At 71.5% G+C, this 57,017-nt stretch carries 49 protein-coding genes (1 of these 49 only partly in view); 24 read left to right on the top strand and 25 right to left on the bottom strand.

Annotated features, from left to right (window positions below; genetic code table 11):
• Positions 1-160 precede the first annotated feature (160 nt).
• A complete protein-coding gene (locus tag ACFYW5_RS03330) occupies positions 161-844 on the bottom strand; it encodes an ABC transporter ATP-binding protein (RefSeq protein ID WP_389415231.1) in 684 nt (227 codons plus the stop codon).
• Between the two features lie 851 nt (positions 845-1,695).
• A complete protein-coding gene (locus tag ACFYW5_RS03325) occupies positions 1,696-3,123 on the bottom strand; it encodes an ABC transporter permease (protein ID WP_389415230.1) in 1,428 nt (475 codons plus the stop codon).
• 116 nt (positions 3,124-3,239) lie between these two features.
• Between ACFYW5_RS03325 and ACFYW5_RS03320 the strand changes: the two genes are divergently transcribed.
• A complete protein-coding gene (locus tag ACFYW5_RS03320) occupies positions 3,240-4,010 on the top strand; it encodes a group II truncated hemoglobin (RefSeq protein ID WP_389415229.1) in 771 nt (256 codons plus the stop codon).
• A 6-nt stretch (positions 4,011-4,016) separates the two neighbouring features.
• Here ACFYW5_RS03320 and ACFYW5_RS03315 read toward each other — a convergent pair whose 3' ends face one another.
• Positions 4,017-4,928 carry a helix-turn-helix transcriptional regulator gene (locus tag ACFYW5_RS03315; protein ID WP_389415228.1) on the bottom strand — a complete coding sequence of 304 codons (912 nt, stop codon included), beginning with the start codon at positions 4,926-4,928 and terminating at the stop codon, positions 4,017-4,019.
• 168 nt (positions 4,929-5,096) lie between these two features.
• Here ACFYW5_RS03315 and ACFYW5_RS03310 point away from each other — a divergent pair, with 168 nt between their 5' ends.
• Positions 5,097-6,140 carry an NAD(P)-dependent alcohol dehydrogenase gene (locus ACFYW5_RS03310; RefSeq protein WP_389415227.1) on the top strand — a complete coding sequence of 348 codons (1,044 nt, stop codon included), beginning with the start codon at positions 5,097-5,099 and terminating at the stop codon, positions 6,138-6,140.
• A gap of 94 nt (positions 6,141-6,234) precedes the next feature.
• On the opposite strand, the gene ACFYW5_RS03305 is transcribed toward ACFYW5_RS03310, so the two are convergent.
• The 3 genes from ACFYW5_RS03305 to ACFYW5_RS03295 are packed head-to-tail and all read right to left on the bottom strand — an operon-like array spanning position 6,235 to position 9,306.
• Complete coding sequence (locus ACFYW5_RS03305) at positions 6,235-7,353, bottom strand: AI-2E family transporter (protein WP_389415226.1); 1,119 nt, start codon at positions 7,351-7,353, stop codon at positions 6,235-6,237.
• Positions 7,354-7,411: 58 nt separating this feature from the next.
• Complete coding sequence (gene msrA / locus ACFYW5_RS03300) at positions 7,412-8,128, bottom strand: peptide-methionine (S)-S-oxide reductase MsrA (protein ID WP_389415225.1); 717 nt, start codon at positions 8,126-8,128, stop codon at positions 7,412-7,414.
• Between the two features lie 59 nt (positions 8,129-8,187).
• Complete coding sequence (locus ACFYW5_RS03295) at positions 8,188-9,306, bottom strand: hypothetical protein (RefSeq protein ID WP_389415224.1); 1,119 nt, start codon at positions 9,304-9,306, stop codon at positions 8,188-8,190.
• A gap of 131 nt (positions 9,307-9,437) precedes the next feature.
• Between ACFYW5_RS03295 and ACFYW5_RS03290 the strand changes: the two genes are divergently transcribed.
• Positions 9,438-10,592, top strand: coding sequence for a cystathionine gamma-synthase (locus tag ACFYW5_RS03290; protein WP_389415223.1), 1,155 nt, complete (start codon positions 9,438-9,440; stop codon positions 10,590-10,592).
• A 4-nt stretch (positions 10,593-10,596) separates the two neighbouring features.
• Here ACFYW5_RS03290 and ACFYW5_RS03285 read toward each other — a convergent pair whose 3' ends face one another.
• From ACFYW5_RS03285 to ACFYW5_RS03275, 3 genes are all read right to left on the bottom strand, one after another.
• A complete protein-coding gene (locus ACFYW5_RS03285; RefSeq protein ID WP_389415222.1) occupies positions 10,597-10,845 on the bottom strand; it encodes a hypothetical protein in 249 nt (82 codons plus the stop codon).
• On the bottom strand, positions 10,842-11,345 hold the full coding sequence (locus ACFYW5_RS03280) for a sigma factor-like helix-turn-helix DNA-binding protein (protein ID WP_389415221.1): 504 nt from the start codon (positions 11,343-11,345) through the stop codon (positions 10,842-10,844). The genes ACFYW5_RS03285 and ACFYW5_RS03280 overlap by 4 nt, the downstream gene beginning before the upstream one ends.
• A 145-nt stretch (positions 11,346-11,490) precedes the next feature.
• Entirely contained in the window at positions 11,491-12,003 is a 513-nt protein-coding gene (locus ACFYW5_RS03275; protein ID WP_250078845.1) for a MarR family winged helix-turn-helix transcriptional regulator, read from the bottom strand.
• A 162-nt stretch (positions 12,004-12,165) separates the two neighbouring features.
• Here ACFYW5_RS03275 and ilvA point away from each other — a divergent pair, with 162 nt between their 5' ends.
• The 3 genes from ilvA to ACFYW5_RS03260 all read left to right on the top strand — a co-directional run bounded on the left by ilvA (position 12,166) and on the right by ACFYW5_RS03260 (position 15,375).
• A complete protein-coding gene (gene ilvA / locus ACFYW5_RS03270) occupies positions 12,166-13,395 on the top strand; it encodes a threonine ammonia-lyase (RefSeq protein WP_389415220.1) in 1,230 nt (409 codons plus the stop codon).
• A gap of 160 nt (positions 13,396-13,555) precedes the next feature.
• Positions 13,556-14,533: an ATP-binding cassette domain-containing protein gene (locus tag ACFYW5_RS03265; RefSeq protein ID WP_389415219.1), complete on the top strand. Its 978-nt coding sequence runs from the start codon at positions 13,556-13,558 to the stop codon at positions 14,531-14,533.
• Positions 14,530-15,375 carry an ABC transporter permease gene (locus ACFYW5_RS03260; protein ID WP_389415218.1) on the top strand — a complete coding sequence of 282 codons (846 nt, stop codon included), beginning with the start codon at positions 14,530-14,532 and terminating at the stop codon, positions 15,373-15,375. Before ACFYW5_RS03265 ends, ACFYW5_RS03260 begins: the two co-directional genes overlap by 4 nt.
• Before the next feature lie 63 nt (positions 15,376-15,438).
• On the opposite strand, the gene greA is transcribed toward ACFYW5_RS03260, so the two are convergent.
• Both greA and ACFYW5_RS03250 read right to left on the bottom strand, forming a co-directional pair.
• Positions 15,439-15,939, bottom strand: coding sequence for a transcription elongation factor GreA (greA, locus tag ACFYW5_RS03255; protein ID WP_389415217.1), 501 nt, complete (start codon positions 15,937-15,939; stop codon positions 15,439-15,441).
• Between the two features lie 193 nt (positions 15,940-16,132).
• A complete protein-coding gene (locus tag ACFYW5_RS03250) occupies positions 16,133-16,531 on the bottom strand; it encodes a DUF4307 domain-containing protein (protein ID WP_389415216.1) in 399 nt (132 codons plus the stop codon).
• 125 nt (positions 16,532-16,656) lie between these two features.
• On the opposite strand from ACFYW5_RS03250, the gene mca reads away from it, so the two are divergent.
• Together mca and ACFYW5_RS03240 are read left to right on the top strand one after the other, a co-directional pair.
• Positions 16,657-17,538, top strand: a complete 882-nt coding sequence (gene mca / locus ACFYW5_RS03245; protein WP_389415215.1) for a mycothiol conjugate amidase Mca — start codon at positions 16,657-16,659, stop codon at positions 17,536-17,538.
• Entirely contained in the window at positions 17,531-17,764 is a 234-nt protein-coding gene (locus ACFYW5_RS03240; RefSeq protein ID WP_389415214.1) for a hypothetical protein, read from the top strand. The genes mca and ACFYW5_RS03240 overlap by 8 nt, the downstream gene beginning before the upstream one ends.
• 2 nt (positions 17,765-17,766) lie before the next feature.
• Here the strand turns inward: ACFYW5_RS03240 and ACFYW5_RS03235 are convergent, their stop codons facing one another.
• Complete coding sequence (locus ACFYW5_RS03235) at positions 17,767-18,039, bottom strand: hypothetical protein (protein ID WP_389415213.1); 273 nt, start codon at positions 18,037-18,039, stop codon at positions 17,767-17,769.
• A gap of 477 nt (positions 18,040-18,516) precedes the next feature.
• The gene (locus ACFYW5_RS03230) at positions 18,517-21,729 is read right to left on the bottom strand and encodes a tetratricopeptide repeat protein (RefSeq protein ID WP_389415212.1); all 3,213 of its coding nucleotides are present in this window, start codon (positions 21,727-21,729) and stop codon (positions 18,517-18,519) included.
• A 138-nt stretch (positions 21,730-21,867) separates the two neighbouring features.
• On the opposite strand from ACFYW5_RS03230, the gene ACFYW5_RS03225 reads away from it, so the two are divergent.
• The 5 genes from ACFYW5_RS03225 to ACFYW5_RS03205 all read left to right on the top strand — a co-directional run bounded on the left by ACFYW5_RS03225 (position 21,868) and on the right by ACFYW5_RS03205 (position 30,582).
• Positions 21,868-23,898, top strand: coding sequence for a thioredoxin domain-containing protein (locus tag ACFYW5_RS03225; protein WP_389415211.1), 2,031 nt, complete (start codon positions 21,868-21,870; stop codon positions 23,896-23,898).
• Between the two features lie 201 nt (positions 23,899-24,099).
• Positions 24,100-25,368, top strand: a complete 1,269-nt coding sequence (locus tag ACFYW5_RS03220; protein ID WP_389415210.1) for a glycosyltransferase — start codon at positions 24,100-24,102, stop codon at positions 25,366-25,368.
• Complete coding sequence (locus ACFYW5_RS03215) at positions 25,365-26,993, top strand: ArnT family glycosyltransferase (protein ID WP_389415209.1); 1,629 nt, start codon at positions 25,365-25,367, stop codon at positions 26,991-26,993. The genes ACFYW5_RS03220 and ACFYW5_RS03215 overlap by 4 nt, the downstream gene beginning before the upstream one ends.
• Positions 26,990-28,183 (top strand): glycosyltransferase, encoded by a 1,194-nt coding sequence (locus ACFYW5_RS03210; protein WP_389415208.1) that lies wholly within the window; start codon positions 26,990-26,992, stop codon positions 28,181-28,183. The genes ACFYW5_RS03215 and ACFYW5_RS03210 overlap by 4 nt, the downstream gene beginning before the upstream one ends.
• On the top strand, positions 28,180-30,582 hold the full coding sequence (locus tag ACFYW5_RS03205; RefSeq protein ID WP_389415207.1) for a galactose oxidase-like domain-containing protein: 2,403 nt from the start codon (positions 28,180-28,182) through the stop codon (positions 30,580-30,582). The genes ACFYW5_RS03210 and ACFYW5_RS03205 overlap by 4 nt, the downstream gene beginning before the upstream one ends.
• 118 nt (positions 30,583-30,700) lie before the next feature.
• Here the strand turns inward: ACFYW5_RS03205 and ACFYW5_RS03200 are convergent, their stop codons facing one another.
• From ACFYW5_RS03200 to ACFYW5_RS03190, 3 genes are read right to left on the bottom strand one after another with little or no spacing between them, the layout of a single operon-like run.
• Positions 30,701-31,426 (bottom strand): Mut7-C RNAse domain-containing protein, encoded by a 726-nt coding sequence (locus tag ACFYW5_RS03200; RefSeq protein WP_389415206.1) that lies wholly within the window; start codon positions 31,424-31,426, stop codon positions 30,701-30,703.
• A 33-nt stretch (positions 31,427-31,459) separates the two neighbouring features.
• Positions 31,460-32,095: a TetR/AcrR family transcriptional regulator gene (locus ACFYW5_RS03195; RefSeq protein WP_389415205.1), complete on the bottom strand. Its 636-nt coding sequence runs from the start codon at positions 32,093-32,095 to the stop codon at positions 31,460-31,462.
• A gap of 38 nt (positions 32,096-32,133) precedes the next feature.
• Entirely contained in the window at positions 32,134-32,850 is a 717-nt protein-coding gene (locus ACFYW5_RS03190) for a hemolysin III family protein (RefSeq protein ID WP_389415204.1), read from the bottom strand.
• 212 nt (positions 32,851-33,062) lie between these two features.
• On the opposite strand from ACFYW5_RS03190, the gene ACFYW5_RS03185 reads away from it, so the two are divergent.
• Both ACFYW5_RS03185 and ACFYW5_RS03180 read left to right on the top strand, forming a co-directional pair.
• The gene (locus ACFYW5_RS03185) at positions 33,063-34,886 is read left to right on the top strand and encodes a phosphoenolpyruvate carboxykinase (GTP) (protein WP_389415203.1); all 1,824 of its coding nucleotides are present in this window, start codon (positions 33,063-33,065) and stop codon (positions 34,884-34,886) included.
• 191 nt (positions 34,887-35,077) lie between these two features.
• Entirely contained in the window at positions 35,078-36,808 is a 1,731-nt protein-coding gene (locus ACFYW5_RS03180) for an Ig-like domain repeat protein (protein ID WP_389415202.1), read from the top strand.
• On the opposite strand, the gene ACFYW5_RS03175 is transcribed toward ACFYW5_RS03180, so the two are convergent.
• The 6 genes from ACFYW5_RS03175 to ACFYW5_RS03150 all read right to left on the bottom strand — a co-directional run bounded on the left by ACFYW5_RS03175 (position 36,798) and on the right by ACFYW5_RS03150 (position 43,265).
• Complete coding sequence (locus ACFYW5_RS03175) at positions 36,798-37,406, bottom strand: hypothetical protein (protein WP_389415201.1); 609 nt, start codon at positions 37,404-37,406, stop codon at positions 36,798-36,800. The genes ACFYW5_RS03180 and ACFYW5_RS03175 overlap by 11 nt on opposite strands.
• A complete protein-coding gene (locus ACFYW5_RS03170; protein ID WP_389415200.1) occupies positions 37,393-38,919 on the bottom strand; it encodes a substrate-binding domain-containing protein in 1,527 nt (508 codons plus the stop codon). Before ACFYW5_RS03170 ends, ACFYW5_RS03175 begins: the two co-directional genes overlap by 14 nt.
• Positions 38,916-40,079, bottom strand: coding sequence for a toxic anion resistance protein (locus ACFYW5_RS03165; RefSeq protein ID WP_389415199.1), 1,164 nt, complete (start codon positions 40,077-40,079; stop codon positions 38,916-38,918). The genes ACFYW5_RS03170 and ACFYW5_RS03165 overlap by 4 nt, the downstream gene beginning before the upstream one ends.
• A 12-nt stretch (positions 40,080-40,091) precedes the next feature.
• Positions 40,092-41,171 carry a hypothetical protein gene (locus ACFYW5_RS03160; RefSeq protein WP_389415198.1) on the bottom strand — a complete coding sequence of 360 codons (1,080 nt, stop codon included), beginning with the start codon at positions 41,169-41,171 and terminating at the stop codon, positions 40,092-40,094.
• Positions 41,172-41,581: 410 nt separating this feature from the next.
• Complete coding sequence (locus tag ACFYW5_RS03155) at positions 41,582-41,971, bottom strand: hypothetical protein (protein ID WP_389415197.1); 390 nt, start codon at positions 41,969-41,971, stop codon at positions 41,582-41,584.
• An 82-nt stretch (positions 41,972-42,053) separates the two neighbouring features.
• Positions 42,054-43,265, bottom strand: a complete 1,212-nt coding sequence (locus ACFYW5_RS03150; protein ID WP_389415196.1) for a pyridoxal phosphate-dependent aminotransferase — start codon at positions 43,263-43,265, stop codon at positions 42,054-42,056.
• Between the two features lie 223 nt (positions 43,266-43,488).
• On the opposite strand from ACFYW5_RS03150, the gene ACFYW5_RS03145 reads away from it, so the two are divergent.
• Together ACFYW5_RS03145 and ACFYW5_RS03140 are read left to right on the top strand one after the other, a co-directional pair.
• Positions 43,489-44,139, top strand: a complete 651-nt coding sequence (locus ACFYW5_RS03145; protein ID WP_389415195.1) for a hypothetical protein — start codon at positions 43,489-43,491, stop codon at positions 44,137-44,139.
• A 140-nt stretch (positions 44,140-44,279) separates the two neighbouring features.
• On the top strand, positions 44,280-45,122 hold the full coding sequence (locus tag ACFYW5_RS03140) for a serine protease (RefSeq protein ID WP_389415194.1): 843 nt from the start codon (positions 44,280-44,282) through the stop codon (positions 45,120-45,122).
• 4 nt (positions 45,123-45,126) lie between these two features.
• Here the strand turns inward: ACFYW5_RS03140 and ACFYW5_RS03135 are convergent, their stop codons facing one another.
• The gene (locus ACFYW5_RS03135; protein WP_389415193.1) at positions 45,127-46,713 is read right to left on the bottom strand and encodes an amidohydrolase family protein; all 1,587 of its coding nucleotides are present in this window, start codon (positions 46,711-46,713) and stop codon (positions 45,127-45,129) included.
• A 10-nt stretch (positions 46,714-46,723) separates the two neighbouring features.
• Entirely contained in the window at positions 46,724-47,989 is a 1,266-nt protein-coding gene (locus tag ACFYW5_RS03130) for an alanine racemase (protein WP_389415192.1), read from the bottom strand.
• A gap of 114 nt (positions 47,990-48,103) precedes the next feature.
• Between ACFYW5_RS03130 and ACFYW5_RS03125 the strand changes: the two genes are divergently transcribed.
• The 5 genes from ACFYW5_RS03125 to ACFYW5_RS03105 all read left to right on the top strand — a co-directional run bounded on the left by ACFYW5_RS03125 (position 48,104) and on the right by ACFYW5_RS03105 (position 52,424).
• Positions 48,104-49,144 (top strand): sugar kinase, encoded by a 1,041-nt coding sequence (locus ACFYW5_RS03125; RefSeq protein WP_389415191.1) that lies wholly within the window; start codon positions 48,104-48,106, stop codon positions 49,142-49,144.
• Positions 49,141-49,902, top strand: a complete 762-nt coding sequence (locus tag ACFYW5_RS03120) for an IclR family transcriptional regulator (RefSeq protein ID WP_389415190.1) — start codon at positions 49,141-49,143, stop codon at positions 49,900-49,902. The genes ACFYW5_RS03125 and ACFYW5_RS03120 overlap by 4 nt, the downstream gene beginning before the upstream one ends.
• Positions 49,899-50,309, top strand: coding sequence for a RidA family protein (locus tag ACFYW5_RS03115; RefSeq protein ID WP_389415189.1), 411 nt, complete (start codon positions 49,899-49,901; stop codon positions 50,307-50,309). Before ACFYW5_RS03120 ends, ACFYW5_RS03115 begins: the two co-directional genes overlap by 4 nt.
• Positions 50,310-50,412: 103 nt before the next feature.
• Positions 50,413-51,849 (top strand): GntP family permease, encoded by a 1,437-nt coding sequence (locus ACFYW5_RS03110; RefSeq protein ID WP_389415188.1) that lies wholly within the window; start codon positions 50,413-50,415, stop codon positions 51,847-51,849.
• Positions 51,850-51,902: 53 nt separating this feature from the next.
• Positions 51,903-52,424 carry a hypothetical protein gene (locus ACFYW5_RS03105; protein WP_389415187.1) on the top strand — a complete coding sequence of 174 codons (522 nt, stop codon included), beginning with the start codon at positions 51,903-51,905 and terminating at the stop codon, positions 52,422-52,424.
• A gap of 10 nt (positions 52,425-52,434) precedes the next feature.
• Here ACFYW5_RS03105 and ACFYW5_RS03100 read toward each other — a convergent pair whose 3' ends face one another.
• On the bottom strand, positions 52,435-53,784 hold the full coding sequence (locus ACFYW5_RS03100; RefSeq protein ID WP_389415186.1) for a M14 family metallopeptidase: 1,350 nt from the start codon (positions 53,782-53,784) through the stop codon (positions 52,435-52,437).
• A gap of 354 nt (positions 53,785-54,138) precedes the next feature.
• Between ACFYW5_RS03100 and ACFYW5_RS03095 the strand changes: the two genes are divergently transcribed.
• Together ACFYW5_RS03095 and ACFYW5_RS03090 are read left to right on the top strand one after the other, a co-directional pair.
• On the top strand, positions 54,139-56,472 hold the full coding sequence (locus tag ACFYW5_RS03095; protein WP_389415185.1) for an ATP-binding protein: 2,334 nt from the start codon (positions 54,139-54,141) through the stop codon (positions 56,470-56,472).
• A gap of 34 nt (positions 56,473-56,506) precedes the next feature.
• Positions 56,507-57,017, top strand: partial view of an anti-sigma factor RsbA family regulatory protein gene (locus ACFYW5_RS03090; RefSeq protein WP_389415184.1) — the 5' portion only. Its footprint extends 386 nt past the window's final position; only the first 511 of its 897 coding nucleotides appear in the window; its start codon is at positions 56,507-56,509; its stop codon lies beyond the right edge, outside the window.

Raw genomic sequence — 57,017 nt, 5'->3', positions numbered from 1 at the left:
ACTTGTCTGCGCAAGTTTCCCCCTTGCTGAAGTACCGGGTGAATTCCCCCTTCACCCGGCCGGGGGTGGTCTGCACAGACGTACGTGCCCCCCGGAATAGGCAGTATGCCGGGGGGTGATCAGCTACCTCAATAGACAGGGGACGGACAGAATCGGACTGTTACGCGCCCGCGTTTTCCCTGACGGAGATCTTTCCCTTGCGGATGGTCGCGACGCGGGGGGCCTTCCTCGCGATGGCCGAATCGTGCGTGACCATGATGAAGGTGAGCCCGAGCTCCTTCCACATGCGTTCGAGTACGTCCATGATCTCGTCGCGCATCGACTCGTCGAGGTTGCCCGTGGGTTCGTCGGCGAGCAGCACCTTGGGCTGTTTGACCAGGGCGCGGGCGATCGCGACGCGCTGCTGCTGTCCTCCGGACATCTCGGAGGGGAGGTGGGTGAGCCGTTCGCCGAGGCCGACGGATTCCAGGGCCTGGGCCGCGCGTTCCCTGCGGTCCTTCGGCTTCGTGCCGAGGGGTACGAGGGCGGTTTCCACGTTCTCCTGGGCGGTGAGGGTGGGGATGAGATTGAAACTCTGGAAGACGAATCCGATGTTCTCGCTGCGGACGCCGGTCAGTTTGGCCTCGGAGAGTTTGGCGAGATCCGTGCCGTCCAGGACGACCTCGCCCGACGTCGGGCGGTCGAGGCCGCCGAGCATCTGGAGAAGGGTGGACTTGCCGCCGCCGGTGGGGCCCTGGATGACGAGACGGTCCCCGTCGGGGATGGCGAGGTCGACTCCGTCGAGGGCGTGCACGGTTTCCTTGCCTCGGGTGTAGAGCTTGGTGACGTTTCTGAGGTCGTACATGGGTGGCTCCTGGGTGGGGTCGTCGTCGGGGTGGCGGGGGTTCGGGGTCGGCTGCGGGTGGGTGGGGGTCGGTCGCGCAGTTCCCCGCGCCCCTGGGGTGGGTTCCGGTGTGGCCTGCTTTGGTGTTGGCTGCGGGTGGGTGGGGGCTGGTCGCGCAGTTCCCCGCGCCCCTGGGTGGGCTTGGTGCGGGGTGCTTGGTCAGTTCTGGGGTGGTCGCGGGGGATGCTCTGCTTCAGCCTTGGCCGACTGCGCGCCTCGGCTGCGGCCGACTGCGCCTAGGGTTGGCCGGTTGCGCCGCCCAGGCTTTGGCCATCCGCGCCGCTCCAGCTACGGCTGGCTGCGCCGCTCCGGTCTTGGCTGGCCGTACGGCTTCAAGTACGGCTGGCTGCGCCGCCCCAGTCACGCTTGTCTGCGCCGTTGCAGCCGCGGCCGGCTGCGCCGTCCCAGTCACGCTTGTCCGCGCCGTTGCAGCCTTTGCCGGCCGTGCCGTCCCAGCCAGGCTTGTCTGCGCCGTTGCAGCCTTTGCCGGCCGTGCCGTCCCAGCCAGGCTTGTCTGCGCCGCTCCAGCCGCAGCCGACTGCGTCGCTCCAGCCTTGGCCGGCCGCGCCGTCCCAGCCGCGGCTGGCTGCGCTGCCCCGGCCGGGGTCGGCCCTGCCGCTTCAGCCGCGGGCAGTCGTGCCGCAGGGCGGGACGGGTGGGCGCGGGCGGCAACCCGTCAGCGCCGGGCTGCGCGTCCCACCTTCGCCCGACCCGAAAGCACCGAGCCGCACGTCCCGCCTTCGTCCGCCGAGGGCGGTGACCAGGCAGCGCCGGGTGCGGGGCCCGGATTCGGTCGTCGTGGGCGGCGGTTGTTACTCGACTCTTCTCAGTGCGTCCGCCGGGCGGAGGCGGGAGGCTCGCCAGCCGCCGAAGGCGCCTGCTGTCAGGCCGCCTGTTACCGCCAGGCCCACCGCCAGGGCGATCGTCGTCGCGCTCACCGGGGCCGTCAGGGCTACTTCCAGGGCCGTGGAGGTCTGCCTTGCCGCGGGGCCGCCCATGCCACCGCCCGTCGTGCCCAACTGCGCTTCCAGCGTCGGGCTGATCGCCGTCACCGCGTAGGCGCCCGCCAGGCCCACCGCGATGCCCAGGACGCCGCCGACCAGACCGTTGACTACCGCCTCACCGACGACCTGCCGGGTCACCCGGCCGGACTTCCAGCCCAGCGCCTTCAGCGTGCCGAACTCCCGCACCCGGCGCGACACCGCCGACGAGGTGAGCAGTCCGGCCACCAGGAACGCCGCCACCAGGACCGCGACCGACAGCCACTTGCCGACGCTCGACGCCAGGTCGGACGCCGTGGACAGCGACCCCGACACCGTGTCCGCCAGGTCCGCGGAAGTCGTCACCGTCGTACCGGAGATGTTCTGCTGGATCTCCGACTTCACCGCGTCGATCCGCTGCGAGTCGGTCGCCTTGACGTAGATCGTGGTGACCTTGTTCTTCGAGTCGCTCAGCGTCTGCGCCTGCTTCAGCGGGATGTAGAGACTGGCCGCCGCGTCCCCGCTCTCGGGCGTGGCGATGCCGATCACCTTGAACTTGCTGCCCTTGACGGTCACCGTGGAGCCGACCTTCAGCTCCTTCTCCTTGGCGTACGACGCGTCGGCGACGACCACCTCGGCGTTCGTCTCGGACGCCTTGAACGTACGACCACTCGTGATCGTCGAGGAGGTCAGCGGACCCAGCGCAGGCTCGGTGACATCCGTGCCGTAGACCGAGTAGTTGTTGACGTCGAACTCGGCGCCACCGCCCGCCACCCGGCCCTCGGGCGCCTGCGTCCCGCCGCCGGGACCGCCCTGCGCCTGGCCGCCCCCGTCCTGCTGGAACTCGCCGCGCCGGAACTGCCCGCTGACCTTGATGACCTGAAGGCTCAGGCCGCCCACCGCGTCCGCGACCCCGTCCTGCGCGCCGACCTTCTCCACGGTCGAACTCGCCAGCGTCTGGAAGCCCTGGACCATGACCCGGTCGCTGCTCTGTTCCTCCTCGGAGTCGCTGTCCCGCGCGTCGAACTCGAAGCGCGGCCGCTGCGCCTGACCGCCTTCCGCGGCGGCCGCCTTGGTGACGGTCATGTCGGTGCCGAGCCCGTACAGCGACTCCAGGACCGTGTCCTGGGCCTTGCCCATGCCCGAGGACACGGAGTTGACCACGATGACCAGGGCGATGCCCAGCGCGAGGCCGGAGGCGACGACGAGGGCCGCCTTTCTGCGGCGGCGCAGTTCGCGCCTCAGGTAGGTGAAGAACATGCGCCGCAAGCTAGGCAGGGCGCGTGATGAAGGGATAAGGCCGCGATAAGAGAAGGATGAGAAGGCTGTCCGCGCAGCGGGAACCATGTCGTGTCCGACTGTGCTTGTGTGGGCGCATGACGGCTCACACGGTGGAATACGTCCGGTACCGCATCCCTGAGCAGCAGTCGGCGGAGTTCATGGCCGCCTACACCCGCGCCGCGGCCAGTCTCGCGGCGGCCCCGCAGTGCGTCGACTACGAACTGGCGCGCTGCGACGAGGACTTCGAGCACTACATCCTGCGGATCACCTGGACCTCGACCGAGGACCACATCGAGGGCTTCCGCACCTCGGAGCTGTTCCCTCCCTTCCTGGCCGAGATCCGGTCCTTCATCAGCAACATCGAGGAGATGCGGCACTACATGCCGACCAGCGTGCGCGGCACGGGCTCGGCGGTGCCCACGCTGTACGCGTGGGCCGGCGGCGCCGAGGCGCTCAGCCGGCTGACCACGGCCTTCTACGACAAGGTCGCCAAGGACGATCTGCTGGCCCCGCTGTTCGAGGGCCTGGACCCCGAGCACGCCGAGCGCGTGGCGCAGTGGCTCGGCGAGGTCTTCGGCGGCCCGACCGGTTACTCCGACACCCAGGGCGGCCACGGCCGCATGGTCGCCAAGCACATGGGCCTGGCCATCACCGAGCCCCAGCGCCGCCGCTGGGTCAACCTCATCCAGGACGCGGCGGACGAGGCGGGCCTGCCCACGGACGCGGAGTTCCGCTCGGCGTTCGTGGCCTATGTGGAGTGGGGCACCCGGCTGGCGGTCCACTTCTCCGGCTCGGACGCGCGCACCCCGGCGGAGCAGCCGGTGCCGAAGTGGAACTGGGGGGCGGCACCGCCGTACCAGGGCTGAGGGAGGTCAGGGGGCGGACCGTGCCGTGGAGCCGGACTTCGTGGCGTCCGCACCCCAGCTCGCCAGCAGCCGCAGCGCCTCCGCGGACGGGGAGCCCGGCTCGGGATGGTAAGTGATCAGTGACTGTTCCGAGCCGTCCGTCAGGGTGAACGTCTCGAAGTTCAGGGTCAGTTCGCCGACCAGCGGGTGCCGCAGGCGCTTGATGCCGTAGCTCTTCTCCCGCACGTCGTGGGTGGCCCACAGGAGCCTGAACTCCTCGCTCTTCACGGAGAGTTCGCCCACCAGCGAGGAGAGGCGGGGGTCGTCGGGGTGGCAGCCCGCGTCCATGCGCAGGTAGCTGACGATGTCGGACGCCTTCTGGTCCCACTCCACGAACAGCTCCCGGTACTCCGGCTTCAGGAACACCAGCCGCGCCCAGTTCCGTTCCTGCGCGGGCAGTTCGGCCCAGTCGCCGAAGACGGCCGCGGCCATCGGGTTCCACGCGAGGATGTCCGTGCGCCGCCCCGTGACATACGCCGGGACGTTCTCCAACGACACCAGCAGCTGCCCCAGCGACGCCCGGGCCTGTTCGGTCCGCCCGGCCGGCTTCTTCTTGTGCTGCTTGGGCTTGGCCAGATGCGTCAGATGGGCGTGCTCGGCGTCGGTCAGCCGCAGCGCCCGGGCGATGGAGTCCAGCACCTCCGCCGACACATTGCGTCCGTTGCCCTGCTCGAGCCGGGTGTAGTACGCCACCGACACCCCGGCCAACTGCGCCAGCTCCTCGCGCCTGAGCCCCGGCACCCTGCGGTGCCGCCCGAAGTCCGGCAGCCCCACGTCCTCCGGCTTCAGCCGGGCACGCCGGGTGCGCAGGAACTCGCTGAGCTCGGCGCGCCGGTCCAGGCCGCCGGGCTCCTGCGGGGATGCGGGCTGTTCGTCCATGAGCCCAGTATTCACGGTCGTACGCCTACCAGCCTGCCCCCGTCAGTAGTAGGAACAGCAGACGTACGCAAAGCGGTGACCTGGGTGGATGCCGACGGGTGGGGCACGCTGGATACCGTGCCCGGACAGAAGGCAGCCGGGCGTGCAACCCCTAGGAGATCCACTCCCATGACCACTGTCGCCGCGTACGCCGCCCCCTCTGCCAAGGCCCCGCTCGAGCGCACCACCATCGAGCGGCGCGCCGTCGGCGAGTTCGATGTGCTGATCGACATCAAGTTCGCCGGTATCTGCCACTCGGACATCCACCAGGCCCGCGAGGGCTGGGGTGAGGCCATCTTCCCGATGGTGCCCGGCCATGAGATCGCGGGCGTGGTCACCGAGGTCGGATCCGGCGTCACCAAGTTCGCCGTCGGCGACCGCGTGGGCGTCGGCTGCATGGTCGACTCCTGCCGTGAGTGCGACAACTGCAAGGCCGGTCATGAGCAGTACTGCACCGGCGGCGGCATGATCGGCACGTACAACGCCCTCGACAAGAACGGGGAGCCCACCTACGGCGGCTACTCCCGGCAGATCGTCGTGGACGAGAACTACACCGTCCGCATCCCGGACGGTCTGTCCCTCGACGTGGCCGCGCCGCTGCTGTGCGCGGGCATCACCACGTACTCCCCGCTCAAGCACTGGAACGCCGGCCCCGGCAAGAAGGTCGCGGTCCTCGGCATGGGCGGCCTCGGTCACATGGCCGTCAAGATCGCGCACGCGCTCGGTGCCGAGGTGACGGTCCTGTCACAGTCCCTGCGCAAGAAGGAGGACGGGCTGCGGCTGGGCGCGGACCACTACTACGCCACCAGCGACCCGAAGACCTTCGAGGAGCTCCGGGGCAGCTTCGACATCATCGTGTCCACGGTCTCGGCCCCGCTGAACCTGGACCAGTTCCTCTCGCTGCTCAGGACGGACGGCGCCTTCGTGAACGTCGGCGCGCCCGAGGAGCCCGTCGCGCTCAACCTGTTCTCGGTGATCATGGGCCGTAAGTCCCTCGCCGGGTCCAGCATCGGGGGCATCCGGGAGACCCAGGAGATGCTGGACTTCTGCGCCGAGCACGGCCTGGGCGCGGAGATCGAGCTGATCGCCGCGAGCGAGATCAACGAGGCGTACGAGCGGGTACTGGCGAGCGACGTCCGGTACCGCTTCGTGATCGACACCGCGACGATCTGACGGCCCCGGCCGCGGGCCTCACCGGCGGCCGCGCCACAGACTCCGGGGCCGCGAGCGGCGGTCCCGGAGTGTCCCGGTCGGACCAGCGGTCACGCTAGGACGGGACGGGGGCGCCGGTGTCCGCCGTGCCGGTGCCCGGGTCCTCGGACGACGGCTCGGAGAGCTGCTCGCGCAGGTAGTCCCAGGCCACCGCGATCAGCGCGGCGACCGGTACCGCGAGCAGACTGCCCACGATGCCGGCCAGGCTGCCGCCCAAGGTCACCGCCAGCAGGATCACGGCCGCGTGGAGGCCGAGCCCGCGGCTCTGGATCATGGGCTGGAACACGTTGCCCTCGAGCTGCTGCACCACCACGATGATGGCCAGCACGAGCAGCGCGTCCGTCAGCCCGTTGGAGACCAGCGCGATGAGCACCGCGACGAAACCGGCGAACAGGGCACCGATGATCGGCACGAACGCAGAGACGAAGGTCAGCACCGCCAGCGGAAGCACCAGGGGCACGTCCAGGATCCACAGGCCCAGGCCGATCAGGACGGCGTCGAGCAGGCCGACGGCCGCCTGGGAACGCACGAACGAGCCCAGGGTGTCCCAGCCGCGCGCGGCCACGGTCGGGACGTCGGTGGCGAGCCGGCCGGGCAGCTGACGGGCGAGCCACGGCAGGAACCGCGGGCCGTCCTTGAGGAAGAAGAACATCAGGAAGAGCGCCAGGACGCCGGTGACCAGGCCGTTCAGCACGGTGCTCACACCCGTGACGACCGCGCCGGTGATGCTGCCCAGACCGTCCTGGGCGCGGGAGACCGCGCTGTCGAAGGCCTTGTTGATCTGTGCGTCGTCGATGTTCAGCGGCGGCCCGGCCGCCCACTCGCGCAATTCCTGCACACCCTTGATCACACCGTCGCTCAGTTCCCCGGACTGGGAGGCGACCGGCACCGCGATCAGCGCCACGATGCCCGCGGCGACCAGCAGGAACAGCACCGTCACGACCGACGCGGCGAGCGCGGGCGACCACCCGCGACGGAGCAGGAAACGCATCGGCGGCCAGGTCAGGGTGGTCAGCAGCAGGCCGATCACGAGCGGCCAGACGATCGACCACATCCGGCCCAGGAGCCACAGGCTCACCGCGAGCATGAGGAGTATGAGGAGCAACTCTCCGGAGGTCCGCGCTGATGTGCGCAGCGCGGCCCGGACCTTCGTGGAACTCAATGTGGCAGTCACGCAGGGCACCCTATGGGGACTCATGCCCCATGGGCACCACTGGTAACTTGCTGGACGGCTACTCGGTCGTCGCTTCCGGAGCCGCGACCAGGCCCGTCGGGCAGGACGCCCCCCAGTTCGTCTCGAACGGGGCGCTCAGCTTCACCCCGGTCCCGCCGATGCCGCAGTAGCCGCCCGGGTTCTTGTCGAGGTACTGCTGGTGGTAGCCCTCCGCCGGGTAGAAGGCGCGGCCCTCGGCCGGAAGGATCTCCGTGGTGATCGTGCCGTAGCCGGAGCCGGTGAGGACCTGCTGGTAGGCCGCGCGGGAGGACTCCGCCGCTGCCGCCTGGCCGGGGGTGTGGGTGTAGATCGCCGAGCGGTACTGGGTGCCCACGTCATTGCCCTGCCGGAAGCCCTGGGTCGGGTCGTGGGACTCCCAGAACGTCTTCAGCAGCTCGCCGTACGAGACCGCCTTCGGGTCGAACACCACGCGGACGACCTCCGTGTGGCCGGTCAGGCCCGAGCAGACCTCTTCGTAGGTGGGGTGCTCGGTGTAGCCGCCCTGGTAGCCGACGAGAGTGGTCCACACGCCCGCGGGGAGCTGCCAGAACTTGCGCTCGGCGCCCCAGAAGCAGCCCAGGGCGAAGTCGGCGACCTCCAGGCCCTCGGGGTAGGGGCCGAGCAGCGGGTTGCCGAGGACGGTGTGGCGGTCGGGGACGGTGAACGCCGGCTCGGGACGGCCGCCCAGCGCCTGCTCGGGGGTCGGCAGCTGAGGCGAACGGCTGTTCAGGAACATGCGGTCTCCAATCCCACGGGGTTCGCTCGGTTCAACAGGGCCGCGACCCCGGGCATTCCTCAGTGCGGCAGCGTCGCCGGGCTGCCGCCGTTGGCCTCGTAGCCGGCGACCGCCAGTGCCCGGTACACCGCGAACTCGGCGGCCGGGTCCGGGGAGAGCGTCCAGGGCAGGGCGCCGACATGGCCGTCGACGTGGACCAGCTGGTTCATGGCCTCCGCCCAGCGCTCGGCGCGGACCAGGAAGAACACCAGCAGATGGCGTACATGCGCCAGCATCGGGTCGTCGGGGCGCGCCGAGTGCACCGCGTGCAGCGCGCCGTGCATCGCCTTGGTCACCACTTCGCTCTGGTAGAAGCCGCTGACCAGGTTGACCTCGGGCAGATGCTCGAAGACGGCGAACAGCGGCATCGCCGCGAGCAGCGAGCCCCGCGGCGCCCGGGCCGCCGCGGCCTCCGCGAAGCCGTACGCCTGCTCACGCGAGCCGTGCCACTTCTCGCACCAGTAGTGCAGCGCGGCCAGGTGCGCGCCCATGTGGGTCGGCGCGCGGTCCAGGATCTTCAGCCACAGCTGCTCGAACTCCGGCTGCGAGTAGGCCAGTCCCCGGGCCACCGACAGCTCGACGATGTACGGGATCGGGTCGCCGGGAGCCAGCAGTGCCGCATCGCCGCAGGCCGCCCGCGCCTCCTCCATGATGATCCGGAACTCGTCCGTGCCGGGCGCCGCGGTGCGCCACGCCTGCTGCACCAGGAACTCCGCGTGCACCGCCGCGCCGCCCGCGTCCTTGGCCTGCTCGGCCCGCCACACCCGCAGCCACTGCCCGCCGGGCGTGTCACTGACCCCGCCGGGCCGTTGCTGGAGCTCAAGCGAGGCGGCGCCCGCGAAGGCCTGCACCCGCTGCCAGCGCAGCTCGCCCTCCGTCTCGGTGCCCGCGAGCAGCTGCGCGGCCGCCCGGTGGTCCTGCGTGCGCTGCACCAGGTCCAGCACGTCCAGCAGGTCCTGATCGGGCCCGGGCATCCGGACGTCCAGCTCCTCCTGCCGTACGAACCCGTAGTTCGCCGGGTCCGCGGCGTCCGGGTGGCCGGGCGGGACCTGCTCGATCATGCCCCGCCGGCGCCGCATGAACGGCAGCACCACGAAGCCGATCATGACCAGCGCCACCAGAACCCAGAGAATCTCCATGGCCCAAGGGTTCCAGACCGCACTGACAATTGGCCAACCCGGGCCGCGGCCTGTGGAAAACTCCCCGGTCGCCTCCTCCGTCCACTCCTCGGCCCGTCATCAGCGCCGTCGGAGCACTACGCTCGTGACTCATGAGCGACAGGCACATCAGTCAGCACTTCGAGACGCTCGCCATCCACGCGGGCAACACGGCGGACCCCCTCACCGGCGCGGTCGTCCCGCCGATCTATCAGGTCTCGACCTACAAGCAGGACGGCGTCGGCGGCCTGCGCGGCGGCTATGAGTACAGCCGGAGCGCCAACCCCACCAGGACCGCCCTGGAGGAGAACCTCGCGGCCCTGGAGGGCGGCCGTCGCGGGCTCGCGTTCGCGTCCGGCCTGGCGGCCGAGGACTGTCTGCTGCGCACGCTGCTCAGCCCCGGCGACCACGTGGTCATCCCCAACGACGCCTACGGCGGCACCTTCCGCCTGTTCGCGAAGGTCGTCGCCCGCTGGGGCGTGGAGTGGTCGGTCGCCGACACCAGCGATCCCGCCGCCGTACGGGCCGCCATCACCCCGAGGACCCGGGCCGTGTGGGTGGAGACCCCCTCCAACCCGCTGCTCGGCATCACCGACATCGCCGCGGTCGCCCAGGTCGCCCGGGACGCCGGCGCGCGGCTCGTCGTCGACAACACCTTCGCCACGCCCTACCTCCAGCAGCCGCTGTCGCTCGGCGCCGACGTCGTGGTGCACTCCCTGACCAAGTACATGGGCGGCCACTCCGACGTCGTCGGCGGTGCGCTGGTCGTCAGCGACGAGACGCTGGGCGAGGAGCTGGCCTTCCACCAGAACGCGATGGGCGCCGTCGCCGGTCCCTTCGACTCCTGGCTGGTGCTGCGCGGCACCAAGACGCTGTCGGTGCGCATGGACCGGCACAGCGAGAACGCCACCAAGGTCGCCGACATGCTCTCCCGGCACGCGCGCGTGACGGACGTGCTCTACCCGGGCCTGCCCGAGCACCCCGGCCACGAGATCGCCGCCAAGCAGATGCGGGCGTTCGGCGGCATGATCTCCTTCCGCGTGGCCGGCGGCGAGGAGGCGGCCGTCGAGGTCTGCAACCGCGCCCGGGTGTTCACCCTCGGCGAGTCCCTCGGCGGTGTCGAGTCGCTGATCGAGCACCCGGGCCGGATGACCCACGCCTCCGCGGCCGGCTCCGCCCTGGAGGTCCCGGCCGACCTGGTCCGCCTGTCCGTGGGCATCGAGAACGTGGAGGACCTCCTGGAGGACCTCCAGCAGGCGCTCGGCTAGTCCTTCACCAGCCCGTGAGCGGTGGAGTCACCTCCGACGGCGGCTCCACCCAGGGACGGGCCAGCAGGGCCCACACCAGGAACGCCACCGACGCGGCGAACATCAGCAGCCACATCAGCCGCAGGGCCGCCCTGCGCCGCCGCAGCATCCGCCCGCCGCGCCGCACGGCGTCCGCGCACAGGCCGGGCGGTACCACGGGCGGAGTGCGCTCCATGATCCGCCGTGCCGCGGCCTGCCGTTCGTTGCGGTTCATGACGCCGCGGCTCCCGCCGGTACGGCCGCGGGCGCGGGCCCACGCGGCGGGTGCAGCAGGGTCGCCGTCGCCCGGTCGCAGATCGTCCGCACCCGTTCCAGGGGCAGACCGAGCAGCGCCGCCGTCTGTTCCTCGGCGACCCCCTCGTACAGCCGTATGACGAGGATCAGGCGTTCCTGCGGGCCGAGCACGGCCAGCGGGCTGTCCGGGTGCGGGCGGGCCCGGCCGGGACCGCCGTGCTGATGCCAGGCCCCGCGCGCGAAGCGGGTGGCCAGATACTGCCGGGCGTGGTCGTAGGGATCCTCCCCGCGCAGCCGGTCCCAGCCGGCGTACGTATGGGCGAGGGCGAGCGTCAGCAGGCGCCGCGCGCGCGGGTTGTCGGCCGGTGCCTCCGCCGTGAGCAGAGTGGCGGTGTGCAACAGCCGGCCCGCCGCGCCCGCGACGAACGCCTCGAACTCCCGGACCCGGCGGACGCCTTGGAACGCATGCCGTTCTCGCACCGCGCCTCCCGCCTGAGGGCGACCCCCTGAGTGAGCGGATCCCGGCCACGTACGGGCGTACGAAGAGGACCCGGTTTCATATGAGGCCAGGGGCGGCCCGGGGTCAAGAGCCGGGCGGCACGTGTGTGCGCGGACCCGGAAGCTCCTAGGACGCCGAGGCCGGGGCCGGCTCGGCGCCCGGCATGCCGTGTGCCGCCATCCGGGCGGACAGCGCGCTGTTGAAGCGCGTCAGGAGCGTGCAGAACGCCTCGCGCTCCTCCGGCGCCCAGTCGTGTGTCAGCTCGGCCATCAACTGACGCCGGGAGGAGCGCACTTCCTCGAGCCGGGACTGCCCGCGCGGGGAGAGCTGCAGCACCACGGCCCGCCCGTCCTCGGGGTGCGAGGTGCGCTTGACGAGCCCGGTGTCGACGAGCGGGGCCACCTGCCGGGTGACCGTCGACGAGTCGATCCCCATGCTCGCGGCGAGCGCCTTGACCCCCATGGGGCCTTCCTTGTCGAGGCGGTTGAGCAGCAGGTATGCGGCGCGGTCCATGGAGTTGCGCACCTGCCCGACCCCACCGAGCCGGGTCTGTTCGGCACGGCGGGCGAACACCGCCACCTCGTGCTGCAGCGTGTCGAGGAGACCGGTGTCACCGACGGTCGACATGTCCATCGACATTTCAGGTGTTGTGGGCATGGCCGGGGGCTCACTTCATGAAGGGGTGCTGGGTTGGGGGACAGGTTACGCGGATGGGGCGCGGGCCGTACCGGCGCTGCGCAAACCAGTCTCGGTGGATGGTCACGGCGGGAGTCCGCACGTGTGAACTGCGAGACTTGAGTCATGAGCTACCGCAAGGCCGACCCGCTGCCGCCGGTCACGCTCGACGACGTGCGCGGCGCCCAGAAGATGCTCACGGGCGTGGCTCGGGTGACCGCGATGGAGGGCAGCCGGCACCTGTCCCAGCTCGTGGGCGCGCCGGTGCACTTCAAGTGCGAGAACCTCCAGCGGACGGGTTCGTTCAAGCTGCGCGGCGCCTACGTCCGGATCGCCGGGCTGCTGCCCGAGGAGCGGGCCGCGGGGGTGGTCGCGGCGAGCGCCGGCAACCACGCGCAGGGCGTCGCGCTCGCCTCCGCCCTGCTCGGGGTGGGCTCCACGGTGTTCATGCCGCACGGTGCCCCGCTGCCGAAGATCAGCGCCACCCGGGACTACGGCGCCGAGGTGCGCCTGCACGGCCAGGTGGTCGACGAGACGCTGGCCGCCGCCCAGGAGTACGCGGCCGAGACCGGCGCGGTGTTCATCCACCCCTTCGACCACGCCGACATCATCGCGGGCCAGGGCACGGTCGGCCTGGAGATCCTGGAGCAGTGCCCGGAGGTGCGCACGATCGTCGTCGGCATCGGCGGCGGCGGGCTCGCGGCCGGGATCGCCGTCGCGGTGAAGGCGATCCGGCCGGACGTGCGGATCGTGGGCGTGCAGGCGGTGGGCGCGGCGGCCTACCCGCCCTCGCTGGCGGCCGGGCGTCCGGTGTCGGTGCACAACCCGGCGACGATGGCCGACGGCATCAAGGTGGGGCGACCCGGCGACGTGCCGTTCCGGATCATCGGCGATCTGGTGGACGAGGTCCGCACGGTCACCGAGGACGAGCTGTCCACCGCCCTGCTGCTCTGCCTGGAGCGGGCCAAGCTGGTGGTGGAACCGGCCGGGGCGAGCCCGGTCGCGGCGCTGCTGAGCGACCCCGGCGCCTTCGAGGGCCCGGTGGTGGCGGTGCTGTCGGGCGGCAACGTCGACCCGGTGCTGATGCAGCGGGTGCTGCGGCACGGCATGGCGGCGCAGGGCCGCTACCTGGCCGTACGGCTGCGTCTCACGGACCGGCCGGGCGCCCTCGCCACGCTCCTCGGGGTGTTGTCAGTGGTGGACGCTAACGTCCTCGACGTGAGCCATGTACGGACCGATCCCCGGCTCGGGCTCACGGAGGCGGAGGTCGAGCTGCACCTGGAGACGAAGGGGCCGACGCACTGCGCCGAGGTCGGCCAGGCCCTGCGCGAGGCCGGTTACACGGTCATCGCCTGAGGACGGCAGAGGGCATCGGCTGAGGGCATCGGCCCAGGTCAGAGGCCCCTTGGTCACTCGTTCGAGTAATTCCGTTGAGAGACGCGATACATCGCGTTATGGTGTGTGTCGTGCCACACCTCAGGCCTACCGAACCATCCCCGACGACGTGGAGACTGATATGCCAGGCGCCATCCATGCCGAAGGTCTGGTCAAGACCTTCGGCGACGTAAAGGCACTGGACGGTGTCGACCTCGATGTCCCGGAGGGCACCGTCCTCGGCCTGCTCGGGCCGAACGGCGCGGGCAAGACCACCACCGTCCGCTGTCTGACGACCCTGCTGCGCCCCGACAGCGGCAAGGCCGTCGTCGCCGGTATCGACGTGCTCAAGCACCCCGACGCCGTGCGCCGTTCCATCGGCCTCTCCGGCCAGTTCGCGGCGGTCGACGAATACCTCACCGGCCGCGAGAACCTCCAGATGGTCGGCCAGCTCTATCAGATGCGGGCGAAGGCGGCGAAGGCCCGCGCGGCCGAGCTGCTGGAGCAGTTCGACCTCGCCGACGCCGCGGACCGCCCGACCAAGACTTACTCGGGCGGGATGCGCCGCCGCCTCGACCTCGCGGCCGCCCTGGTGGTCTCCCCGCCCGTGATGTTCATGGACGAGCCGACCACCGGCCTCGACCCGCGCAACCGCCAACTGCTGTGGGACGTCATCAAGCGGCTCGTCTCCGGCGGCACCACCCTGCTGCTGACCACCCAGTACCTGGAGGAGGCCGACCACCTCGCCCATGACATCGCCGTGGTCGACCACGGCCGGGTCATCGCCCAGGGCACCTCGGACCAGCTCAAGGCCCGCACCGGCGGCGAGCGCGTCGAGGTCGTGGTGCACGAGCGCGAGCACATGCAGTCCGCCTCCGAGGTGCTCAGCGGCTTCGGCAAGGGCGAGACCACCGTCGAGGACCACATGCGCAAGCTCACCGTTCCGGTGACCGGCGGCGCGAAGCTCCTCGCCGAGGTCATCCGCGAGCTGGACAGCCGAGGGATCGAGATCGACGACATCGGGCTGCGCCGCCCGACCCTCGACGACGTCTTCATGTCCCTGACCGGCCACGCCGCCGAGGTCAGGGACAAGGAATCCGACAAGGAGGCAGCCAAGTGAGCGCCGTCACCGACGCCGTGCCGGTCACGGCCCCCGCCCACCCGCTCGTCCAGTCCGTCCGGGACTCCCTGGTCGTGGCCAAGCGGAACCTCATCCGCATGTCCCGGATCCCGGAGATGGTCATCTTCGGACTGATCCAGCCGATCATGTTCGTGGTGCTGTTCAGCTACGTCTTCGGCGGCTCCATGAACATCGGCGGCACCACGGAGTCCTCCGTCTACCGCGAGTTCCTGATGGCCGGCATCTTCGCGCAGACCGTCACCTTCGCCACCGCCGGCGCCGGGGCGGGCATCGCCGACGACATGCACAAGGGCCTCATCGACCGCTTCCGGTCCCTGCCGATGGCGCGGGGCGCGGTGCTCACCGGCCGCACCCTGGCCGACCTGGTGCAGACGGCGCTCACGCTGTTCGTACTGGCCATGGTCGCGCTGCTGGTCGGCTGGCGTACGCACACCAGCTTCGGCGAGGTGCTCGGCGCCTTCGGCCTGCTGCTTCTGCTCGGCTATGCGTTCACCTGGGTCGGAGCGCTGATCGGCCTGTCGGTGCGGACTCCGGAGGCCGCCACCTCGGGCGGACTGATCTGGCTGTTCCCGGTCACGTTCATCTCGAACGCGTTCGTGGACTCCAGCCGGATGACCCCCTGGCTCCAGCACGTCGCCGACTGGAACCCCTTCAGCGCCACGGTGCAGGCGTGCCGCGAGCTCTTCGGCAACCCCGGGGTCTCGCCCTCCGACGCCTGGCCCATGCAACATCCGGTGTGGGCGTCGCTGATCTACTCGGTCCTGATCATCGCGCTGTTCCGGACGCTGGCGGTCCGCAAGTACCGCTCCGCGGCGGCATGACGACGCCCCCGGCGTCACAGGGACGCCGGGGGCGGGTCAAGGGCGTACGGCCGGGGGCCGGGGTCAGCCGCTGTAGGGCTCGGCCTTCAGGATCCGCACCGAGGCCTTCTTGCCGTTCGGCAGCTCGTACTCCGCGTCCTCGCCGACCTTGTGGCCCATCACGCCGGAGCCCAGCGGGGACTGCGGGGAGTAGGTCTCGATGTCGGAGCTCGCGTACTCACGCGAGGCGAGCAGGAAGGACAGGGTGTCGTCCTCGTCACCGTCGAAGGCGATCGTCACGACCATGCCGGGCGCGACCTCGCCCTCCGCCGAGGTCGGCGCCTCGCCGACCTGGGCGTTCTCGAGAAGCTGGGTCAGCTGGCGCACACGGAGCTCCTGCTTGCCCTGCTCCTCCTTGGCCGCGTGGTACCCGCCGTTCTCGCGCAGGTCGCCCTCCTCGCGCGCGGCCGCGATCTTGGCGGCGATCTCCGTGCGCGCAGGACCAGTAAGGTACGCAAGCTCGTCCTTGAGCTTGTTGTACGCCTCCTGGGTCAGCCAGGTGACGGACTCGCTGGTCTGGGTCACAGGTGCTCCTCGTCGGTACTGGGAATACAAAGCATCGCCCTACCCAGAAGAATGTTCCTTCACGGAAGGGCGAAACCACGAGCCTAACAATTCCAGGGCGTCAGGGGGAGGACATAAGCCGCCAGAATTACGTCAACGCAGGTCAGCGCCTACGTATTGCGGGCGAACCCGCTCCGGGCCCGGGCGGGCCGGGTCAGTCCGCGTGACAGCCGAGCAGCTCGGCCGTGGTGCCCTTGGACGTCGTACGCAACGTGACGACCTCGTCGATCCGCGTGGCGTCACCGTCGAAGCGGAAGTCCGCCCGGCCGACCTCGGCGCCGTTCTCCGCCTGCGAGCGGATCGTGCAGTACCCGGAGGCGCCGGCGTCCTTGCGGACCTCCAGATGCACCTTGACCGAGGTCTTCGTGAAGTCGTACTCGATGACCTCGGCGCTGATCTTGTTCTGGCCGACGTAGTGGTAGCCGAAGTAGCCCACGACCACCACGAGCAGGGTTCCGAGGACGGCGGCGGCGAGCTTGAGCCGGTGGTCGGCGCGCTCGTCCGAGGAGCGTCCGTACCGGCCCTCGGGCGGTCGTGTGCTCGCCGTGGTCATGATCGTCCTCTCGCGGGGCGGGCGGTGGAGCAGGCCCCGGAATTATTCGGCCCCCGATTCGGTCACTATAGAAGCCGCCGTTTGCGCCCGTTCATCCGGGTGCGCCGACCGACGAGGATTGAGTCTTGACTGACCAGCTGCGACTGATGGCCGTCCACGCCCACCCCGACGACGAGTCGAGCAAGGGCGCGGCCACCATGGCGAAGTACGTGTCCGAGGGGGTGGACGTGCTGGTCGTGACCTGCACGGGCGGGGAGCGCGGCTCCATCCTGAACCCCAAGCTCCAGGGCGACCGGTACATCGAGGAGAACATCCACGAGGTACGCAGGAAGGAGATGGACGAGGCCCGCGAGATCCTCGGCGTCAAGCAGGAGTGGCTCGGTTTCGTCGACTCCGGCCTGCCCGAGGGCGACCCGCTGCCGCCGCTGCCCGAGGGCTGTTTCGCCCTGGAGGACGTCGACGAGGCGGCCGGTGAGCTGGTCCGCAAGATCCGCTCCTTCCGCCCGCAGGTGATCACCACCTACGACGAGAACGGCGGCTACCCGCACCCCGACCACATCATGACCCACAAGATCTCGATGGTGGCGTTCGAGGGCGCGGCGGACACCGAGAAGTACCCGGAGGACGAGTTCGGCCCGGCGTACCAGCCGGTCAAGCTCTACTACAACCAGGGCTTCAACCGCCCCCGCACCGAGGCGCTGCACCAGGCGCTGCTGGACCGGGGCATGGAGTCGCCGTACGGGGACTGGCTCAAGCGCTGGGACGAGTTCCAGCGCACCGAGCGCACGCTGACCACGCACATCCCCTGCGCCGAGTTCTACGAGATCCGCGACAAGGCCCTGATCGCGCACCGCACGCAGATCGACCCCGACGGAGGCTGGTTCCGGGTGCCCATGGAGCTCCAGAAGGAGGTCTGGCCGACGGAGGAGTACGAGCTGGCGAAGTCCCTCGTCGATACCTCCCTCCCCGAGGACGACCTCTTCGCGGGCGTCCGCGACAATGCCTGACATGAGCGCAAGCGCAAGCCTGGCAATGACCCAGCTGGCCACCCTCGCCAAGGAGGTCGACGAGGACAAGGTCACCCCCGGTGTCCTCGGCTTCATCGTCTTCGCGGTGATGGCACTGGCCGTGTGGGGCCTGATGAAGTCGATGAACAAGCACATGGGCAAGGTGGCCTTCACGGAGGCCCCGGACCCGAAGGCGGACACCCCCGGGGACGCCGAGAAGGGCTGAGCTCACCACGCGTGGTCGGCCAGTGACAGCAGGAGATGCGCCGACTCCGGCCGTACATGGTCGGAGTGGGCGCCCGACCAGCCGCGGCGGCGGACGAACACGTCCGAGGCGTCGACGCTGACGAACCGGTGGTCGAGGACGTCGTGCGGGTACGGCTCGGCGGGGCCGCGCATCCGGATGCCGAGCGCGCCGGCGAGGCGTACGAGCGGTGGCAGTCCGCGCGGCTGGTGGGACGTCGAAGGAGCCCTTGGAGAACCGCGAGAAGAGCTCGACACCGCACCTCGTGCAGTTGGTCGGCGTCCTTCCAGCCGCGTTTCTCGCGTGAGGTGGCGATCACCATCAACCCGGAACAGCGCCGTGACCTCTCGAGCAGAGGCCGCGCGGCAGACGTGCCCTCCGTGTCCAACGCACCGCCGAGGGAGAGCCAGTGCACCGGGAGGGGATCCGTTGCGGTCAGGGCCCTGAGCTCGTGGCCGTACCGCCGCACCGGTTGACCCGCGAGGGCGGACTTGCCCACACCGCCCGGCCCGTGCAGGACGACCAGGTACGGCCCCCGCGTCCAGTCGCTGAGGCTCGGGGGCAGCCCGCTGAGAAGCGCGGCGATCTCCCGCTCCCGTCCCACGAACCGATCTTCGTCCGGCGGCCCCGTCGGACCGCGCAGGTCACGCCCCACCGGTTCACCCCCGAACCCCCTACCCGGCAACCCGACCACGTTCCCAGCCCCGCCCCCGCCCGCCGGCGAAACCGCCGGATCACCGCCCCGCGGTCACCACCGCCACCCCCATGACCTCCCGGGCATGCCGGCTCGGCACCATGCCCAGCCGCCAGGCCTGCCAGCCCGCCTCCAGGTTCACGCCCCGCTCCAGCAGCAGCTGATACGCGCCGACGTACTCCTCCAGCTTCTCGTCCCGCACCGGATGACCGCTCCGGGCCAGCTGCGCCAGCTGCGCCAGCTCCTCCTGGGCCACCGCCGTACCGACCTCCACCCCGCCGGGCGCCGCATACGGCAGCAGGGTGCAGCGCAGGAAGCGGGCCCAGTCCTCGCCCCGGCGGTCGCCGTAGGAGGTGAACAGGCCCACCGCCTCGTCGCACAGCGACAGTGCCTGCTGGGTACGGGAGTTGCCGGCGTCCACCACCGCCAGCTCCAGACAGGTCCACGCCTCGCCGTGCGCGACGCCGATGCGCTGGAAGTCGGCCCGCGCGTCGACCAGCAGCTGGCGCGCGAAGCCGGAGTTGCGCAGGGAACCGGTCTGCGCCGCCCGCAGATCGCGCGTCGCCCGCGCCGAGTGGTGGCGGGCGCACGCCAGGCCGTACACGTCCCGCATCCGGGAGAACATCGTGCGGGAGCGCTCCAGTTCGCGGACCGCCTGGTCCAGGGTGCCGGTCTCCTCCAGCGCCTGGCCCAGGTAGTAGACCGTCCACGCCTCACCGCGCGCGTCCTCGTTGTCGCGGTGCCGGGACGCCGCCTGGCGCAGGCCGTCCACCGCCGCGGAATGATCACCGGCCACCAGCCGGGCCCGGGCCAGCTGGGTCAGCGCCCACGCCTCGCCCCGTACGTCGCGGGTACGGCCGTACAGGTCGAGCGCGGTGCGCAGTTCCCGCTCCGCCCGCGGGACGTCCCCCATCCGCAGGCCCAGCTGGCCCAGCTGGAAGTGCGCCCACGCCTCGCCGTGCACCGACTCTCCCGCCCGGTGCAGCTCCAGCGAGCGGTTCAGCAGGTCCAGCGCCTCCGACAGATGGGCCCGGTCCCGCTGCACCGCCGCCAGCGCGTGCATCGTCCAGGCCCGGTCCGTGGCCAGCTGGGGCGGATCCTGCAGATCCAGCGCCTCGCGCAGCTTCTTCGCCGCCTCCGTCAGCTGTCCCTGGTGGTGCAGCGTGATGCCCAGCGAGCACAGGGCCCGGGCCGCGCCCGCGTCGTGGTGGGCCTCCATGTACAGGTCCACCACCGACGCCAGCGTCGTCCTCGCCCGGTCCAGTTCACCGAGCTGGCGTGCGGCGATGCCGGTACGCCACTGCACCGAGCGCAGCAGCAGGCCCTGGTCCACCGCCTGCGCCAGGTCGCTGATCTCGCCCAGGCGGTACAGGTCGCCGCGCAGCAGGCAGTAGTCGCACAGGGCGCCGAGCAGTTCCAGGACCGCCGCCTGGTTGACGCCGTCCGCGTGCCGCAGCGCCGAGGTTATGAAGCTGGACTCGTCGTCCAGCCAGCGCAGGGCCTCGTCCAGGGAGGTGAAACCGTGCGGGCTGAACCGGTCGGAACGGGTGGACACGTTGCCGTCGACCAGGCGCAGCACCGAGTCGGCGAGGTCGGCGTAGTTGACGATCAGCCGCTCCTGCGCGGCGGCGCGCTCCGCCGGTTCCTCCTCGTCCAGGAGGCGGGCGTGGGCGAAGGCGCGGACCAGGTCGTGCAGGCGGTAGCGGTTGCCGCGGACGTGGTCGAGCAGGCCCGCCCCGGACAGGGCGGTCAGCTGGCGGGCCGCCTCCGGCTCGTCCGTCGCCAGCAGCGCGGCGGCCGCCGCCGTGCCCAGCGAGGCCCGTCCGGCCAGCGCCAGCCGGCGCAGCAGACGGCGGGCCGGTTCCGACTGGTCGCTGTAGCGCAGCCACAGCACTCTCTCGACCGGATCCACCGGCCCGTACGCGGCCAGGTCGGTGGCGAGCCGGCGGGGTGACCGCGGGCCCAGCGAGGAGCCCGCGATGCGCAGCGCCAGCGGCAGACCGCCGCACAACTCACGGATCCGGTCGGTGGATTCGGCGTCGTAGGGGCCCGTGGCGTCCTGTGCCACCGCCGTCAGCAGCTCCTCCGCGCCCGCCGCCGCCAACGGCTCCACCCGCAGGTGATGCACCCACGCCGGCAGGTCACCGGGCAGGTCGAGGGCTTCGCGGGCCGTCACCAGGACCAGGCTGTCGGAGCGCTCGGGCAGCAGGGTGCGCACCTGCTCCGGGTCCGAGGCGTCGTCCAGGACCACCGTGACCGGCAGCCCGGTCAGATGCTGGTGGTACAGCTCGCTCAGCCGCTTGACCTGCTGGTCGGGGGAGGAGCGCTCACGGAACAGCAGCTGCTCGCGCGGCGCGCCCAGCCGGTTCAGCAGATGCAGCAGGGCGTCCCGGGTGGACAGCGGCGGCTCCTCCGCCGTGCCGCCGCGCAGATCGACCACGCACGCCCCGCGGAACTGGTCCCGCAGATCGTGCGCCGCCCGCACCGCCAGGGTCGTACGGCCGCTGCCGGGCGTCCCGTGCAGCACGACCACCGTCGGACGGGTCTCCGTGCTCGCCCGGGCCGCCTGCACCCACTGCCGGATCCGCCCCAGCTCCGGGCGCCGCCCCGCGAACGGCTCCTCCGGCTCGGGGAGTTGTCCGAAGGACTGCTCCAGCACCTTCCGCCCCCGGGCCGCCGCGCTCTTGTCGGTGCCGCGCAACCGCGGGCCCTGCTGCTTGGGCCCCGTCGACGCGCTCAGCATCCGCTGCTGGTCGAGGAAGGGCCGGATCCCGCGTACCTCCAGCGCGGTCAGCCACTGCAGCCGCAGCTGCTCGACCCCGCCGGGCTGCCCGGCCGCCCCCGCCCGGTGGTGCGCGGCCGGCAGATGCACCCCGGCCACCTTCACCACCGTCGTCGCGGCGCCCACCACCCCCACGGTCACGCCCGCGCCCACCGCGGTCCCGGCACCGGTGCCGAGCGCCAGGTCGGCGAGGACGGCGGCGATCCCCGCCACGCCCGCCACCAGCAGCGGAGTGCCGCCGCCCTCGCGGGCGTAGCGCTGGCCGAAGGTGAGCCGGCCGGCCTCCGCCTCGTCCAGCGCGCGGCAGTACGCCTCGTACTCCTCGGCCGCCGACTGGGCCATGGCGTCCAGCGCGCCCCGCGCCCGGGACAGCAGCACCGCCCCGTCGGTGCGTCCGCCCGAGCGCCGCACCTCCTCCTCCACAGCCCGAGCCAACAGCCGCTCGGCCTCCGTCCGATGGCTGTCCCGCATGTCAGGTCCCCCTCCGGCGGCAACGCTTCCTTGGTCAAGTGTGCTGCGGACGGGACGCCCTGGGGAGGGGGCGGCAAGATCGGGCTTGTGGGGTGTGCTGTCCGGCGCTCGCCGGGGTACTGCGGCAGGATGGATCCCATGCCGAACCGACTGGCCCATGAGACGTCCCCCTACCTGCTCCAGCACGCCGACAACCCCGTCGACTGGTGGCCCTGGTCGGACCAGGCGTTCGAGGAGGCGCGCCGGAGCGGCAAACCGGTGCTGCTCAGCGTCGGATACTCCAGCTGTCACTGGTGCCATGTCATGGCGCACGAGTCCTTCGAGGACGAGGCGACGGCCGCGTACCTGAACGAGCACTTCGTCAACGTCAAGGTCGACCGCGAGGAACGCCCCGACGTGGACGCCGTCTACATGGAGGCCGTGCAGGCCGCCACCGGGCAGGGCGGCTGGCCCATGACCGTCTTCCTCACGCCCGACGCCGAGCCCTTCTACTTCGGCACCTACTTCCCGCCCGCCCCCCGCCACGGCATGCCCTCCTTCCGGCAGGTCCTGGAGGGCGTCCAGCAGGCCTGGACCGGACGGCGGGACGAGGTCACCGAGGTCGCCGGGAAGATCGTGCGCGATCTGGCCGGACGGGAGATCTCCTACGGCGACTCCCTGGCGCCCGGCGAGGAGGAGCTTGCGGGGGCGCTGCTCGGGCTCACCCGGGAGTACGACCAGGTGCGCGGCGGGTTCGGGGGAGCGCCGAAGTTCCCGCCGTCCATGGTCGTGGAGTTCCTGTTGCGCCACCACGCCCGCACCGGCTCCGAGGGCGCCCTGCAGATGGCCGCCGACACCTGCGAGCGGATGGCCCGGGGCGGCATCTACGACCAGCTCGGCGGCGGCTTCTCCCGGTACTCCGTGGACCGGGAGTGGACCGTGCCGCACTTCGAGAAGATGCTGTACGACAACGCCCTGCTGTGCCGGGTCTACGCCCACCTGTGGCGGTCCACCGGCTCCGGGCTCGCCCGGCGGGTGGCGCTGGAGACCGCCGACTTCATGGTCGGCGAACTGCGCACCGCCGAGGGCGGGTTCGCCTCCGCGCTCGACGCCGACAGCGACGACGGCACCGGCAAGCACGTCGAGGGCGCCTACTACGTCTGGACCCCGCAGCAGCTGCGCGAGGTGCTGGGCGAGGACGCGGAACTCGCCGCCCAGTACTTCGGCGTCACCGAGGAGGGCACCTTCGAGGAGGGCTCCTCCGTGCTGCAACTCCCGCAGCAGGAGGGCGTGTTCGACGCCGAGAAGGTCGCCGGGGTCCGCGCGCGCCTGCTCGCCGCGCGCGCCGGGCGGCCCGCCCCCGGCCGGGACGACAAGGTCGTCGCCGCCTGGAACGGGCTCGCCATCGCCGCGCTGGCCGAGACCGGCGCCTACTTCGACCGCCCCGACCTCGTCGAGGCCGCGGTGTGCGCCGCCGATCTCCTCGTACGCCTGCATCTGGACGAGCACGCGCAGCTCGCCCGTACCAGCAAGGACGGGCAGGTCGGGGCGAACGCGGGGGTGCTGGAGGACTACGCCGACGTGGCCGAGGGGTTCCTCGCGCTCGCGTCCGTCACCGGGGAGGGGGTGTGGCTGGAGTTCGCCGGGTTCCTGCTCGACCATGTCCTCACCCGGTTCGTCGACGCGGAGTTGGGTGCCCTGTACGACACGGCCGTGGACGCCGAGCGGCTGATCCGCCGCCCGCAGGACCCGACCGACAACGCCGCCCCCTCCGGCTGGACGGCTGCCGCGAACGCCCTGCTGAGCTATGCCGCCCAGACCGGTTCCGAGCCGCATCGCAGCGCCGCGGAACGGGCGCTGGGCGTGGTGAAGGCGCTCGGGCCGCGGGTGCCACGGTTCATCGGCTGGGGGCTCGCCGCCGCCGAGGCCCGGCTGGACGGGCCGCGCGAGATCGCGGTCGTGGGCCCCTCGCTCGACGACCCGGCGACCCGGACCCTGCACCGCACGGCCCTGCTGGGCACCGCGCCCGGTGCGGTGGTCGCCGTGGGCGCTCCGGAGAGCGACGAGCTGCCGTTGCTCGCGGGGCGGCCGCTGGTCGGCGGTGAACCGGCGGCGTACGTCTGCCGTAATTTCACCTGTGACGCCCCGACGACCGACCCGGAGCGGCTGCGTGAGGCGCTGAACGGCTGAGAACAGCGGTCGGGGAGGGTCCCGCACTGTCCAAATGGGGCGTGTGTTCGGTTAGATCCCGCTCTTCGCCGCCCCGTTCCGAAACACGCTATTTATCGGAACAGCTCCCGCGCTTCACGGTTCCCCCCTAATCTCTGCACAGTGGCGCGACGGCTGTGACTGGCCGTCGCGACAGGGGGTTTGGGGATCTGGGGGGATCTGTTGCTCACGTCTGTCTTCATCGCTGTCGTTTCACTGGCCCTGTTCTGGATGGCGGCGTTCACCCTGTGGTGGCAGATGCACGCCTGGCGTACGCCCGAGGTGCTCGCCTCCACCCGGTTCAGCAGACCGGACGGCGGCGAGCATCTGTCGTTCTCGCTGCTGCTGCCGGCCCGCCACGAACAGGCCGTGCTCGACCACACCATCCAGCGGCTGCTGGAGTCGAGCCACACCGACTTCGAGATCATCGTCATCGTCGGCCACGACGACCCGGAGACCACACAGGTCGCCGAGCGGGCCGCCGCACGCGACCCGCGGGTCCGGGTGGTCGTCGACACCCACGAGAAGAAGAACAAGCCGAAGGCCATGAACACGGCGCTGCCGTACTGCCGCGGCGATGTCGTCGGGGTCTTCGACGCCGAGGACCAGGTCCATCCGGAGCTGCTCGCCCACGTCGACCACGCCTTCCGCTCCACCGGCGCCGACGTCGTCCAGGGCGGGGTCCAGCTGATCAACTTCCACTCCAGCTGGTACAGCCTGCGCAACTGCCTGGAGTACTTCTTCTGGTTCCGCTCCCGGCTGCACCTGCACGCGCAGAAGGGGTTCATCCCGCTCGGCGGCAACACCGTGTTCGTCCGCACGGACGTGCTCAGGGCGGCCGACGGCTGGGACCCCGACTGCCTCGCCGAGGACTGCGACCTCGGGGTGCGGCTGTCCAGCATCGGCAAGAAGGTCGTCGTCGCCTACGACTCCGACATGGTGACCAAGGAGGAGACGCCCGGCAGCCTGATGTCGCTGCTCAAGCAGCGCACCCGCTGGAACCAGGGCTTCCTCCAGGTCTACCGGAAGAAGGACTGGAAGCAACTGCCCACCTTCGGGCAGCGGTTGCTGGCCCGCTACACCCTCACCACGCCGTTCCTCCAGGCCTTCACCGGCGTGATCATCCCGCTCAACGTGGCCATCGCCCTCTTCCTCGACGTGCCGGTGGCCATCGCCTTCATCACCTTCCTGCCGGCCGTCACCGCGCTCGTCACCTTCGTCTTCGAGGTCGTCGGACTGCACGACTTCGGCAAGCAGTACGGGCTGCGCGTCCGGTTCGTGCACTACCTGAAGCTCATCGTCGGCGGTCCCTTCTACCAGGTGCTGCTCGCCGGAGCCGCGATCCGTGCCGTCTGGCGCGAGCAACGCGGCCGTAACGACTGGGAGTTGACGTCCCATGTCGGCGCACATCTCCACCCGGCCGAAGTGATCCGAGAGGACGTTCCTGCGTGACCTCCACCCTTCCCGCGGTGACCACCGAGGTCCCCGCGCAGCGGCAGCCTGCGCCGGAGTTCCGTTCGACCGGTCGAACGACCCCGCCGAAGAAGCTGCGTACCTCTCGACCCGACCTCGTCCTGTGTGCCGTGCTGCTCGCGGCGATCCTCGTCGTGCAGGGCTGGAACATCGCCGACTACCCCACGCTCAGCGACGACGAGGGCACCTACCTCGCCCAGGCCTGGGCGGTCCAGGAGGGCAAGGGGCTCGCCCACTACACCTACTGGTACGACCACCCGCCGTTCGGCTGGATCCAGATCGCCGCGCTGACCTGGATACCCTCGCTGATCAGCCCCGACTCGATGACCGTCGGCTCGATGCGCGCGGTCATGCTGGTCGTCAGCGGGATCAGCGCGGTCCTGGTGTACGTGCTCGGGCGGCGGCTGTCGCTGCCGCGCTGGGCCGCCGGGCTCGGCATGGTCCTGTTCGGGCTCTCGCCGCTCTCGGTGATCCTCCAGCGCGAGATCTTCCTGGACAACCTCGCCGTGATGTGGACGCTGCTGGCGTTCACCCTCGCCGCCTCGCCGAGCCGGCACCTCTGGCACCACTTCGGCGCGGGCATCGCCGCCGCCACCGCGGTGCTGACCAAGGAGACGATGCTGTTCGTCCTCCCGGCGATCCTCGTCACCATGTGGCGGCACAGCCACCGCGACACCCGCAAGTTCGCGGTGACCGGCGCGATCACCGCCTGCGTCCTGATCGGTCTGTCGTACCCCCTGTTCGCTCTGCTCAAGGGGGAGTTGTTCCCCGGCGCCGGGCACGTGTCGCTGTGGGACGGCGTCAAGTACCAGATGACCAGGCCCGGTTCCGGCTTCATCCTCGACCAGGGCTCCGGTTCGTACGGCGTCCTGCAGTCGTGGCTCTACTACGACCGGGTCCTGCCCCTCGGCGGTCTCGCGGGCGCCCTGCTGCTGCTCGCCACCTGGCGCTGGTCGGTCACCGCCCGCGCGCTCGCCGGCCCCTGTGCCGCCGTGGCGATCCTCGCCCTGGTCGCGATGCGCCCGAGCGGCTATCTGCCCGCGATGTACATCATCCAGGCGCTGCCGTTCCTCGCCCTCGTCCTCGCCGGCGGCACCGCGTCGGTCGCCCACGCCGTCCTGCGCAAGGGACGGCTGCACCCGGCGGGCCGGTACACCCTGGTGGCCGTCCTGGCGATCGGCGCCGGTGCCTATGTCGTCCCGCGCTGGTACGAGGGCGGCCGCACCGCCGTCACCGCCGACGCCAACGCCCCCTACCGGGCCGCCTCCCAGTGGCTCAGCACCGAGGTGGAGAACCCCAAGGACACCCGCGTCCTGGTCGACGACGCGCTCTGGCTGGACCTGGTGCACGCCGGGTACCGGCCCGGCGACGGCGTCATCTGGTTCTACAAGGCCGACCTCGACCCCGCCGTCACCGAGACCATGCCCCGCGGCTGGCGCGACATCGACTACGTCGTCGCCTCCCCGACCGTACGGCGCGACGCGGCCGACCTGCCGAACGTGAAGGCGGCCATGGAGCACTCCAGGCCCGTCGCCGTCTTCGGCAAGGGCGCGGACCGCATCGAGATCCGGCAGATCCAGACCGCGGGAGGCGGCGTCCGATGAGCCAGGAATACACCACCCCGATCCCGGATCTTCAGGCGGCCGAGGTCCCCGAGCCCGGCGCCGTCACCATCGTCGTCCCGACCTTCAACGAGTCCGCGAACATCCGCCGGCTGCTGCGCCTGATCACCGAGTCGGTGCCCGCCCGGCTGCCCTGCGAGGTCGTCTTCGTGGACGACTCCACCGACGACACCCCCGAGGTGATCACGGAGGCGGCGCAGGACTGCCCCTTCCCGGTGGCCGTGATCCACCGGGACGACCCCGTCGGCGGGCTCGGCGGCGCCGTCGTGGAGGGGCTCAAGGCGGCCACCTCGGACTGGATCGTCGTGATGGACGGCGACTGCCAGCATCCGCCCTCGCTGGTCCCGGAGCTGGTGGCCACCGGTGAGCGGACCGGCGCCGCACTCGTCGTCGCCTCGCGGTACATCAAGGGCGGCAGCAGGGCCGGGCTCGCCGGGAGCTACCGGGTCGCCGTCTCCCGCGGCGCCACCTGGCTCACCAAGTCGCTGTTCCCGCGCCGGCTGCACGGCATCAGCGACCCGATGAGCGGGTTCTTCGCGATCCGCCGCCAGGCCGTGACCGCCGAGGTCCTCAAACCGCTCGGCTACAAGATCCTCCTCGAACTCGCCGTGCGCAGCCGCCCGCGCCAGGTCGCCGAGGTGCCGTTCGTCTTCCAGGACCGGTTCGCGGGCGAGTCCAAGTCGAGTGCCCAGGAGGGGCTGCGCTTCCTGCGTCACCTGACCGGACTGCGCACCGCGTCCCCGGCCGCCCGCATGGTCGGCTTCGGCCTGATCGGCGCCTCCGGGTTCGTGCCGAACCTGCTCGCCCTGTGGATCCTCACCGGCTTCGGCATGCACTACCTGCCCGCCGAGATCGTCGCCAACCAGTTCGGCGTGGCCTGGAACTTCCTGCTCATCGAACACCTGCTGTTCCGTGACCGACGGCGGCACCGGCGCTGGTGGGACCGCACCGGCCGGTTCGCGCTGCTCGCCAACGCCGATCTGGTGCTGCGCATCCCGCTGATCGCGCTGTTCGTGGCCGAGTTCGGGATGGGCGCCCTGTCGGCGACCGCGCTCGCCCTGGTCACCACCTTCGTCCTGCGCTTCGCCGCCACCGAGGCGCTGGTCTACCTGCCCCGCAGGAACGCCGGCGGGGAGCCGCACGGGAGCCGCACAGCAAGGAGCACCGCATGAGACACCGACGGAGAACCGCCCTGTTCGCGGTGGGCACCCTCACCGCCGGGCTGCTGCTGACCACACCCCATCCCGCCGCCGCCGCCAACCTGATCAAGAACCCGGGCTTCGAGACCGCCGGCACCGGCGACATGCCGTTCTGCTGGTCCAAGTCCGGCTGGGGCGACAACGACTTCTCCTACGAGACCGTCGCCGACGCCCACTCCGGCTCCAAGGCCATGAAGGTGACGCTGACCCGCCGGACCGAGGGCGACCGCAAGGCGCTGATCACCGAGTCCGCGAACTGCGCGCCCGCGGTGACGCCGGGCAAGCAGTACGACCTCGGCCTCTGGTACAAGACGACCACCCCGGACGCCAACCTCACCCTCTTCCGGCACGACACCACCGCCGGCTGGCAGTACTGGACCGACCTCAAGACGCTGGACCTGGCCGGGAGCTGGACCGAGGCCACCGTCCGCACCCCCGAGGTCCCGCCCGGCACCGACCGGATCAGCTGGGGCGTCTCGGTCTACGGCACCGGCTCGGCGACCACCGACGACTACACGATGGACCAGGTCCCCGACGTCACGCCGCCGCCGGAGTGCACGGGCACCGCCCAGGAGTGCGCGAACGGCCGCTGGGACGTGCTGCCCGTGCAGAACCCGGTGCGCTCGATGCACTCCGTCGTGCTGCACAACGGCAAGGTGCTGCTGATCGCGGGCTCCGGCAACAGCGAGGAGATGTTCGAGGCGGGCACCTTCACCTCCGCGGTGTACGACCCGGCCAACGGCACCTACAAGATCATCCCCACCCCGAAGGACATGTTCTGCGCCGGCCACGTCCAGCTCCAGGACGGGCGGGTGCTGGTGATGAGCGGCAACAAGGGCTATCCGTCGGCGGACGGCACGATCGGCTACCAGGGGTACAAGGACTCGTACATCTTCGACCCCGTGACCGAGACGTACACCAGGACCAACGACATGAACGACGGCCACTGGTACCCGTCGGCGACCATCCTCGGCAACGGCGACGTGATCTCCTTCGGCGGGCTGAAGGAGGACTCGACCGGGTCGGTGACGGCGGAGGTGTTCTCGCAGGCCGAGCAGAAGTGGCTCGAACTGTGGAAGGTCAACCAGACCTGGTCGTACTGGGGTCTGTACCCGTCGATGATCCTGATGCAGGACGGCCGCCTCTTCTACTCCGGCAGCCATGTCTTCGGCAACAACATCCCGGGCACCGGCTCCGCGGTCTACGACTACGGCGCGAACACAATCACCCAGGTGCCGGGGCTGCAGAGGAAGGACGAGCGGGACCAGTCGGCGAGCGTGCTGCTGCCTCCGGCGCAGGACCAGAAGGTCCTCACCCTCGGCGGCGGCAACATCGAGTCCAACCCGGCCGCCAACCGGCTGACCGACATCATCGACCTCAAGCAGCCGAACCCGGCCTACGTGGCCGGGCCGCCGATCCCGCAGGGCACGGTCGACCTCGGCAACGGGCGCGTGGCGCAGACCGGCGGCCAGGGCAAGATGTACGTCTCCGCCGTCCTGCTGCCCGACGGCAAGGTGCTGGAGACGGGCGGCGCCCTGCACAACCGGGCCAACCCCGTGTACGAGACGTCGATCTTCGATCCGGCGACGGAGACGTTCGACCCGGTCGCCGCGGACCCCGAGGCGCGGGGCTACCACGCCTCGGCGTTCCTGCTCCCGGACGGCCGGGTGATGACCACCGGTGACAACCCGGGCAACGGCTCCTGGAACCACAACGTGTCGATCTACACCCCGCCCTATCTCCTCAAGGGCGAGCGCCCGGCGATCACTTCGGTGATCGACACCGAGTGGAACTACGGCGACACCCAGCGGATCACCGTGGACCGGCCCATCGCCAAGGCGGAGCTGATCCGTCCGGCGGCGGTGACGCACTCGTCGGACCCGAACCAGCGGTTCGTGGACCTGCCGCTCTCGGTGGACGGCAACACCGTCGACCTGAACGTGACGAGCAACCCCAACCTGGCCCCGCCCGGCTGGTACATGCTCTTCGCGGTCGACGCCAACGGTGTCCCGTCGGTCGCCAAGTGGGTCCATCTGCAAGGACCCGCGGCCCTGAAGACGACGGACGCCTCGGCGCACGTCCACTCCTTCGCCGACGACCTGTCCGGCAAGGTCACCGGCCCCGGCAAGAAGAGGTCCGCGCAGCAGGTCAGCCCGACCGTCGCCGGCTGCGACCGCCACTACGGCTCGGCGAACGTCTGCGTCCCGACCGCTTTCCCGCCGGGCGTGAAGGCGACGACCAAGGCCCGCTGCGACTGGCTGAAGCGGAACGACTACGGCCGCCTGAAGGTGAACGGCAAGGACGACCCGCTGAGGCTGGACCGCAACGGGGACGGAACAGCCTGCGGCAAGAAGGATCTGAGGATGCGGTAGGCACCGCTCAGGGGCGCGGGGCCGTGTCGATATGCGGCTCCGCCGCGCGGGCGCGACGAGCCAAGACGGCGCCGCAGCCGCCGGACGGCGGTGCGCGACAACTCCCCAGGCGCCGACGCTAACCCGCGAACTCCGTGAGGGCGCGTTCCACGATGGCCACCAGCTGCTCGTGGTGCGCGCCCTTCCAGTACGCCCGGCCGCACTCCAGGCACTGGGCGAACACGTCGTAGGACCGCTGGGTGCCGCCGTGGAGCTGGTCGGCGACCTCCTCCTTCGTGGCCTCCTTGAGCAGGCCGTTGCAGGCGGTGCAGCGGGTCCACGGGTGCAGGTCGGGGCGGAACCGCTCCAGGACGTCCCGGAGCTGGTCCTCGGGGCGGGTGCTGTAGACGTAGGCGCCCGCCCACAGCTCGCGGCGGCGCAGCAGGCCCCGGTCGCGGCTGAGCATGACCCGCTGCTCCGCCGCCGAACGCGCCGCGAGGGCCGGATCCCCGATGTCCGTCGACTCGTACGCCGTGTCCACGCCGAGCAGCCGCAGCCGCCGGGCGAGGGTGCCCAGATGGACGTCGAGCAGGAAGCGCAGCGGAGCGCCCGGCACCCGCTGGGGGCGCTCGACCGCGTTCACCCGGACGGAGTCGCCCGCCGCGGCGACGTAGGACACCGGCACCTCCCGGCCGTCCACCTCCAGCGTCCCGACCTCGGTGAGCGGCACGCCCAGGGACTCCACGACATGGCCGAGGGAGGAGACTCCGTCGGTGACGAGGGCGGTGGCGCCGGACCGGCGGCCGTGCGGGACGAACAGGGCCAGCTCGGGGGCGACTTCGAAGCGGATCTCCGGTGCGGTCACCCGGTCAGGATGCCATGGCGCGGGGGAGCCGGCTCAGGGCTTTTCCGGGGGCAGACCGTGTTCGAGGACGTCCAGGGCGCGGTGCACCAGCGCCGGGAGGTCGTCGGCGAAGTCGTGCTCGGCCCAGTACAGGGTGATCTCCGTCAGGCCGCCGATCAGGGACATCGTGTGGACGCGGAGCTCCAGAGCGCCCGGGTCCTGGCCGGTGCGCTCGGCGATGGCCTCGGTGAGCAGCCTGCCGGTGAGCGACATGGTCTCCAGCAGCCGGGAGCGTACCGCCGGCACCTGGGCCATCAGCCGCGCCCGCAGCCTGAGGATGTCGGGGTCCTCCTCCAGGGCGAGGGCGACGGCCTTCGTCATCACCTGCCGCAGGGTCCGCGGCCACGGCTCGTCCGCCGGCCGCTCGCGGATCTCCGCCAGCAGGACCGGGGCGAACTCGTCGGTGAGGACGATGTCCTCCTTGGCCGGGAAGTAGCGGAAGACGGTGGACGGCGACACCTCGGCGCGCTCGGCGATCTGCTCGACGGTGGTGGCGTCGTAGCCCTGCTCCCGGACGAGCGCGTACGTCGCGGTGCGGATCGCCGTCCGGGTCCTGATCTTCTTCCGCTCTCTGAGTCCCAGCTGGGAGAGGTCGGCGGAGGTGGTGCGTGCGGCCGTCATGCGGGCCATTGTCGGGCACCGGGGTCACGGGTCCCCGCGGGCAGGGGCTAGGCGTGCTGGTAGGCCACCAGGGAGATGCCGACGTAGTGCACGACGAAGGCCGCCAGGGTGAAGGAGTGGAAGACCTCGTGGAAGCCGAACCAGCGCGGTGAGGGGTTGGGCCGCTTGATGCCGTAGATGACGCCGCCCACGCTGTACAGGACGCCGCCGGTGATCACCAGGACCAGGACCGCGATGCCGCCCGAGCGCATGAAGTCGGGCAGGAAGAAGACGGCCGCCCAGCCCATCGCGATGTAGCAGGGCGTGTAGAGCCAGCGCGGGGCGCCCACCCAGAAGACCCGGAAGGCGATGCCCGCGAGCGCGGCGGCCCAGATCCCCCACAGCAGCCACCGCCCCTTGCTGTCCGGCAGGAGCAGCATGGTCAGCGGGGTGTAGGTGCCGGCGATGATCAGGAAGATGTTGGAGTGATCGAGCCGGCGCAGGATGCCGTCCATGCGCGGACTCCAGTCACCCCGGTGGTACAGCGCGCTGACGCCGAACAGCAGACAGGCCGTGAAGGCGTAGATCCCGCAGGCCAGGCGGCCTCTGGGGGAGTCGGCGAGGGCGGTCAGCACCAGGCCGGCGATGACCACGGCCGGGAACATGCCGAGGTGCAGCCAGCCTCGGAGCTTGGGCTTGACCGGGTGGGGGAGGGAGAGCGCGACTGGACCGCTGCCGTCGGCGGCCGGAGGGTCCATGGGCGCGTCGGGGACGGACGCATTCATAGGGTGAATCGTACCTACGGGTCCGTAGGAAGCGGACGTGGCCAGCCTCACGCTCGCTCACCTGTGACGCCCTCTGGACATATGGGCACTCGCGTCGGATGATCAAATGAGTGCGGTCGGCACCGGATGAGCGCCAGGCACCCCTCTGGCAAGCATCCGGGTCGCAGCCCCCACGGGGCCTCCAACCCAAAATCCCTCATTTAGGAGCAATCGTGGCGCGCGACATCGCGGCTCCCCCCGGCGTCCCCACCACCCATCAGGAACTGATCTCGTGGGTCGACGAGATCGCGGAACTGACCGAGCCGGACAACGTGGTCTGGTGCGACGGATCCGAGGCCGAGTACGAGCGCCTGTGCGAGGAGCTCGTGGCGAAGGGCACCTTCAAGCGGCTCGACCCGATCAAGCGCCCCAACTCCTACTACGCGGCCTCCGACCCCACCGACGTGGCGCGTGTCGAGGACCGCACCTTCATCTGCTCCGAGAAGGAAGAGGACGCGGGCCCCACCAACCACTGGAAGGCCCCCGCCGAGATGCGGGAGATCTTCGCGGGTCAGAAGGGGATCTTCCGCGGCTCGATGAAGGGCCGGACGATGTACGTCGTCCCGTTCTGCATGGGCCCCCTCGGCTCGGACCTCTCCGCGATCGGCGTCGAGATCACCGACTCCGCCTACGTCGCCGTGTCCATGCGCACCATGACGCGCATGGGGCAGCCCGTCCTCGACGAGCTCGGCTCCGACGGCTTCTTCGTGCGTGCCGTGCACACGCTCGGAGCGCCGCTGGCCGAGGGCGAGGCGGACGTGCCGTGGCCCTGCAACTCCACCAAGTACATCTCCCACTTCCCGGAGTCCCGCGAGATCTGGTCCTACGGCTCCGGCTACGGCGGCAACGCCCTGCTCGGCAAGAAGTGCTACGCCCTGCGCATCGCCTCCGTCATGGCCCGCGACGAGGGCTGGCTCGCCGAGCACATGCTGATCCTGAAGCTCACCCCGCCGCAGGGCGAGTCCAAGTACGTCGCCGCCGCCTTCCCGAGCGCCTGCGGCAAGACCAACCTCGCCATGCTGGAGCCCACCATCTCCGGCTGGACCGTCGAGACGATCGGCGACGACATCGCCTGGATGCGCTTCGGCGAGGACGGCCGCCTGTACGCGATCAACCCCGAGGCCGGGTTCTTCGGCGTCGCGCCCGGCACCGGTGAGCACACCAACGCCAACGCGATGAAGACGCTGTGGGGCAACTCCGTCTTCACCAACGTGGCGCTGACCGACGACAACGACGTCTGGTGGGAGGGCATGACGGAGGAGACCCCGGCCCACCTCACCGACTGGAAGGGCAACGACTGGACGCCCTCCTCTCAGACGCCGGCCGCCCACCCCAACGCCCGCTTCACCGTCCCGGCCGCGCAGTGCCCGATCATCGCGCCCGAGTGGGAGGACCCCAAGGGCGTGCCGATCTCCGCGATCCTCTTCGGCGGCCGGCGCGCCACCGCCGTACCGCTGGTCACGGAGTCCTTCGACTGGAACCACGGCGTCTTCCTCGGCGCGAACGTCGCCTCCGAGAAGACCGCCGCCGCCGAGGGCAAGGTCGGCGAGCTGCGCCGCGACCCGTTCGCCATGCTGCCGTTCTGCGGCTACAACATGGGCGACTACATGGGCCACTGGGTCGACGTCGCCAAGGACAAGGACGCCGCGAAGCTCCCGAAGATCTACTACGTCAACTGGTTCCGCAAGAACGACCAGGGCAAGTTCGTCTGGCCCGGCTTCGGCGAGAACTCCCGGGTCCTGAAGTGGATCGTGGAGCGGCTCGAGGGCAAGGCTGAGGGCGTCGAGACCCCGATCGGCATCCTGCCGACGAAGGACGCCCTCGACACCAACGGCCTCGAACTGGCCGACTCCGACCTGGAGTTTCTCCTCACGGTCGACAAGGAGGTCTGGCGCGAGGAGGCCGCGCTGGTCCCCGACCACCTCAACACCTTCGGCGACCACACGCCGAAGGAGCTGTGGGACGAGTACCACGCGCTGGTGCAGCGCCTGGGCTAGTCCCCTCATGAACCCCCGCGGCCGGCCTCCGATGGGAGCCCTGACCAGTGATCGTCACGGGCCGGCCGCGGGCGGCAGCGACACGCCCTCCCTCGCGGCCCCTTGAACACAGGATCTTCACCCCTGTTACATGGGGGCACACGGGTCCCGCCGCTTCCGGTGGGGCCCGACACAGCCTGTGGGGGGCACAGTTGAATACAGCACGCCGTTCCGGACGCCTGGCGGCCACCGTCCTCGCCGCGGTCCTCGCCGGGACCGGACTCACCGTCGCCGCGGCGCCCGCGGCGCACGCGGCGGCCTCGGACACCGTGGCCAAGCTGCCGTTCACCTCGTACGGGTCGCTGGCCGTCGACAGCGTCCACGAGCGCATCTTCCTCACCGACGCGGACGTGGGCTCTCACGCCAATTACGGACAGATCGCCGTCTACACCTTCCAGGGCGAGCGCATCTCCACCATCCACACCACCTACCACGTCTCCGGCCTGGCGCTCAGCGCCGACGCGAGCACGCTGTACGTCGGAGAGCGCTACCGGATATCCGCCTACGACACCGCCACCCTGGCCATCAAGAGCGCGCCCAGCGTGCCCAGCGACCAGTGCGGGCGCGAGGTCGTGGTCGCCGGAGGCAACCCGTACTACACCTCGCAGTGGGCCGACAACCTCACCCAGTGCGCCACGGCGGCCTCCACCCTGGACACGATCGCCAACGGCGGCTGGCAGCGCACCGGTTGGAACGACACCGGCAAGCTCCTGCTGGAGGGCGGCCCGAACGACACCTTCGTGATGGGCCAGCAGCTCAACTCCTCGGCACCGAACCCGTTCCTCAGCGTCTTCGACGGAAGCGGCGAGACCCCGGTGCGCGACGCCACCCGCCGCTTCGCCGACGACACCGGCCAGGGCGCCCTGGACCTCAAGGACATCGCCGTCTCCCCGGACGGGGCGAAGATCGCCCTCGCCGACGCCAGGACCGGCACCCGGCTGCTCAACACCGGTGACCTGTCCGACGCGGCCACCGGCTACCAGGCCCTGCCGGCCGGAGCCACCGCCAGCGCCGTCGCCTTCAGCGGCGACGGCGCGTACCTGGCGCGCGGCGCCTCGGCCACCGGCGCCACCCCCGACCTGCTGGTGCAGCCCGCGGACTCCGGCGACGCCACGGCCCCGCTGGAGTTCGTCTTCGAGGGCAGCCAGGACGGCGACCGGGTCGTGCCGCGCGGCATGGAGTGGTCGGCCGACGGCTCCCGGCTGTTCGCCGTCACCACCAACGCCACCGGCAGCCAGTACTGGCTGCACATCATCCAGCCCCCGGCCGTGCAGTACGACGTCCGCTTCACCGGCGGGCTGACCCACAGCCCCGCCCAGGCGGTCGCGGGCGAACCGCTCGCCGTGCGCGGCAAGCTGGAGTGGGACGGCCCGGCGCCCGGGCAGCCCTTCAAGGTCACCGCCAGCCGTACGGACGCGGCCGGCACCCACGACCTGGGCACCTTCACCGTCAAGGAGGACGGCTCCTACACCGTCCTCGACGAGCCCGGTCTGCTCGGTGAGGCCACCTACCGCGTCTCCTTCCTCGGCGACCTCACCCACCGCCCGGCGGACGGCCCCACCACCACGGTCACCGTCGGCAAGGCGCCCGCCTCGATCGCGCTCACCGCCCCGGCGGAGGCCTCGATCAGCTCGGGCGTGGAGATCACCGGCACGTTCACCGCCCAGGGCAAGGCGCTGCCCGACCGGCCGGTGCTCAAGGTCGAGCGCACCGACCGCCTCGGCACCGGCACCCTGTCGTCGGTGACGGTTCGCGCGGACGGCACCTTCACCATCAACGACATCCCGCGCGCCCGCCGCGACGTCACCTACACGGTCAGCTGGCCCGGCGACGACCTCCACCTGGGCGCCACGGCGTCCGCGACGGTCCACGTCACGCGCTGATCCCCTCCCCGCCCCGGCCCTCCAGGTACCGGGTGTGGGTCTCCTGGCGGCGGGCCTCGGTGTCCCGCAGGCCCGCCGCCAGGCGCTCCGCCTCCTGCCGCAGCAGACCGAGCTGCCGCTCCAGATGCCGCTCCGGGGGCTCCTGTCCCGGCGTCAGCCGCGTCCACCACCTCGCCCGTACGAAGCTGTCGACGGCCTCGGGAAGGTCCTGCCGCACGGCCCGCCCCAGGGTGTGCAGGCCCTCCGGGTCCCCGGCGAGCAACTGTCCGGCCCAGCCCGGCGTCAGCAGCGCGGTGAGCAGGTTCGTCAGCTCGGTCAGCCGTCCCTCGGTGGCCGGGGGCAGCTCGACCTCCACCAGATACCCGCACAGCTTCTCGAAGTCGCGGCGCAGCTCCTGCAGTTGCTCCGACGGGTCCGGGAAGGCCGGCAGGGCGGGCCGCTCCGGGGGGGCGATCAGCGCGCCCGCGCCGTACAGTCCCGCGACGACGACCGGCCAGTACGGGCCCGCCACCCCGGCGAAGGTCAGTGCGAGCCCGGCGATCCCGCAGACGCTGCCGGCGATGTTCTTGCGGGACTCGAGGTACCTACTGATAGCCACGGATCTCCTCGAAGGCGCCGTCCAGCGAGCCCTGCCGGGCGTCGAAGAGACGGCCGCCGGTCAGGTCGGCGATGTGCTCCAGCTCGGCCCGGTCGGAGTCGCCGAAGAGGATGGGGAAGACGGGCGTGCCGCGCCGGTCCCGGTCGAGCCCGGCGTAGAAGGCGTCGAACTCCGCCGCCTCGGCGCCCGCGGTGTTCTCGCCGTCCGTCATCAGCACGATCGACGTGAACGTGTCCCGGCCGGCGCCGAGATGGCCGTACGCCTCCTCCAGCGAGGTGTAGATCGCGGTGTCGCCCTCTGCGGTGAGCGCCGCGGTGTCCTCGCGGATGGCGTCGAGTCCGGAAGCCGGGTCCGCGGGGTCGACGACATGGGTGCGCACGCTCTTGACGTCCGAGCCGAACGGCATCAGCGTCACCTCCTCCCGCTCGCGGAAGTCGCCGGTGAGCCCGGTGAGCGCCGACTTCAGGCGGGTCAGGCGGTCGCCGCGCATCGAGCCCGAGGTGTCGAGGACGTACACCGTCCGGGACGGGCGGCGCAGCTCGTTCTCGTAGGCGTCGAGCAGTCCGTCGGCGACGGAGCGGCCGCCGGGGAAGGGCAGTTCGCGGCGGCGGCCGGTGTCCAGGCCCGCGCCCGGGGTCACGGAGGCGACGACCGGGCGGCGGTGGGTGAGGTCGGTGATCTCCTGCTGCAGGTCCGGGCCGCGCAGGGCCTCGGCCAGCCGGCGCACGGTCTCCCGGGTCCCGGCGTCCGTGGCGGCGAGCGTGGACAGGGGGTAGTCGGCGGTGACGACACCGTCGCTCGGGCGGATCACGGTCAGGTCCGGGATGCCCTTGAGGACGGACTCGTAGTTGAGCATCGCGTCCACGTCCCCGCGCCGCTGGTAGGCGGCCGCCAGCCAGCCCGAGGAGCCCGAGGTCAGCCGCTGGCCCCGGAAGAACTCCTTCAGCCGCGGGCGGGCCCGGTCGACGTCCGCGTCCGTGAGCGCCGACTGGGCGCCGGAGAGGGCGGAGGCGACCGAGACGAGCGTGGCGAACCCGGAGTTGGAGCGTGCCGGGTCGGTCATGCCGTACGTCAGCTTCCCGTCCCGTACCGCCCGCTCGACCTGCGACCAGGTGACCTGCTCCGGCTTCCAGCCCAGCTCGCGCACGGTGTCCGGCCTGACGCCGATGGCGACCGGGCTGCTCATCACCGGGGTCTCCGAGACGACCTTCCTCGCCGCCTCGGGGCGCAGCCGCAGATAGTCGTTGGACGACAGCCACACGGCGTCGAACTTCCCGTCCGTGCCGCCCTTGGCGAGCAGCTCCACGGCGTCCAGGGTGCCCAGGTAGGTGGCGTCGACCTTGATGCCGGTGTCCTGCTCGACCCGGTCGAGCACCGGCGTCATGTCGGCGAGTTCGCTGGAGGCGAGGACGCGCAGGGTGCCGGGCCCGGGGGAGTCGGGCTCCTTGTCCCCCTGCGCGGTGCAGGCGGTGGCGAGCAGGGCGACGGTGAGCAGGGCGGCGCGGCGTCTCATCCGAGGCCCCCGTCCAGCGCGCCCCGGTTCCGGCTGCGCTCCAAGTAGGCGGAGGCGTGCTGGAGTTCGGAGGTCAGGTTCTCCACGGTCGTCGCCATCGCCTCGGTCGCCCGGACCTTGTACGTGTCGATGGCGTCCAGGGTCCGGTAGATCTGCTGGAACGCCGACCGCAGGGTCTCCGCGCCGACCGCGGGGTCGGCGGCGATGCGCTGGATCTCCCCGCTCTGCGTGGCGAGCATCTCGGCGTTGCCCCGCACCAGGTCCTCGGTGGTCCCGCGCAACGCGTTGACCTGCTCGACGACCTTCTTCTGGTTGTCCAGCGCGGACGCCAGCATCACCGAGATGCGCAGCGCCGACACGGTCGTGGTGGCGGCCCGGTCGACGCCCTTGATCAGCTCGTCGTTGTTGCGCCGTACGACGTCCATGGCGAGGTAGCCCTGCGCGCACACCGCGAGCTGGGTGAGCAGGTCCTGGTGCTTCTGCCGGACGGGGAAGAGGACGTCGGCGCGGAGCGAGTCGGCCGCTCCGGGATCGGCGGCCCCGGCGATGTGCTCCTCGACGGCGGTGCCGAGGGCCTCGGTGAGGACGACGTACTCCTGGAGCTTGCCCATGGTCTCCCACAGGCGGACCCGCTCGGTCTGCAACGCCGCGTTGTCCCGGCGCAGTTCGTCCTGGCCGCCGCGCAGCGAGCCCACGATCTTGTTGAGGGTGCCCTGTGCGGAGGCGTACTTGGCGACGTGGTCGCGCAGCCGGTTGCCGCCGGGCAGCCGGGAGAGGAACTTGCGGCCCCTGGAGGCGGGCAGGTCACGCGGGTCCAAGTCCTCGACCACGCGGCGCAGTTCCACCAGCGAGCCCGCGACCTGCGACTGGGCGTCCCCGCCCTTGTCGGGCAGGCTGCGCACGGTCCGCTCCAGCATCCGGTTGGACTGCGCGGCGGCGCTGCGCATCTCACCGGCGCCGAGAGCGGTGATCTCCCCGACCTTTCCGGCGAACTCCGGGGAACGGGCGTCGAGGGATGCGAGCGTCTGTACGTAGTCGGCGGCCTTCTGCGCGATGCCCGCGCGGACGCCCTCGTCGACGGGGACCAGCCCGCCGGCCTTCTCCCGCGGCACCGGCGCGACGGCCTCGGGCGGGGTGAGCGTGAAGGTTTCCTCGGTCATGTGCGGTTCCCCCTAGGATCCGGCCCGGCGTGCCATGTCGTGCAGCACCGCGGAGGTGGGCACGGGCACCTGCCGGACGCCGGTGAGCTGCTGGTTGAGATAGGCCGCGTGCGCGGCGGTGGCCGAGGTGAACTCGGCGCGGGCGCCCTGCGGCCGGAACCCGTGCCGGACCGCGAGTTCGCGCAGCCGGGGGTCCGAGCCGAGCAGGTCGCCCAGCGCCCGGCCCTCCTCGGTCAGCGGTACGACGGTGTGGTCGCTGTTGGCGGTGGTGTCCGGGTAGAGGACGGTCAGGTCGGCCACGCCGCCCTCGCCCTGCCCGAGCAGCGCGGCGACCTGCGACTCGTAGACGAGGACCAGCGGGTTCCCGGCGCCGCTGACGAAGTCCCGGAACGCCGCGTCGGTGCTGGACTGCTGGGCGCCCTGCACGCTGATCAGCTTGCGCATCAGCGGCGCGGTCGCCTCGACGTCCTCGGCGCTCGCGGCGACCCGGCCGCCGCCCTCGACCCAGGAGGCCGCGGCGAGGTACAGCGCGCCCGAGTTGGAGGTCTGCGGGTCGGTCGAGGCGATGAAGAGGGTGCCGGTCAGCTCGCCGTGCTGGTCGGCGCCCTTGAGCTGCTGCCAGGTCCGGTCCGCGCGGGCGGCGTCGAGGTAGGCGGTCATCCTCAGGGTGCCGCGGTGCTCCCCGTCCAGCGTCGCCAGGCCGTTTGCGGCGAGGACGCCGACGGCGTTGCGGTGGGCCACCACGACGAGGGGGGAGTAGAAGGGCCGCGGCAGCGGCTGGCGCACCTCGTACTTGGCGGCCAGTTCGTCGGCGGGCGCCTTGCTGGAGGGGAAGGCGAGGTCGTACCCCTTGAGGTCGAGCCCCTCCATCGCCCAGGACCCGGACGTCTCCGTCCGCACGGTGTAGCCCTGGGCGGCCAGGGCCTCCACCACGTCGGGATCGGCGAAGAACTCCGCCTTCTCCGACCCGATCACTGCTCGCACGGTCTTCGTTGCCGTGCCCGTGTCCCCGGATTCCCGGCCCGCCACGACAGCCGCCACCACGCCGCCGATCAGCACCACCGCGAGGACGATTCCGATGATTCGTCTCACACGCCGAGAGTGCTCCCGGAACCCAACATTCCCCGCCACCCCCGATGAACACCAGGAGTCATACCGACCCCGGTCCTGCAACACCCCGAAGGGCACGGGAAATCCGACGCGGCGTGCGGCGCCCCGAAAGGGGCGCGGGGAACGGCGCGAGCAACCACCCACGACAGGCAGCCGCCGACGCGCCAGAAACCCCTACGGCGACAAGGCGCCGCGGCTCAAGCCAACGCAGTGCATGGCGCCCGGTCCGCGCGTCGCTGCGGGTGCACGCGGACCGGGGCCGACTGTGGGCGCCCCGAAAGGGGCGCGGGGAACTGCGCGACAAGCCACCGCGCTCCCGCAGCCGCAGGGCGACGTCAGGCCCTACGGCGACAAGGCGCCGCGGCTCAAGCAGCGCAGTACGCGGCCGCCGCTCAAGCCGCGCAGCACGCGTGCGCGTCCATCCGCTCCGCCGCCAGAATGGCCGCCGCCGTGTCGGCGCGGGACGCCGCGACGACCAGGGCGCGCCCGGCGAGCGTGTGCGCCCGCTGGTGCAGCGCCGGCAGGTCACGGGCCTCGCCCGTGGGCACCGCACGCACCGCGGCACCGCCCCGGAGCCGGGTCACCTGCTCCGCGAGCCGCTCGGTGGCGGCGTCCAGGTCGGCGGACGGGGCCAGGGCGCGCAGTTCGTCGGTGACCGCCAGCAGTGCGGCGAGATGACCCGCCAGCTGGATGTCCAGCTCCTCCTCGCGCGTCCGGTGGGGGAAGTCGGAGGTGGTGCCGGCCATCGTGTGGACCGACTTGGTGCGGATCGGTTCGTACATGGGGGATGGCCTCCTGTGCTCTGACAGGAAACCATCCTAGCTTAGATTCCGTCTAAAGTTGAGCCGAGCGTAGATCGGGTCCTCAGGGCTGGCTGTAACCGTCGAGGAAGTTCCCGATCCGGGTCACCGCGTCCCGCAGATCCCCGACCGTCGGCAGCGTCACGACCCGGAAGTGGTCGGGCTCGCTCCAGTTGAACCCGGTGCCCTGGACCACCATGATCTTCTCGCGCCGCAGCAGGTCCAGGACGAGCTGCCGGTCGTCCTTGATCTTGTAGACCTGGGGATCGAGGCGGGGGAAGAGATAGAGGGCGCCCTTGGGGCGTACGCAGCTCACCCCGGGGATCTGCGTGAGCAGCTCGTAGGCGACGTCCATCTGCTCCTTGAGCCGCCCGCCCGGCAGGACCAGGTCCTTGATGGTCTGCCGCCCGCTGAGGGCGGCGACGACGCCGTGCTGACCGGGCATGTTGGCGCACAGCCGCATGTTGGCGAGGATCGTCAGGCCCTCGATGTAGGAGTCGGCATGGGCCCGCGGACCGGAGATCGACATCCAGCCGACGCGGTAACCGGCCACCCGGTACGCCTTCGACATGCCGTTGAAGGTCAGGGTCAGCAGGTCCGGGGCGACCTTGGCGGTCGGGGTGTGGGTGGCGCCGTCGTAGAGGATCTTGTCGTAGATCTCGTCGGAGCAGACGAGGAGGTTGTGCCGGCGCGCGAGGTCCGTGAGCCCCTTGAGCACGGCCTCGTCGTAGACGGCACCCGTGGGGTTGTTCGGGTTGATGATGACGATCGCCTTGGTGCGGTCGCTGATCTTCCGCTCCACGTCGGCGAGGTCGGGCATCCAGTCGGACTGCTCGTCGCAGCGGTAGTGCACCGCGGTTCCGCCGGACAGCGAGACGGCGGCGGTCCACAGCGGGTAGTCCGGCGAGGGCACCAGCACCTCGTCGCCGTCGTCCAGCAGCCCTTGCATCGCCATGACGATCAGCTCGGAGACGCCGTTGCCGACGAAGACGTGCTCGACGTCGGTCTCGATGCCGAGGGTCTGGTTGTGCATGACGACCGCCCGGCGCGCCGCGAGCAGCCCCTTGGCGTCGCCGTACCCATGGGCCGAGGAGACGTTGCGGAGGATGTCCTCCAGGATCTCCGGCGGGCACTCGAAGCCGAAGGCCGCGGGGTTGCCGGTGTTCAGCTTGAGGATGCGGTGACCCGCCGCCTCCAGCCGCATGGCCTCCTCGAGAACCGGGCCCCGGATCTCGTAACAGACGTTGGCGAGCTTGGTCGACTGGATCACCTGCATGCCGGTGAGCTTACGGCCCGGTAACGCCCCATGGGCCGTGTTTCCCACCACATGAGACGGGTGGTTTGGGGGGTTATCGCCGACGGCTGTCCCCCGTGCGCCTCCCGTCTCTACAATGCGCGGCCATGCCCAGCCACCGCAGCACGGAAACGGGACGAACAGCGTGAATGCCCCCAACGGTGTCACTGGCCCCCACGGTGAGGGCCCTCAGGTCCCGCCGCGGGTGTACGTCCCGCAGGCGGCCCCGTCCCCCGACTACGAGGAGTACCGCGACCCGGCCCTGGCGCACGGCTGGCAGAACGCGTACGACGAGACGAGCGAGCTGCCGCGGGTGACCGGCGCGCCGGACGGCGGCTGGGAGCCCGGCACCGGCGGCCGCGCCGCCCGCCGCTCGCACCGCCGCCGGGACCAGCGCCGCCCCCTCCTGATGGCCGCCGGCGCGCTGGGCACGGTCTCGGTCGCCGCCCTGGTGGCGGGCTTCGGGTTCTCCTCCGACTCCTCCTCGGGCGGCTCGGAGGGCAAGAAGGACCCGGCCCGCTCGGCGCAGGACGACACCGGCACGCCGACGGGCGACGACGGCACATCCAGGGGCGACGCCGGCACGCCGACGGACCCGTCCGCGACCCCGCCCCCGACTCCGCCGGCCGCCGCCTCCGGGGCGCCGGGCACCACGGCCTCCCCCGGCGAGGCGGAGCCGACGCGGCCGCGGACGTCCGGCGAGGACTCCGCCGCCCCCACGACCACGGCCCCCGCCACCGAATCCCCCGAGCCCACCGCCACCGCCATTGCCACCACCGCCTCGGGCGACACCGGCCCCGGCAACTCCGGGAAGAAGCCCGGAAGCGGCTCGGGCAGCACCAAAAGGCCGCGGTAGGCCGCAGGCGCCTCGGGCCGGCCGCCGTGGCCGGAAACGACTGCTTGTTCCCGGCACCCCCTCACACAACAATGCGCATGACAAATCAGCGGGTGGCCGGAAGATCTCCGGTCACCTTCGGTGCAAGAGGGGACCCCCACATGAGAAAGCCTCTCGTCGTCGCGCTGTCCGCCCTGGCCCTGGCCGGGGCCGGCGCGGCACCCGCGGTCGCCGCTCCCGACCGGAGCGACAGCGCCGCGCCCGCGATCCAGGCCGTCACCTTCGCCGGGACCGTGTCGCTCAGCAACTGCTCCGGATCCGTCGTGCGGATGCCCGACTCCGAGGACAACGACCCCGCGCTCGTGCTCACCAACGGCCACTGCCTGGAGACCGGCTTCCCCGCGCCCGGCGAGGTCGTCGTCGACCGGCCCTCCAGCCGCTCCTTCGGGCTGCTCAACTCCGCCGGCACCCGCGTCGCCACCCTGCGCGCCGCCAAGATCAGCTACGCGACGATGACCGACACCGACGCCGCGATCTACCAGCTCACCCGCACCTACGCGCAGATCAGGTCCTCGTACGGCATCAGCGCGCTCACCCTCGGCGACACCCGCCCCGTCGCCGGCACCGCCATCAGCGTCGTCTCGGGCTACTGGAAGCGGATCTACAACTGCTCCGTCGACGGCTTCGCGTACCGCCTGAAGGAGGGCGACTGGACCTGGAAGGACTCCGTCCGTTACACCTCCGCCTGCGACACCATCGGCGGCACCTCGGGCTCGCCGGTGCTCGACCGGGCCACCAACACGGTCGTCGCCGTGAACAACACCGGCAACATGGACGGCCAGAGCTGCACCGTCAACAACCCCTGCGAGGTCGACGCGAGCGGCAACGTCACCGTCCGCCAGGGCATCAACTACGCCCAGCAGACGTACCGGTTCCCGGCCTGCTTCGGCATCGACAACAAGCTGGACCTGAGCGCGAGCGGCTGCGTCCTGCCCAAGCCGTGACCGTTCACCGCGCCGGCGTGCGCCGCACCGACCGGCCCGCGAGCACGTCGGTCCGGCGGCCGTTTTCGATCACGAAACGGCCGTCGATCAGGACGTACGGGATGCCGGTGGGCAACCTCCTCGGCTCCTCGTACGTCGAGCCCGCCGCCACCGTCCGCGGGTCGAACAGCACGAGGTCGGCCCGGTAGCCCTCGCGGACCAGACCGCGGTCCGGCAGGCGCAGCCGGGCCGCGGGGCGGGAGGTGAGGTGCGCGACGCACTCCTCCAGTGACAGCACCCCCAACTCCCGCACGTAGTGGCCGAGGTACCGCGGGAAGGTGCCGTACGCCCGCGGGTGCGGCTTGGTGCCCTGGAGGATGCCGTCCGAGCCGCCGGTGTGGACGCGGTGGCGCATGATCGACCGGACGTTCTCCTCGTGGCCGACGTGCTGGAGGATCGTGGTGCCGAGGCGGTCCGCCAGGAGCAGCCGGCGGGCCGTGGTCCAGCCGTCCAGGCGGTGGCCGACGTGCGCGGCGAGGGCGGGGTCGCTCACCCCCGAGATCTCGATCGTGTCCCACTCGACGGGCACGCCGTGACAGCCGTCCGAGCCGGTCACCTCCAGGTGGTGCCGGATCCGCTCGGCGCTCTCCTCGTCCGCCAGCCGCGCCAGCACCGCCTCCGGGCCGCCCTCGCTCGCCCAGCTCGGCAGCAGCGCGGCCAGCGTCGTGCAGCCGGGGGTGTAGGGGTAGGTGTCGAGGCTGATGTCCGCGCCGGCCGCCAGCGCCTCGTCCAGCAGGTCCAGCAGCTGCGGCGCCCGGCCCTTGTTCACCCCGAAGTTCATCGTGGCGTGCGCCAGATGGAGGGCGCAGCCCGCCTCCCGGGTCAGGGCCACCATCTCCGCGTACGCCTCCAGCGCGCCCGCCCCGTAGGAGCGGTGGTGCGGGCAGTAGTAGCCGCCGTACGACGCCACCACCCGGCACAGTTCGGTCAGTTCGGCGTCCTCGGCGTACATGCCGGGGGTGTAGGTCAGGCCCGAGGACATGCCGACCGCGCCCTGCTCCAGGCCCTCCGCGACCAGTTGCCGCATCCTCGCCAGCTCCTCGGGCGTGGCCTCGCGGTCCTCCCAGCCGACCGCGAGGGCGCGGATCGTGCCCTGGGGGACGAGGTAGGCGGCGTTCACGGCGACGCCCCGGTCCAGGCGGTCCAGGTACTCGCCGACCGACCGCCAGTCGAAGTCGATGTCGTCGCCGTGGCCGTTCCAGCCGGTGATCGCGCGGCGCACCTCGCCGAGCGTACGGTCGTCGACCGGCGCGTACGACAGCCCGTCCTGGCCGATCACCTCCAGCGTCACGCCCTGCGCGGCCTTCGCGCTGTGGTCCGGGTCCCGCAGCAGGGCCAGGTCGCTGTGCGCGTGCATGTCGACGAAGCCGGGGGAGAGGACCAGCCCTTCGGCGTCCAGCTCGCGCCGGGCGGAGGGGCGCTGGCAGCCCGCCGCGGCCGCCTCGCGCACGATCGAGACGATCCGGCCGTCGTCGACGACCACGTCGGCGCGGTAGGAGTCGGCGCCGGAGCCGTCGACCACGTCGGCGTCCCGGATGACCAGGTCCTGCACGTCGGGCCTCCTAGAAGAACGTACGGATGTAGTCGACGACCGTGCCGTCCGCCTCGGCGACCGGGATCAGCGGCCACTTGTCGAAGGACGTGCACGGGTGGGAGAGGCCGAGGCCGACCCAGTCGCCGACCTCCAGGTCCGCCTCGGGTGCCGTGCGCAGCCACGCGTGCTGGTCGGACAGGGCGGTCACCTCGATGCCGGCCGCCGGACGCTCCACCCCGTCCCGGCGGACCACCTGGGCGAGGGGCAGGTCGATGTCGTAGGCGGCGTCCCGCTTGCCGGCGTTGACGAAGGCCTGCTCGGCGGAGGGGCGGGAGACCACCTGCGTCCACAGCCGGAACGCGGGCTCCAGGGCGCCCTCGGCGGGGACCCGGTTGAACGGGGTGAGCTTGCGGTAGTGGCCGTCGTCGTGCGAGACGTAAGCGCCCGAGCGCAGCAACTTCAGTACCGGCAGCGAGAGTTCCGGGATCCGCGCGAACACGTCGGCGACCGCGTCGAACCAGGCGCTGCCGCCCGCGCTGACGACGATCTCGTCGGTGTCCGCGAACCGCCCCGCCCGGTCGAAGTCCTCGGCCAGCGCCACCAGCCGGCGCAGCCACGCGTGCACCCGCTCCGGGGTGGCGCGCGGCACCTCGCCCTCGTACCCGGCGACGCCGACCAGCCGCAGCGCCCGGGCGGCGGCCACCGCGTCGGCGACTGCCGCGCACTCGGCCTCGGTGCGCACCCCGGTCCGCGCGCCCTCGCCCGCGGCGAGTTCCACGACGACGTCGACGGGCCGGGCGGCGCCCTTGAGCGCCGCGTTCATCAGCTCCACCCCGCGCACGGAGTCGACGTAGCAGACGAACCGGAACTCCGGGTCGGCGGCCAGTTCCGCGGCCAGGCGGCGCAGGGCCGCCGCGTCCACCAGTTCGTTGGCGAGGAACACCCGGCGGATCCCGAACTCCCGCGCCACCCACACCTGATGGGGCACCGCGAGCGTGATGCCCCAGGCACCGTGCTCGACCTGGCGCCGGAAGAGCTGCGGGGCCATGGAGGTCTTGCCGTGCGGGGCGAAGGCCAGGCCGTGGCGTTCGGCGTACGTCTCCATCAGGCGCAGGTTGTGCGCCAGGCGCTCGGCGGACAGGGCGAGCACGGGGGTGGCGAAGCCGTCGGTGAAGAGGTTGCGCCGCTCGGCCGCCAGCTCGCCGACGGTCAGGCCCATGGCGTCCGGCGGCAGGCCCTTGAAGCGGTGGTCGACGCGTTCCTCGGCCAGACGGGCGAGCGCTTCAGCGGCCATGGGGCCTCCCTGATCCAGTGCGTTGCATTATTTGCAACGCTCATTGCGTATGTCGCTTACTGCTGTCTAACATCTCGGCCAACACGAGCACAAGGCTGGGGAGCTACGACGATCGTGACCATCACCGGGACCGGCAACACCCCCGACGTCGTGGACGTCGTCGCGCTCGGCGAGTCCATGGTCGCGTTCCTGCCCGCCCGGCCGGGCCGCCTCGCCGACGTGCCCTCCTTCGACCGGTCGATCGGCGGCGCCGAGTCCAACGTCGCCTGCGCCCTGGCCGCCGCCGGACACTCGGTGCGGTGGGTGAGCAGGGTCGGCGCCGACGGCTTCGGCGACCACCTGGTCGAGGCGATCGGCTCCTACGGCGTCGATGTGTCGGCGGTGGGCCGGGACCCGGCGCGGCCGACGGGCGTGTACTTCCGCACCGCCGGCGACCGCGGGACGGACGCGCACGAAGTGGCGTACTACCGGGCCGGCTCGGCGGCGTCCGCGATGAGCGTGCGGAACGCGCAGGTGGGCCCCGGGCGCGTGCTGCACCTGTCCGGGATCACCGCCGCCCTCTCCGGCAGCTGCCTGGCGCTGGTGCAGAAGCTCACCGAACGCGGCCCCGGGCGCCCGCTCGTCTCCTTCGACGTCAACCACCGGGCCGGCCTGTGGCGGGACCCGGCCGCGGCCGGTGACGTCCTGCTCGGCCTCGCCCGCGGCAGCGACCTCGTGTTCGTGGGCGAGGACGAGGCGGCGCAGGCATGGGGGGTGGAAGGCGGCCCGGACGGGATCCGGGAGCTGCTCCCCGAGCCGGGGGTGCTGGTGGTGAAGGAGGGGGCGAAGGGCGCGACGGTGTTCCAGGAGTCCACCCGCGTCTTCCAGCCCGCCCTCCGGGTCGACGTCGTGTCGGCCACCGGCGCCGGGGACGCCTTCGCCGCCGGGTTCCTCTCCGCCACCCTCCGCGAACTCCCGCTGCGGGACCGGCTCCGGCACGGCCACCTCTGGGCCGCCGCCGCCCTCACCGCCCCCGGCGACCTCGCCCCGCCCCCCGCCCGCGACACCGCCGACCGGCTGGCCGCCCTCGGCGACGAGGCGTGGGGGAGACTTCGACTCGGCCCCGGCTGGACACCGGCCGCACCCCGGGCCGAGGAGGAGGTACGCACCCCATGAGCCAGACCGTAGACCGCGCGCTGAGCATCCTGCCGCTGCTCGCCGAGGGCCCCGCCGACCTGGGCCAGGTCGCCGACCGCCTGGGGGTGCACAAGTCCACCGCCCTGCGCCTGCTGCGCACCCTGCACGAGCACGGCATGGTCTACCGCCAGTCCGACCAGCGCTACCGCCTCGGCGCCCGGCTGATCGCCCTCGCCCAGGAGGCGATGGAGAACCTCGACATCCGCGAGATCGCCCACCCCCACCTCGTCCGCCTCAACGACACGTGCGGACACACCGTCCACCTCGCCGTGTACGAGGAGGACGAGGTGCTCTACATCGACAAGGTCGAGAGCCGCTACCCGGTCCGCATGTACTCGCGGATCGGCAAGCCGGTCGCCATCACCGTCGCCGCCGTCGCCAAGCTGCTCCTCGCCGACCTCGCCGAACCCGAGCGCCGCGCCCTCGCGGAGAAGCTCGACTACCCCATGTACACGTCCCGTTCGACACCCAACGCCCCCGCCTTCCTGCGGGAGCTGGACGCGGTGCGCGAACAGGGCTGGGCCACCGACCTCGGTGGCCACGAGGAGTCCATCAACTGCGTCGCCGCCCCCATCCGCGGCGCGGACGGCAGGGTCGTCGCCGCGATGTCGGTCTCGGCCCCCAACGTCGTCGTCACCGCCGACGAACTCCTCACCCTCCTCCCGCTGGTGCGCCGCACGGCCGACGAGATCAGCGGCGAGTACTCAGGCAAGACCCCGGCAAAGGACCCCGTATGACCGACAAGACCGCGCTCACCCCGCCGACCCACACCACCCCGCCCGCGAAGTTCTCGCACGGCGTGCGCAAGGGCAACATCCTCCAGGTCGCCGGCCAGGTCGGCTTCCTGCCGGCCGAGGAGGGCAAGCCGCCCACCCCCGCCGGCCCCACCCTGCGCGAGCAGACCCTGCAGACCCTCGACAACGTCCAGGCGATCCTCGAGGAGGGCGGCGCGAGCTGGGACGACGTGATGATGATCCGCGTCTATCTGACGGACGTGGCCCACTTCGCCGAGATGAACGAGATCTACAACGCCTACTTCGAGGCGCAGCACCTCACCGCCCCGCCCGCCGCGCGCACGACGGTCTACGTCGGCCTTCCCGCGGGCCTGCTCATCGAGATCGACGCGCTCGCCGTCCTCGGCTGACGCTCACTCAACTCCCGCACCACCCCCACGGCATGGCCCCTCGCCGGGCCATGCCGCGCTCCCCCCTGCCCGAAAGCTGTATGTACGTAGCAAGAGGACCCCCATGACACCACCCCCGCACACCGGCGGCCTGCTCCTCCTCGTCGACGGCACCGCCGGTCTGCTCACCGTGGCCGCCGTCGGCATCGCGCTGCTGCTCTTCCTGATCATCCGGGTCCGGCTCCAGCCGTTCGTCGCCCTGCTCGCCGTCTCCATAGCCGTCGGCCTGCTCGCCGGCCTGTCGGTCACCGAACTCTTCGGCACCGTCCAGCGCTCCGACGCGGTCTCCACCATCGAGACCGGCATGGGCGGCATCCTCGGCCATGTCGCGATCATCATCGGCCTGGGCACCATGCTCGGCGCGATCCTCGAAGTCAGCGGCGGCGCCGCCGTGCTGGCGTCCCGGCTGCTCGGGCTGTTCGGCGAGAAGCGCGCCCCGCTCGCCATGGGCATCACCGGCGTCGTCTTCGGCGTCCCGGTCTTCTTCGACGTGGGCATCTTCGTCCTCGCCCCGATCGTCTACGCCGCCGCCAGGCGCTCCGGAAAATCGATCCTGCTGTACTGCCTGCCCCTGCTCGCGGGCCTGTCGATGACCCACGCCTTCCTGCCCCCGCACCCCGGCCCGGTGGCCGCGGCCGGACTGCTCCGCGTGGACCTCGGCTGGGTCATCCTCATGGGCGTCGTCTGCGGCATCCCGGCCGTCCTGGCGGCCTGGGTGTACTCCGCCTGGATCGGCCGCCGGATCTTCGTCGCCGTACCGCAGGACATGGTCGAGGCGGCGGAGGAGGCCAGGCGCGCCGTCGAGCACGAGCAGCGCGAGCCGCGTGAACAGCCGGTCGCCCTCGGCACGGTGCTCGCCATCATCGGTACGCCGCTGATCCTGATCCTCGCGGCCACGTTCTCCTCGATCGCCCTCGACCCGTCCACCCCGCGCTCGGTCATCGAGTTCTTCGGCCACCCCTTCGTGGCGCTGACGATCGCGCTGCTGCTCGCCTACTACGTCCTCGGCATCCGGCGCGGCTGGTCCCGCAAGTCCCTGGAGACGGTGTCCACCTCCTCCCTCAAGCCGGTCGGCAACATCCTGCTGGTCGTCGGCGCGGGCGGGGTCTTCGGCGCCGTACTGAAGGCGAGCGGGGTGGCCCAGGCGCTGTCGGACACCTTCAACGACGTGGGCCTGCCGGTGATCGCGCTGTCCTACCTGATCTCCGTGGTGCTGCGGGTGGCGCAGGGCTCCGCGACGGTGGCGATCGTCACCACCGCGGGCATCGTCGCGCCGCTGCTGGCGGAGGGGGACCACTCGCAGGCCTTCGTCGCCCTCGTCATCATGGCCATCTCGGCCGGGTCCATCTTCGCCTCGCACGTCAACGACGGCGGCTTCTGGATGGTGGCGAAATACTTCGGCATCAGCGAGCGGGACACCCTGAAGACCTGGACCGTCCTGGAGACGGTGCTGTCGGTGGTGGGGTTCGTGATGGCCGCCGGATTGAGCATCTTCGTATAACGATGCCGGTGCCGACTGTGTGCGGCACAGGATCGTCGACCATACTGCCCGCTGTGGAGCAGCGCATAGGATCGAGCAGCCAGCCCCTGGAGGGCGCCGGATTCGACCCGGCCTTCGTCCCCGGGCTCACCCCGCCCGTGTCCATGGAGAAGCGGGCGCAGGAGCCGGCGGAGCCCGAGGACGCGGACGCGAAGGCCGTGGAGGCCGCGGAAGCGGTCGAGGTCGTCAAGGAAGCGGTGGAGGAGGCAGCGGTGGAGGAGGACGAGACCGCCGCCGACGAAGTCGCCGACGACGGGCCGGTCTTCGAGGCCGCCGACCGCCGGGCGAGGATCGTCGCCGACCGCCGCGGGGTCCGGCTCTGCCTGGACGACCAGGAGTGCGAGTTCCGCTGGGACGAGATCGGCGCCGTGGAGACGGAGACCGCCCGCTTCGGCAAGCGGTACACCGTCACGGTGCACACTCCTGACCGCCGTTGGTACCCGATCGAGATCGAGGCGGCGGCCAGGAGCCGCTTCGCCGAGTGGGAGTCACAGCTCGACGCCGTGCTGGACGCCTACTTCGAGGAGTCCGACTAGCAGTACTCGACTAGCAGTACTGGGACTCCTTCCCGATCGACCGGTACATGCAGTCCGCGTTCTCCAGCAGTTGCAGCACCGCGTCCCGGTTGCGTGAGGTCTCCCGCTCGATCACCTCGTCGGGCGGGTAGAACCCACCGCCGGAGCTGGAGCGCGGATACATCTCGAAGGTGTACCCGAAGATCTTGTGGGTGCCCCAGAGGTAGTCGTCGATCGACCCGTCGGTGATGTACAGATCGCTGGCCTGTTCCGCCGTGTAGCCGTTGCTGGCCGCCATCTTGCCGCCGACCGTCGCGAAGGCGTTGCGGTCGTCGGCCGTCATCCCGGTCGTGGTGTCGGAGTAGGTGTACCCGAACGGCCACAGCACCAGTTCGCTGTAGGTGTGGAAGTCGATCCCGGCCTTGATCTGCTGCACGCCGCCGATGACCCGGCTGCGCACGAAGCTCGCCACGACCCGCACCTCGGGCGCGGACTCGGGCGCCGAGCCCCGGTAGGTGTCCGAGGACGTGGAGCCGGAGGAGCCGCCGCAGCAGCCCCAGCGGTAGTTCCAGTTGCGGTTGAGGTCGGTACCGACGTAGGAGGAACCGGAGTTGGGCTGCCGGTTCTTGCGCCAGGAGCGGTACGAGCCGGTCGCGATGTCGTACTCGCCGCCGTCCGGGTTGATGTCGGGGATGATCCAGATCTCGCGGTTGTTCACCATGCTGGTGACCCGGGAGTCGGAGCCGTAGTCGGAGGTCAGCTCGCGCAGCAGGTACAGCGCCATCTCGACGGTGAGGTGTTCGCGGGCGTGCTGGTGGTGGGTGAACAGCACCTCCGGCTCGGACTCGTCCGTGCCGACGTTGTCGCTGATCTTGATGGCCGTGATGTTCCGGCCCTGGTACGACGTGCCGATCACCCGGGTGCTGGCGATGGCCGGGTTCGCCGAGACGATCGAGTTGATCGCGCTCGTCATCTCCGCGTAGTTGTGGTACCGGGAGTCGGCCGACGGGAAGTCGAGCAGCCGGGCGTCGTCCGCGCCGCCCGAGCGGTCCGGTACGGCGCCGAGCGGCGTGACCTCGTAGCCGAGGCCGCGCAGGGTGCGGATCTGGTCGGCGCGGCCGGAGACCACCAGGCCGTGCGCGTCGACCTCGTCCACGGTGACGCCGGTGCGCTGGATCGCGGTGCGGTCCCTGGCGGTCGAGTGGGTGTGGATCTCGTACTGGCGGACGGTGTCGGCGGAGGGCGCCGGCCGGGTGCCGCTGTCGGCGTTGGCCGTGACGGTCGCGGAGAGGGGTGCCGCGAGGGCCAGGGCCAGGAGGGTGGCAAGGGTGGCGGTGCGTCTGCCGCCGCGGGCGCCAGAGCCTCGTATGCGAAGCCGCATGAATTCTCCTTGTGTCTCCAGGGCTTCCGGGATCTCCGGAAGGTGGGGAGTGGAGCAGGGGGGTGGTTCAGCGACGTACTGGTGCGGGTGGCGCTCATCGTCCGTGCGTGGCATGAGCGGGTCAAGATGGAAAACGGCCGCGATGGCGGGAACCCGTCTCGGGGGCGTCGAGCGGGCAGTGTACGCGTGCGGGCGGCATGTGACGCGGGCCTGGCGGAAGGTGCACTCGGGCGGGTGAGGCTCGTGTGCGGGTGCGGGTTGGAGGAGGGACAGTGGGGGGTCCCTGGCCGAGAGGGGGGCCGGACTCCGGCTCGGTCCTCGGACCGCGATCCCAGAGAACTGGACTGGCTGATCATGGGCGGATCGGCGCCACGACAGGACGGCCTCGCGGTCGTCCCCGGCTCGCCCGAGCCGACCAGCTTCGTGGACCGGCGCGCCGAACTGGCCGCCGGGCGGCGGCTGTTGGCCAGATCGCGCCTGGTCACTCTGACCGGGCCCGGTGGAGTCGGCAAGACCCGCCTCGCCACGCGCCTCGCGGACCGGGTCCGCGGCGCCTTTCCGGACGGGGTCCGGTTCGTGGGGCTGGCGGGACTCGACGACCCGGCCCTCGTCCCGCACGCCGCCGCCGACGCGCTGGGCCTGCACGACCACAGCGGGCGGCCCCCGCTGGACGCGCTCGCCGGGCAGCTGGGGGAGCGGCGGCTGCTCCTCGTCGTCGACAACTGCGAACACCTGCCCGCCGCTTGCGCGGAGCTGATCGCCGCGCTGCTCCACGGCACCCCGCACGTGCGGGTCCTGGCGACGACCCGGCACCGGCTGGGTCTGCTCGGGGAGCACCTTCTGGAGCTACGGCCGCTGCCGGTACCCGACCCGGACGGTGACCTGTCCGACGCCCGCCGCCATCCCGCGCTCGCCCTGTTCGCCGACCGGGCCGCCGCCGTGGACCCCGCCTTCCGGCTCACCCCGGACAACCGGGCGGCCGTGGCCCGCCTCTGCCGCCGCCTCGACGGACTCCCGCTCGCCATCGAACTCGCCGCGGGACGCCTGCGGGACCTCGGACTCGACCAACTGGAGGCGGGCCTGGACACCCGCGGGGAGCTGCGCGCGACGGTCGACTGGAGCCACTCGCTGTGTACGGCACAGGAACAACTGACCTGGGCCCGCGCCTCGGTCCTGGCGGGCGGCTTCGACCTGGAGACCGCGGAGGCGGTGTGCGCGGACGGGGTACGGCTGCGCCCCGCGGACGTCGTGGAGGCGGTCACCGCTCTGGTGGACAAGTCGGTGCTGATCAGGGAGACGGCGGCCGGAACCGTGCGCTACCGCCTCCTCGACACCCTCCGCCACTACGGCCTGGCCCGCCTCCGCGCCCTCCCCGGCGAGGAACCCACCGCGCGCCTGCGCCAGCGAACGTGGATGCAACACCTGGCCGACACCTACGAACGCGCATGGTTCGGCCCGTCCCAACGCCACATCGTGGCCCGCCTGAAAGCCGACCAGGACAACTTGCGCACAGCCCTGAACTTCAGCCTTTCGGGCTGGGGGGAGAGGGGCGAGGGGTCCGGGGGGTGGGATGAGGGGTGCGGGGCCGGGGGGGAAGGGGGCGGAGGGCTTCGGTTGGTGGGGGCTCTGTGGTTCTACTGGCATGCCTGTGGGGCTCCTCGGGAGGGGCGGTACTGGGTCGAGCGGGCTCTGGCGGCCAATCCCGAGCCCACCGCGGAGCGGGCCCGTGCGCTGTGGGTCGCGGGGCTGCTCGCCGCCGTCACCCGGGATCTGGTGCACGGCCGGCGGCTCGCCGAGGAGGCCCGCGCGCTCGCCCTCGCGCTGGGCGACGAGGCCGAGGCGGCGCACGCCGGTTACGTCATCGGCGTCATCACCCTCTTCCTCGACGACCTGCCCACCGCCCTCGCCCACTTCGAGGCCGCCGCGGAGCGGGGCCGCGTCCCCGGCCAGCACCTCAGCCTCGTCGGCCTGGAGCGCGTGGAACTCGCCTGCGCGCTGGGCTTCCTGGGCGAGGCGGACCGGGCCGTCGCCGTCTGCGAGGAGGCCCGCCGGCTCTGCGAGCGGCACGGCGAGGAGTGGGTGCACTCGTACGTACTGAGGATGCTCGCCCTCGCCCACACCGTGCGGCGGGACTGGCCGGCCGCCGCACGCCACGCCCACCACGCCCTGCGCCTCAAACTCGCCGTCCACGACGTCACCGGCATCGCCCTCACCCTCGACCTCTTGGCCCGGATCGCCACCGGGACCGGCGCCCACGAGCACGCGGCCCTCCTGCTCGGCGGCGCCGACCGGGTCTGGTCCGACATCGACCGCGACCGCTGGGGCTCGGCCGCCCTGCGGACGCCCCGCGAGGACAGCGAGCGCCGCGCCCGCGAGGCCCTCGGCGAGCCGGCGTACGAGAAGGCGTACCGGTACGGCCGCGAGCTGGAGCTGACGGAGCTCGTGGGGCACGCGCTCGACGAGGGCCGCGGCACCCCGGACCCGGCCGACGGGCCGAAGGGCTCCCACCTCACCCCCCGGGAGTCCCAGGTGGCCGACCTCGTGGCCCAGGGCCTGGCCAACCACCAGATCGCCGACCGCCTGGTCATTGCCCGCCGCACCGCCGAGGGCCACGTGGAACGCATCCTCGGCAAGCTCGGCCTCGACAACCGCAGCCAACTCGCCGCCTGGGTCACCGCCCGGCGCTGAACCACCACCGCACACGGCACAGACAGGGGAACGCGTGAGCAGCCAACCGCAGGTGTTCGACCACCGCATGACCGCCCCCGGCACCGACGACGCCTTCGTGGCCGCCGCCGTCCCCTTCCTGGCCCACGCCCTGGACAGCCCCGGCGAACCCCCGCCCGTCGCCGTCGCCGCCCCCGCCAAGCTGGACCTCCTGCGGGACGCCCTCGGCGCCGACGCGAAGAGCGCCGTACTCCTCCCGCACACCGACTGGTACACCGGATCCGCCGCCAACGCCGTTGCCCAGGCGGCCGGTTACCTCGCCGCGCACGCCGGCCCCGGCGGCCGTATCCACCTGCTGATGGAACCCGTCTGGAACGGCCGCGCCGGACGCTCACCGCGCGAGAGCGCCGAGTGGATCCGCTACGAGGCCCTCGCCAACCTCCTGTTCGCCCCGTTCGCCACCACCGCCCTGTGCGTCTACGACACCCGCACCGCCGGCCCCGCCCTCATCGCCGAGGCCCGCCGCGCCCACCCCGGCACCGGCGTGTACGAGGACCCGGTACGGC

The organism is Streptomyces sp. NPDC002779 (genome assembly GCF_042888685.1).
In the GTDB taxonomy this organism is placed as follows: Bacteria; Actinomycetota; Actinomycetes; order Streptomycetales; family Streptomycetaceae; genus Streptomyces.
The sequence above is the reverse complement of the archived record's forward strand: the minus strand, read 5'-3'. Positions and strand labels throughout refer to the sequence as shown.

Excerpts from the sequence above, each read along its gene's own strand:
- ACFYW5_RS03150 (WP_389415196.1), bottom strand. The coding sequence starts at position 43,265 with ATGCAGGTGATCCAGTCGACCAAGCTCGCCAACGTCTGTTACGAGATC.
- ACFYW5_RS03225 (WP_389415211.1), top strand. The coding sequence starts at position 21,868 with ATGCCGAACCGACTGGCCCATGAGACGTCCCCCTACCTGCTCCAGCAC.
- ACFYW5_RS03275 (WP_250078845.1), bottom strand. The coding sequence starts at position 12,003 with ATGTCGATGGACATGTCGACCGTCGGTGACACCGGTCTCCTCGACACG.
- ACFYW5_RS03320 (WP_389415229.1), top strand. The coding sequence starts at position 3,240 with ATGACGGCTCACACGGTGGAATACGTCCGGTACCGCATCCCTGAGCAG.
- ACFYW5_RS03155 (WP_389415197.1), bottom strand. The coding sequence starts at position 41,971 with ATGTACGAACCGATCCGCACCAAGTCGGTCCACACGATGGCCGGCACC.
- ACFYW5_RS03100 (WP_389415186.1), bottom strand. The coding sequence starts at position 53,784 with ATGCGGCTTCGCATACGAGGCTCTGGCGCCCGCGGCGGCAGACGCACC.
- ACFYW5_RS03250 (WP_389415216.1), bottom strand. The coding sequence starts at position 16,531 with ATGACCACGGCGAGCACACGACCGCCCGAGGGCCGGTACGGACGCTCC.
- ACFYW5_RS03120 (WP_389415190.1), top strand. The coding sequence starts at position 49,141 with ATGAGCCAGACCGTAGACCGCGCGCTGAGCATCCTGCCGCTGCTCGCC.
- ACFYW5_RS03130 (WP_389415192.1), bottom strand. The coding sequence starts at position 47,989 with ATGGCCGCTGAAGCGCTCGCCCGTCTGGCCGAGGAACGCGTCGACCAC.
- ACFYW5_RS03230 (WP_389415212.1), bottom strand. The coding sequence starts at position 21,729 with ATGCGGGACAGCCATCGGACGGAGGCCGAGCGGCTGTTGGCTCGGGCT.
- ACFYW5_RS03210 (WP_389415208.1), top strand. The coding sequence starts at position 26,990 with ATGAGCCAGGAATACACCACCCCGATCCCGGATCTTCAGGCGGCCGAG.
- ACFYW5_RS03165 (WP_389415199.1), bottom strand. The coding sequence starts at position 40,079 with ATGACCGAGGAAACCTTCACGCTCACCCCGCCCGAGGCCGTCGCGCCG.
- ACFYW5_RS03330 (WP_389415231.1), bottom strand. The coding sequence starts at position 844 with ATGTACGACCTCAGAAACGTCACCAAGCTCTACACCCGAGGCAAGGAA.
- ACFYW5_RS03265 (WP_389415219.1), top strand. The coding sequence starts at position 13,556 with ATGCCAGGCGCCATCCATGCCGAAGGTCTGGTCAAGACCTTCGGCGAC.
- ACFYW5_RS03240 (WP_389415214.1), top strand. The coding sequence starts at position 17,531 with ATGCCTGACATGAGCGCAAGCGCAAGCCTGGCAATGACCCAGCTGGCC.
- ACFYW5_RS03285 (WP_389415222.1), bottom strand. The coding sequence starts at position 10,845 with ATGAACCGCAACGAACGGCAGGCCGCGGCACGGCGGATCATGGAGCGC.
- ACFYW5_RS03290 (WP_389415223.1), top strand. The coding sequence starts at position 9,438 with ATGAGCGACAGGCACATCAGTCAGCACTTCGAGACGCTCGCCATCCAC.
- ACFYW5_RS03140 (WP_389415194.1), top strand. The coding sequence starts at position 44,280 with ATGAGAAAGCCTCTCGTCGTCGCGCTGTCCGCCCTGGCCCTGGCCGGG.
- ACFYW5_RS03110 (WP_389415188.1), top strand. The coding sequence starts at position 50,413 with ATGACACCACCCCCGCACACCGGCGGCCTGCTCCTCCTCGTCGACGGC.
- ACFYW5_RS03195 (WP_389415205.1), bottom strand. The coding sequence starts at position 32,095 with ATGGCCCGCATGACGGCCGCACGCACCACCTCCGCCGACCTCTCCCAG.
- ACFYW5_RS03115 (WP_389415189.1), top strand. The coding sequence starts at position 49,899 with ATGACCGACAAGACCGCGCTCACCCCGCCGACCCACACCACCCCGCCC.
- ACFYW5_RS03315 (WP_389415228.1), bottom strand. The coding sequence starts at position 4,928 with ATGGACGAACAGCCCGCATCCCCGCAGGAGCCCGGCGGCCTGGACCGG.
- ilvA (WP_389415220.1), top strand. The coding sequence starts at position 12,166 with ATGAGCTACCGCAAGGCCGACCCGCTGCCGCCGGTCACGCTCGACGAC.
- ACFYW5_RS03295 (WP_389415224.1), bottom strand. The coding sequence starts at position 9,306 with ATGGAGATTCTCTGGGTTCTGGTGGCGCTGGTCATGATCGGCTTCGTG.
- msrA (WP_389415225.1), bottom strand. The coding sequence starts at position 8,128 with ATGTTCCTGAACAGCCGTTCGCCTCAGCTGCCGACCCCCGAGCAGGCG.
- ACFYW5_RS03310 (WP_389415227.1), top strand. The coding sequence starts at position 5,097 with ATGACCACTGTCGCCGCGTACGCCGCCCCCTCTGCCAAGGCCCCGCTC.
- ACFYW5_RS03170 (WP_389415200.1), bottom strand. The coding sequence starts at position 38,919 with ATGAGACGCCGCGCCGCCCTGCTCACCGTCGCCCTGCTCGCCACCGCC.
- ACFYW5_RS03205 (WP_389415207.1), top strand. The coding sequence starts at position 28,180 with ATGAGACACCGACGGAGAACCGCCCTGTTCGCGGTGGGCACCCTCACC.
- ACFYW5_RS03095 (WP_389415185.1), top strand. The coding sequence starts at position 54,139 with ATGGGCGGATCGGCGCCACGACAGGACGGCCTCGCGGTCGTCCCCGGC.
- ACFYW5_RS03325 (WP_389415230.1), bottom strand. The coding sequence starts at position 3,123 with ATGTTCTTCACCTACCTGAGGCGCGAACTGCGCCGCCGCAGAAAGGCG.
- ACFYW5_RS03190 (WP_389415204.1), bottom strand. The coding sequence starts at position 32,850 with ATGAATGCGTCCGTCCCCGACGCGCCCATGGACCCTCCGGCCGCCGAC.